We start from the raw sequence: 57,671 nt of genomic DNA, 5'->3' as shown, positions 1-57,671 counted from the left end.
GTAGAGCCGGAACGCGGTATACGCAATGCCGACACGGTGGAGGATATTCCCGACGATCTCATTTTGGGCATTGCGTACCCGTGTCTGGAGGATGGTCTGAACGATTTTGCCGTAATACGCACTACATTTGAGACTATCGATCTGTTTCCCGAGAACGACCCACTTCGTGCCGAGATGATGGAGATCGTAAAAGAGGCACGGGACAATTTGGTAAGGCGGCTGCAAGAGCTTAGGGATAAGCTATCCGCACGAAAGGCTTTCTTTTTGGGTACCGATTACAACGAGTTCAAGCAGCATGCTCTGCGGGTGATGCAACATGGCTATCAGCGTCGTATGCTGGATGGCATGATGAAGCTTAACGTTTTCTGCAGTGTGGCGGAAGCCGAAGGCTACACCGATCCGAACGAGTTGCCCTACTTTTACGAGCCTAACCCTAGCACAAGCATTGATGTGTTTCAGGAGCTGCCGCCGGAGGCGTTTATTGTTCGTCTCTTTGACGACGTGCTCGAAAGTGTTTTGAACGATGCCAACTATCAGAATCAATACCGTTTTGACCGAAACGTCTTCCAAAAGTTTTTGACGGTGATGTTTGTTAACTATGCCACAACCGAACCGATTTTTTACGGCATTAATCGAGGCGATTATGGGGTATCTTCCGAAAAGGAGATGGATACCACCCCGCTCTATATGGCTATCCGGCGGGAGCTGCTCGCCATCGAGGAGCGGCTGCGGGTTGCTCCCGAAGAGGAAGTGCAGCCGGTTGTCGTGCCGAGTTTAGATTCTGGGGTGCCGGCGCCCACCAAAGAGGTGCAGGTGAGCCTGCCTGGTGAATTAGTGAATGAGGAGGTGCTGATGGGGCCTATCTCCTCACTCTGTTCTGCCGCTCTGCTGTTGCGGCGGAAAAGCGACCCAGAGACCCAGCGGATCGCGCGTGTTATTTTGGCAGACGCTGAGAAGTTAGTAGATGAGCTAAAACGACTCGGAATTATCTCTCCACTTACGAATAACCCCGGTCATGTGAACAACGTATGAATTGTATTGACTAGCCTTTGGGAGAGCAAAAGAATGAAGTGTGATGTGCTCGTGGTTGGAGCCGGTCATGCCGGATGTGAGGCGGCTTTGGCGGCAGCCCGGCTTGGTTGCCAGACGATTGTAGCGACCCTTAATCTAGAGAAGATCGCCCATCTACCCTGCAACTGCTCCATTGGTGGGCCGGCCAAGGGGCATTTGGCACGCGAGATAGATGCGCTCGGTGGAGAGATGGGGTTAAACACCGATCGCACGCTAACACATATTCGGTTTGTAGGCACCGGTAAAGGGCCTGCAGTACGAACGTTGCGCGCTCATGTAGATAAGACGCTCTATCCGCTTGCCATGCGCCGCGTGCTAGAGGAGACCCCGAATCTGGAACTTCTAGAGGCCTCCGTCGAAGAGTTGATCGTCGAGGGATATCGTGGAGACTCCGGGAAGAAGGTGATGGGGGTTCGGTTAGGAGATGGAAGGGAGATCGAGGCGAAGGCCCTGATCGTCACCACCGGCACCTTTCTGAATGGCCTTATGCATTGTGGAGAGCAGCAGACCGTTGGAGGGCGTTTTGGTGAGGACCGAAGCGTTGGCCTGTCGTTGTCATTACGGCAGCTAGGTTTTCGCATGGGACGTTTTAAAACGGGGACGACCCCACGAGTTCACAAGGATAGTGTGGACCTTGGGGCTTTAGAAGAACATCCTTCTGAGGATTGCCCTCCCTTCTCTTTTCTGAACGATCGGCTTGCTATCGAGCGTCCTCTCTTGCCCTGTTGGCAGACACACACGAATGCCCGCACCCATGCGATTATTCGAGAAAACTTGCATCGCTCCGCCATGTATGGCGGGAGGATCGAGGGCATTGGCCCGCGCTATTGTCCTAGCATTGAGGATAAGGTGGTGCGCTTTGCGGATAAGGAGGCGCATCCGGTTTTTCTTGAGCAGGAGACGTGGGAGGGTCCCTCTCTCTACGTTCAAGGCATGTCCACGAGCCTGCCGGCAGACGTCCAGTTGGAGTTTCTGAAAACGTTGCCCGGCCTAGAACATGTGGAGATGATTCGACCGGGCTATGCCGTTGAGTACGATATGGTTTTCCCCGATCAGCTTTTCCCGACGCTGGAAACGAAACTCGTGAAAGGGCTTTTTTTGGCCGGACAGATTAACGGCACAAGTGGCTACGAAGAGGCTGCGGCTCAGGGCCTAGTAGCCGGCATCAATGCGGCGCTTTGGGTACAGGGAAGGCAACCGCTCGTGCTTGCTCGCCAAGAGAGCTATATCGGTGTGTTGATTGATGATTTGGTGACGAAAGGGGTAACCGATCCCTACCGCATGCTTACCGCTCGGGCGGAACACCGTTTGGCACTCCGTCATGACAACGCCGATATGCGGCTTACGCCGTTAGGTTGGCGTCTTGGACTTGTGACGGAGGAGCGCTATCGTCGTCTTCTTGAAAAGCAGAACCGCCTAGCAAAAGAGCGCGAACGTTTTGAGAGCCTGTATGTGATGTCCCATCAATCGGAGGCGTTGGAAGCTTTGGGAACGGCTCCGGTTGGGAAGAGTCGGGTGAGTTTCTATGAGCTGTTGCGTCGGCCAGAGTTGCGCTACGCGCATTTGGACGGATTAGCGAGAGCACTTTATCCCGATCTCGTTCACCCGGAGCCTCTTCCCCCCGATATTGCCGAGTTGTTTGAGGTTGAGGTGAAGTACGAGGGATATATTTCTCGCCAGGAGCAGCAGGTTGAACGGGCGAAGCGCCTTGAGGCCATCGAGATCCCGGAGGATATAGATTATGCCGCCGTTCGTGCTTTGTCGTATGAAGGCAGAGAGAAGTTGGAGCGAGTTAGGCCTCGCACTCTAGGTCAGGCCGGAAGAATACCGGGGTTGCGGCCGGGCGATATCCAGGCGCTCTACATTCATTTGGAGTTACGGCGGCGCCGTCGCGAGACCGAGGTTGTCATGACATCTGCAGTTGAAGGAAGCTAATCGGCCGGAGATGGCCGTTTGATGCGAAGGTGTGAGGAAAAGCTGTGGTTGGGGCTTCTAATAAGAGCTTGGCATGCGAGGCGAACATGGGGCTGATAGACATTTTCCAGGATCAACCTATCGCGTTCCGCCTCCTCCATCGGAGATAATAGTTCCATGCCCGCCTCAACATAGACTCGGCAGGTGGTGCAGGCGCAGTTCCCTCCGCATTCGTGCGGCAGGGCAACTCCAGCCTCTAAGAGCGTGTCGAGAAGCGTGTAGCCTTCCTCGGCTAAGATACGGGTGCCATCCGGTTCGAGGCCGACGGTGCTGCTCGCGATCTTCTCCCGTTCAGGGCTGGCGCCCTCTCCCGCTATGAAGATTTCCACTTTTGCTTTCATTGGCTCTAGGGCAGAACGGTGATGCTGGTTGGAAAGACGCCATCGTCTATAAAACGTTCTCCGCCCGCGACAAGGCCGGCACGGTAAAGATGGGTGCCAGGAGTCTGTACGCGAATAAAGCCACTGACTTCCAAGGTTTGATGAGCCGCCAAGGCGGCTTGCCCGAAGCCAAACCGATAGGGCCATAGGCCAGGCGGAAAGTCGCCGGGATGATCGGAGGTAACGGCAAGTTCGAGCTTTCCTTGCTCTTCCTCGTAACCCGCCTGCTGCCACGACTGGTTTTCGTTGTAGACGAAGCCGGGTTTAGGAGCCTGCATGAGCGGGACATCTACAGGGAGATTATTTTTAAGTACGAAGGTAACTTTTAACAGCTCTCCCACGTGAAGCGTCCGCGGCTCGAAGCGAACCTCCACAAGGTGGGGAACATTTTGAGGAGGCACATCAACAAAAAGAGACAAGGGGGGTGTGAGGTATTCCCCCTGGTGCACTAGAAGGAGGTTCAGCCCACGAGAGGTCAGGATGGTGTAGGGCAGTTGAAATCGAATAAACGCCTCTGAACGGGCCACCGGCAGCATGGGCTTCCCGTTTATTTGCAATTGTCCACGGTCAAGATGCCTGCCCTGAAGCGTTACTATATCTCCCGGATGGATTTGGTTCGGCATCACCGCTTGAATGATGGAAGTGCCTGCAGGATAATGTACGGCAATTTGAATGGTACGGCTCCAACCATACCCATCAAAAAGACGCAGATCGGCCATGGGGGCATGCGGTCGATTCCAAAAATCGGTAGGTATTTCCAGCTTTAAGTGATCTTTGTAGTGGGCTGTAATCCACAATGGTATCCCGTTTACTTCTACAACGGGCATGACTAGGGGAAGCCGCAAATGAAGATGAGAGAGATGCAGTGGCCTACCGGGCTGCAGGGTATGCGGTAGGGTAGGAAGGGTGGCTCGGTTGTCTTCGAGATAGACGAAGGGATGGCGATTGGTGTAGTGAGAAAGCGCATCGGCTTCGATGCAACTTGTAGGGGGTACCGATGAGAATCGAGATGGGAAACAGAAGAAGTTATGGGAGAGGTCTGCTTGTGTATTCAGAAGTTTTAGGGGTGTTTTGGCACCGTAAAAGAGGTTACCGGTTAGGTAATAAGGCCCGGATGGGATAGAATCGCGCCCATTTTGTCGCAGATAGACCAGAGGCGTATCTTGCTTTGGGGCATCGAAACCGAAAACGTTGTTTTTAAACTGGATGTTTTGGCCGTTTTCGATCTCAACGGCACGCGTGGTGTCATTGATGCACTCGTTACCCAGCACCTTTGTGTTACGAGAGTAGCCAAGCCATAATCCATAGTTGGAGTTCGAGCAGTTATTCCCCTCGATGATCGTATTGGCCACTAGGTCTACCTCAATGGCATTGTTAGGGCTGAAGGAGCAGTCGTTGTTGCGAAAACTGTTGTTGTCGGAGCTGAATCGGGGCGGAACAGTGCGGCCAGGGACGAGGGGACCCTCATTCGCACGAACGAAGATGCCGTCACCACCAAAGCGGAAGTCATTTCCTTCTACCAGGTTATTATTGCTGGCATGTTCCAAACAGATGCCGGCCGAATCGAGCGTTGACCATCCGCTGAGGGCTTGATAGAGTTGTCCGGCCCCCGTTGTGCACCAGATGGCGCGGTTCTTGCGGATGAGGTTATGACCGGCATTCCATAGGTGGATTCCCCAATTGTTGTTGTAGGAGAGATCGCAATTTGTGACGGTACAGTTCTGAGCACTTACGAGATCAATCCCGTCCCAGGCATATTCGGCTTTGCAGTTGGAAATGAAACAAGATTCACTGTTCCGAACCAAAATTCCGGCTCCCCATTGATCTTGGGGCTGGGTTCCGCTTTCGTCAATGACGGTACCGACATTCGGACAGCCGTTATGAGAGAGAGCACTATCTAATATGCGGATGGACCGGCAGTTCTCGATGAGAATGCCATAAAGACAACCCGCCACATCGGCATGGCGAATAGTGACGTTGCGGGCATGAACGATATGGATGCCGATACCGTGGTTATGATAGGCGCCGCGAATGCGGACGTTGCGCAGGTCAAGCGTAAAGTCATGGCCACGTACAACCAGCATGGGGAGATCACGGTCTTGAAGGATATAGGTACCGGGGCGAAAATGGGTCGTTTTTGAGACGAAGGTGTTCGGCTTTAGCACAACTTGCTGTGCTTTGAGCGGTGGCAGGCAGAGCAAGAGGGATGTGATGAGCAGCCCTCCATTAGCCACTTGCATATTATGATGGGCGAGGCGAATAGGCATAAGCGACTTCCTAGATGGATTTAGAACGGTGAGCTACGAGGGCGTATCAAGCACCTCACGAACTTTTCGTAGGAGGCTGCCCGGAGTAAAAGGTTTGGGCAAGAAAAAGATACCCTGTTCAAGTACGCCCTGATGCGCAATGGCATTCTCGGTGTAGCCAGAGACATAGAGAACTTTCTCGATCTTACGGGTTTGCAGGAGGCGTTCGGCGAGATCGCGTCCGCTCATACCGGGCATAACGACATCGGTAATGAGAAGATGAATGGGAGTGAGATGGTGCTCGGCAAGTCGGATGGCCTCTTCTCCGGTGCCTGCTTCGAGCACGGTGTAGCCCTGTGCCCGAAGTGCGGAGGCGGCAACTTCGCGCACGATCGGTTCATCTTCGACCAGAAGGATGGTTTCTGTGCCTTTGGGGATGGGGGGAAGAGTGGGTTCGTTCAGCTGTAGCTCTTCCGGAGTGCCTTCGGCGTAAGGAAGGAAGATTTTAAAGGTTGTTCCATGCCCCGGCTCGCTGTAGAGCCAGATGTGACCCTCGGCTTGTTTTACAATGCCGTAGCAGGTTGCCAGACCAAGGCCGGTGCCGCGGCCTTGCTGTTTTGTAGTGAAGAAAGGTTCAAAAATATGTTGTTGAACGCTTTCATCCATTCCTACCCCGGTATCACTTACCGTAAGCATGACATAGTTACCCGGACGTACCCCCTCATGGCGCTGGGCATAGGTCTCATCAATGAAAGCATCTTCAATGGCGATCGTGAGAGTACCACCTTGAGGCATTGCATCACGTGCGTTGATTACCAAATTCACCAGTATCTGCTCCATTTGGCCGGGGTCAACCTTCACCGGATGTACCTGTTCCACCTTGACGTGTAATTCGATATTTTCGTTAATAAGCCTTTGCAGCATGGGCTGAAGGTTTTGGACGAGTTCATCGAGACGAATGAGGCGGGGTTGTATGATTTGGCGACGTGCGAAGGCCAGCAGGTGCTGAGTGAGGGTTGCAGCACTCTCCGCAGCGCGTTCGGTGTCTCGAAGTCGCGCTTGAACCGGGTGGTCGGGGGGAAGCTCTTCAGAAGCAAGCTCCATATAGCCGAATATGGCGGTGAGAATGTTGTTGAAGTCGTGTGCAATCCCGCCGGCGAGGCGCCCAAGACTCTCCAGTTTTTGCGCCGCTAGTAGCTCCTGTTCAAGGCGTTTCTTCTCGGTTACATCGATTCCTGAAACAACGAACCCCACAACTTCATCCTTATCGAGAAGCGGGGACCATCCGATGACCATATGTCGAACCGATCCATCGCTTCTTACAAAGCGAGCCTCCATATCGGCGACCGGATTTTTGTGTTGTAGGGAGTGTTCAAAGGCCTCTTTCAGTTTCGCTGCGGTATCGTTTGAGAAAATATCTAGAAAGGATTTTCCTTGCAGTTCCTCTATCGGGTAGCCAAGATCATGAAGAGCTTTGGGGTTCAGATAGACGAAATAGCCATCTTTGTTAAGACCGATGATGGAGTACAGGCTACTTTCAAGCACCTTGTCACGGAACTCTTTTTCTTTTTGGAGCTGATCGAACTGGGAGCGGGCCAGCGTTAGGGAGCGCTCGTAGTTGCTCGATAGTTTCTTCAGATTATTGAGACCCCAAGAGGCGAAAATAACACTGGCAAGCAAGAGCAGACCCATGAGAGGGAACATGAGGGAGAGGTGATCGTTGTAGATGCGAAGCCGTTGTGCAAGCAGCCTCTTCTCTTCCCCAATAAAGGAGACAAGAAGGGCATCTAGGGCCTGATGAGAACGAAATATGTGTAGGTCGGTATTTCTGAGAGTGGCGCTTAGCTTAGTGGCAGTGAGGCTTTTCAGGGTAGCCTGATGCCAGTCGGCCAGCAGTGTTTTGGCGCTGTCGAGTCGTTGAACTTGGATGGGGTTGTCGGAAACCTCTTTTTGTAGGGAGGAGAGAGACCGCGAGAGCGAAACCGTGACGGTTTGGTAAGTAGAAAGGGAGCGTGGAGAGCGAAAGAGGAGAAAATGGAGATAGGCCGATTCAGCCTCATTGAGGTTGCGTTGAATGTTTTCCGCGCTCGAGATGACCTGGTAGGTGTGATTTACCCACGCGATGGCGTTTCTAAGAGCGAGCACATTCCAGAAGAGCACGCCGATGAGCAATGTTTCGGCAACAAGAGGGAGGGCGAGGGAAGAGAAAAAACGGCGTCGAAAGATATGTGTATCAGGTAGTGTGTACGGCATATAGCTACCCTTCCATTGTTTATCTGCATATTCACGGTAGGGAACAAAGAATCCTACTACGTACCGCGGTTTCTCTGTAAAAGATTTTTTTAGAATAAGTGCCAACTGCCGGATAAGTTCCCATTGTGGGGTTTGGACTAAAGCAAACCTATCTTTTAGGGAAGAGACCCTGCTGGTAACAAGGCCGTACATAGGGTAATATTTCGTATCATGTTGATGAACAGATCGCGTGAGAGGAGAGTTTCGGCGATGAAGACGATTCCGTTCAATCCGGAGGCTATTCCGGGCAGGTACCGAATCACCTACAGAGTGCGGGATGCGCATCGTGGATATCCTATCCGGGAGGTCGAAGTGCTTGCCACCCCTGAGGAGATCGCCGCGTTTGTGCAAAACGGCTATTTGGTGCGAGAACGCTTGGTTCCGATGGATCAGGTGGAGCGGCTCCGTTGTGCGTTGGATGAGGCGATTGCGGCGGATACGAATTTAGAAACAGGGGGCGGTCGCGCGTTCGGAGGGATATTCATCCGTCACCTGATGGATAAGCATCCGACGTTTTTAGAGTTGCTCACCTTTCAGCCAACGCTATCGGTTGCCAGAGCGCTTCTTGGCCCCACAGTGCAGTGGCGCGGGCTTACCGGTCGTGTCTGTTTTCCGGACGATCCGAATAAGGAGACGGAGTGGCATTTTCATCAGCGCGTGGTGCCCGACCCTCTGCCGCCGTTTTTTGCGCGTCCTGAAACTCTTGAGGTGCTGCTCTATCTCGACGATATTGATGAGAAAAGCGGTCCATTGTGTGTCGTGCCAGGGTCGCATCACTGGCTGGAGCGCGATCTCGACAAGGACGATTTCCACGACAAGCCCGACCAGGTCGTTCTGAAGGTACCGGCAGGCAGTGCGGTGATCATGCACGGTTCCCTATGGCATCGGGCCATGCCAACTCAGCCGGGCTGCTCCCTGCGACGTCTGCTTCTGTGGAGCTATGGGCCAACCTGGCAGAAGCCCAGCATTTACGGAGTTAAACCTACGAACGGGCTGACCGCACAGCTTCTTGCCGATCCAAATACCGACGAGGAGATCCGCGAGCTGCTCGGCGTGGCCGGATACATGTAAGCATAGCGGGGACACTCCGTAGTCGTTAAATCGATCCGGTAGGGGCGGGTTTCAAACCCGCCCCTACATGGATGGGTACCCCTATACAAAACAGACGTACCACGACCCGCTGTGTCGACGAGCCAAACCGTCTTGATTTGCCCTTCCAACCCGACGATGCCACCGCTCCGCAACTTGCAGCGGGTTTTATGGGTCATGCTTGCCCCAAGACAACAGCTTGTAAGATGTGCTCTTGCATTGGGGAAAGGAGGTGTGGAATACTAAAGCGGACGTAAAGATTTCAGTGGGTAAGTGAGATGATCAAGAGATTGAAAGGCGGCTGGCAGAGGGTAAGCGTTTACCTTGGTGTGTTTGGTATTTTGGCGGCATCTCTTTCAGGATGTGGAGGGGGAACGGGTAGCCCAGGAGGTAGCACAGGAGGAGCAACCTTGCCCCCACCCACTCCAGGCCCATACACAGGGCGAGCCGCTTGCAGTGCCAATCCGCATCAGAGCGGACGAGCGCGCTGGACGATCCTCATCTATATGCAGGCCGCTAACAACCTGCAGCCCTACAGCTTGGAAAATGTAGCGCAGATGGCCTCGGTAGGCTCCGATAGCAACATCAACATTGTGTTGCAGTGGAAGCAGATACCGGCCAGCAAAACCAATAACTGTCCTAACTGCAATCCCTCTTTTTATGGAGTCAGACGCTATCTCATCCATCAGCACAGCCAGGCCGACATCAACGCGATCGCCAACGGCGATACGCGCCCGCTGAACAGCGATCGGTTGCCAGACCCGCCGGGGAACACTCCGGTCAATACCACCGGCTTCAAGGATACTCTACCCGATCCCAATGGTCGTCCCAATGGCACCGAAGATATGGGAAGCTACCAGACGTTGGCCGACTTTGTGCGGTGGGGAACCCAGACCTTCCCTGCCGATAATGTGGCGCTGGTAATATGGGACCACGGTTCCGGGTGGTTGAATGTTTATCGCTCTGCCCCAAACAGAGCCGCGCCACCCAACGTCGGAACACGTGCCGTTGCGGAAGATGATGAATATACTGACGAGATCGAAACGTGGGAGTTACCGCAGGCCTTGGCCGCCGCAGCGCAACCCATAGATATGCTGATTCTCGACTGCTCTCTTGAACAGATGACAGAGGTGGCCTATGAGGTGCGACATTCAGCTCGGATCATGGTTGGGTCGGAAGAAAGCCCGCCCGCGCCCGGCTATCCGTATGACAAATGGCTTGGCGATCTGAAGGCGAGCGGAGGCACCTTTACCGACTGCGATTTGGGAAACGCCATCATCCATGAGTTTGTCAACGACCCACTCTACGTGAACGACACGGGAGGTTACGCCTCTGAGCTTACGCAGTCCATGATTGACCTGAGCCAGATGGATAATGTAGCCAGTGCGCTCGACAACTTTGGGGCTGTGCTCGGGATTCACGTGAACGATCAACAGAATCTTTTTTACCGTCTTCGCCAAGACCCCAATTTCCAAAACCGTCAGCTGGGAGGTGCGCAACACTACACGACAAGTTATCGCGACAACAAGGATTTATGGGACTATGCGGAGCTGGTGAGGACAGGAACATCGGACACGGATATGCAACAGGCTGCCATTGCCATGGAGAATGCGCTTACCGGGCCGAATGGGGCTATCCTTGAGGCGATGCACGGCCCAACAGGGCAAGATGGCTCTCACGGGTTGGCGATCTATGTCCCGGCGCCCAGCGGATTTATTAACTCTTACTATAATCTCGCCATTACCCGCGCAGCGCCCCATTGGCCGCGCTTTTTATTGGCACAAGTGAAGTGAGGCTTCACGCCATGCTGATGGGGTCTATGTCTACAACGATCAGGGAGCGCAGCGCGGACGGCAGGTTGTCGAGTGCCTGACGAATAAGCTGATGCAGCGGGAACTCGACAGGCGCTCGGAGGGCGACATGGTGTCGAAATAGTGTTTTGAGTTTGGGAATGGAGGCCGGAGCCGGCCCGATGATCTCCACGGAGGCAGGGCGGAGGCGTGCGAGCATGGTCGCTAACCGTTCCGCTCCTGCTGCCGCGACTTCCTCGTTTTGGGAAGCACAGATCAGGTTGGCGAAACGACTGAACGGCGGATAACAAAGCTCTTTGCGATAGATCAGCTCTTGACGGTAAAAGGCCCCATAGTCGTGCCGGCTCGCCGCTTGAATGGCATAATGTTCAGGACAAAACGTTTGGACGATGACCTCCCCCGCCACCTCACCACGACCAGCTCGACCCGCCACTTGAGTCAAAAGTTGAAAGGTGCGTTCGGCTGCCCGAAAGTCCGGCATATTGATGGCAGTGTCTGCATTGATGACTCCAACTAAGGTAACTTTCGGGAAATCGAGGCCTTTGGCGACCATTTGAGTGCCGATGAGAATATCGGCCTCGCCCTGCCGAAAATCGCGCACGATGCGTGCATGAGCCTCTTTCCGCACGGTGGTGTCTCGATCAAGACGCGCGATACGCGCCTGCGGAAAAAGCAGTAAGGCTTCCTCTTCAACGCGTTCGGTTCCTAGTCCAAAACCCTTTACCCGGTTGCCACCGCATTGCGGACAGAGCAGAGGAGCTGAGGAGAGATAGTTGCAGTGGTGGCATTTAAGAGAGCGATCGGCGAGATGAAAGGCCAAAGAGATTGCGCAGTTCGGGCAACGCGCCGTCCAACCGCAATCTCTACAGAGGACAAACTGAGAGTAACCACGGCGATTTAAAAACAGAATGACCTGCTCTCGTTTGGATAGTCGGTCGGCGATGGCTTCCACGAGGGGCTGAGCAAAAAGTACCGGCTTTTTTTGGAACTCCCGCCGCATATCCACGATATGGACGTGAGGCAGGGGCCGGTTGTCTACTCGCTCCAGCATTTCGATGCGCTCTATGGTGCCGCACTCTGAAGCATAGAAACTTTCTAAGGCCGGGGTAGCGCTCCCCAGTAGCAGCACCGCGTTGTTGTATTTTGCCCGCTCTTCGGCTAGTGCACGGGTATTGTAGCGCGGAATTTTCTCTTGTTTGTAGGAGGGTTCGTGCTCTTCATCCATGATGATGAGCCCGATATTTTGCAGGGGAGCAAAGACGGCCGAGCGGGCGCCGATGACGATGCGTGCTTCGCCGCTTTGCACACGGCGCCATTCATCGTAGCGCTCGCCTTCCGATAGCCGTGAATGCAGGAGGGCCACCTGTTCGCCGAAGCGACCGATGAACGTATCGGCCACCTGTGCGGTAAGGGCGATCTCGGGCAGAAGGACGATGGCGTTGTAGCCTTGAGCGAGTGTGTAGGAGATGGCATCGAGATAGACCTCGGTTTTGCCGCTGGCAGTGACACCGAAAAGGAGGAGCGTTTTTTGCAAGCGCGCTTGTAGGAAGGAACGTATCCGTTGTATAGCCTGCTGCTGGGATTGGGTAAGAGGTGGGGGTGTGGTGCGCTTTGCGGTGGCCTTATAGGGCATGCGATAACGAGTGATTTCGCGGACCGAGAGAATGCCCTGTTTTACCAAGGCGCGTAAGGAGGCGTAGGAGGCACCGCTGCTTTCGATAAGCTCTGCTGCCGTCATCTCGGTTTGGCCGGCGCGCGTGCGTTCCTGCAACACATGCAGAATCTGCTGTTGTTGAGGACTTCTGCGCCCCACTCCCGCCCGTCCAATGACCTCAGCCGCCGGGCCGAGGGAGTAGAGCTTGACTTTCTGGAGGTCGGCGCCGCTTCGCTCGATCTCGCGCGTCTCTATCAGGAGCTGCTTCGATAGCAGAGTTTTATAGACCGTGCGAAAGTCATCCAGGGCTGCCGCTTTGCGCAGTTCTTCCAGTTCCGCCTCTCCGCCGAGGGCGCGAAGGGTCTCTATGAGATGCGCTTGCTTTACCGCTTTGCCGAGGTCTTTGCCGCGCAGGTTAGGATCGCTGAGCCGGACTTTAATAGTAAGCCGCGCCCCCATGGCGTTTGGAGCCACACAGCGCAGCGCGTTCTGCAGATCGCAGACGTAGTGCTCTTCCATCCATCGTGCCAGTGCGATCTGCTCCGGAGTGATGGAGATGGCTTCGGGCACAATGCCCAGAATCGGCTTTAGTTTGGCGCAAAGCGGATCGTCTTGGGGCAACGTTTTACGTTCCAGAACATAGCCTAACACCTCTCTGCCGGCAAACGAGACATGTACGCACTGCCCGACCTGCAGTTGATTTCGCAGTGATTCGGGGATGAGATAGCTGTAGGTGGGCGAGAGGTCTGGGGCATCCACGTCCACGGCAACTTCGGCAATATCGTAGGCGGCGTATTCTTCCCAAAGACTGCCGGTATGGCTATTTGCATCGGGACGGGTCATGAGCTTTGCGGTGAATCGGATGAGGCCGCATCGTCTGAACCGGGTGCGGTAGAGCGTTTCGGAAGTCGAAGAGGTACCCGCGGCTCGGTGCCGGCTCGTAGACGCTGCATATTCGGTTTGTGGCGATAAAGGGCCAGCAAGCCGGCGGCTAAGCTGAAAAAGAGGCGCGGCGAATCGTGTGGGTAGAAGAAGAATGTCCAGATCGGCAACGCGATGGCGATGCTAATGGAGGCTAAAGAGACATAGCGGAAGGCGAGAAGAACGGCAAAAAAGACGGCGAATTCTGGAAGGATCACTTTGGGTGCGATGCCGATGAGGGCACCGGCACTGGTAGCGATGCCCTTACCTCCTCGAAAGCCGAGCCAGATGCAGTAGTTATGCCCAATAATGGCCAACAGCCCGGCGAGCACTTGATAGAGCGAGGAAAGCTGCAGGTGAGAAGCTAACAAAGGAGGAACGGCGCCTTTAAGCACGTCGAGCAGGAACACAACGAGGCCAGGCCCCTTACCGCAGATACGCCATACGTTCGTCATGCCAATGTTGCCGCTGCCGAGGGTGCGGATGTCCACACCCTTCAGCAACCGTACGACGATGTAGCCAAAGGGAATAGAACCCATGAGGTAGCTACCAACAAGTAGCAGCATAGGTAACAGGTTAGTCGGCATAGAATCGGCTTTCAAAGATGCGGCGTGCTTCGTTCATCGCTCTGCGGAGATCGCTCAGCGCTTGCGCTCCTTCTTGGTCGTCCACATAGCCAAGAAGCCGAGCAAAGGCACGTATAGATATTGTATCTTCTGGAAGCCGATCTTGCGATCGTCCGGTATAGAGCCAGAGGGCGTTTCGAGCGCGTGTAAGCTGCAGATAGGTAGCAATAAGCACATCGGCTTCGGCGTTATCGAGAAGATGCGCATCGGCAAGGGAGCCAAGAGTCTGCACCGTATTCGGGCATCGCAGGCCGGAGATACGCCGCCCGTGCTGCATCTGGAGCCATTGGGCAAGCCATTCGATGTCGAGCAAACCGCCGTGGCCTAGCTTTAGGTCGCTGGTACGAAGGTGTGGTTCAAGTCGCTCTGTTTCGATACGTCGCTTCATGGCACGCATGGCGTCGGTGTAGGTTTTTGGGAAGGGCTTAGGGTAACTAATGGCCTGTAGAACTTGGGTGGCATAAGCACCTTGTTTGGAGTTACCGGCGACGAATCGCGCTTTTAGGAGCGCCTGCTTCTCCCAAATTTCCCCGCTTGTTTTATGATAGTGATACAACGCCTTGTGGCTCGTGAAAAGCGCCCCATCTTTCCCCCAGGGGCGAAGTCGCAAATCAAGTGTGATCGGCAGATTATGGGTGGCGAGATGGGTTATAGCCTCTTCCAGAAGCTCGATGATGCGATGTAGGGTACGAGACCGAGCCGTATCGCGGAGGCAGGATTCGTCACAAAGGAAGATGACATCCCAATCGCTTGCGTAGCCTAGCTCCTGCCCGCCCAGCTTGCCCAGGCCAAATACGGCTAAGGAGGCAAGCTCTTGTGAGGTATCTGCACGATTTTGGGTTGCGAGTTCTTGAGCGCAGAGTTCCAGAAGTATCTGAAGCGTCTGTTCGGCGAGTTGTGTTAAGTGTTGTTGCACCTCTAGAACGTCTATTTCGCCCCAAATATCTCGTGCCCCGATCTCAAGCCATTTTCTCTCGATATTGGTAGCTAAAGCGTCTATTTGAGCACCGTAATCTTTTACTTTTCGCAGTGGGTGCCACCAATCGCGCGATTCCTCTTCAGGGTTGATAAGGTTTTCCAGCCACTCTTGATGTCGTACGAGGCGTTGGAACAATGGAGGGGAACCTCCGGCCAGTCGCAGAAGTTTATCCAGCATTTGAGGGCTGTCGTCGCAGGCAGCATAGAGCTGGGCCCGGTTGGGCACGGCGATGGCGAGGGCCTCGAAGCCGAAGAGAGCGGCGTCGGGGTTGGGGGTACGAGCCGCCATTTCGAGAAGGCGCGATGCGATGTTCTTAAATTCGATGGGGGTATCCGGGGGCATACCGCCATATTCGTTTCCTCGCATCGGCATTTGGAGGAGAGGAATAAGCTTTTCCGGGTGATGGAAGCCGTGATCGTGCAGAAGACGGATGAGCTGTGCTTGAGAGGCCGGGCTATCTATGGTATCGAGGAGGGTTGCCAGATCGGTGTTCGTCGTGGCCGGAAGTCTTGGGGATGGTATTTCCCCATAGAAGAGATTTTGAAGATAGGTATGCACACGAGCGCGCCGTTGGGACAGTTCCGTTTCAAAAACCTCTGAGGAGTCAAAACCCATTCGACGCGCCAGACGAAGGCGTTCTGGTGAGCGGGGAGGGGGAAGAGTTTGTGTTTGGTGTCCGTGGAGCAGTTGAAGACGGTGCTCTAGCGTTCTTAGAAAGACATAGTCTTCAGCCAGGTGGCGATGAGTTTCTTTTGGAAGAATGCCCGCTTGATAGAGGCGTTGGAGTGCCTGGAGGGTATTTGGGGTGCGCAGAGAGGGTAGTTTGCCACCGTGAAGAAGCTGAAGGCGTTGTACGAGAAACTCGATGTCGCGAATGCCACCGTGTCCCACTTTAATATTGCTTTCCGTTTGTCCTTCGAGCGCGCATTTGCGCTCGATGCGCCGTTTATTTTCCACGATAGAGGCGATAAATTCGGGAGGCGGGAAGGGGTTATAGACAAAGGGGGTGATAAGGCGGTGAAAGGCTTCACCGAGTGCTCGATGGCCGGCAACGAAGCGGGCCTTGATAAGCGCCTGTAGCTCCCAAGGCTCGGCCCAGTTCTCGTAGTAGAAACGATAGGCTGAGAGCGAGCGAACAAGAGGGCCAAAGCGGCCTTCAGGTCGAAGGCGCATATCTACGCGAAACACATGCCCATGCGTGCCCTCTTCGGAAAGGGTTTTGATAAGGGTTTCGGCGAGACGGTTAAGCCAAGCAAGCGTATTGATTGAGGTTCCATCCTCTAGAAGGAGGGTTTCGGGAAGATCGTCGGCATGAACGAACATCAGGTCTATGTCGCTGCTGTAGTTCAGTTCGCGTCCACCCAACTTGCCCATAGCGATGACGGCGAAGGCCGGTGGGTTCTGATCTGGTTTTGGTAAGATGGTGTAAGCGATGTCGAGGGCTGCTTGTAGGCAGGCATCGGCGAGGTCGGAGAATGCACGAGCCGTCTCTGTAAGGCTGGCAATGCCTGCGAGGTCGCGCACACCGATGCGAAGCATCTCACGCGCTTTCCAGCGTCGTAGGGCCTCCCGTTTCAGGTCGGGGTAGCTGCATGCCTCTACGAGGTTGCGAATCTCGCGGGTAAGCGTTGCGACTGGGCGACTCTCGCCTCGTTGGCCTGGATCGGCGATCAGTTCAAAGCATTCGGGCTGACGCGCGAGTAGATCGGCGAAAATCTGGCTGCTTCCGGTAACGATGCAGAAGATTTCGAGCGCAACCGGATGGGCACAGAGGAGGTTTAGATAAACGAGAGGATTGCCGGTGGCCTCGAACCAGCGGCAGAAGGCGAGGAGGGAGCGATTGGGGTCGGGGCTTTCTTGAAGCGCTCGAAACAGAAGTGGATAGAGACGCTCCAGATCATCGTCGGTAACCCCCCGACCGGCGAGATGGGTAAGACGTTGGAGTGCACGCTTGGGGTCTTCGATGCCAAGTGATTGAAGCGCTGCGATCTGTGTGTCTGCGGTTTCCATGACATAGGGATTCTACCCATATTGTGTAGAGCGTGCAACGGAAACCTCAGCGTGAGGGCGCTTGTCGCCGTTGCATAAAGACGATTTGACATATTCTGTTTGACTGAGAAAAGGCAGGTATCTAGCTTAGGATGCACTGGCAACGTCTCCTGCGGAAGCATCCGGCTTGCGTTCTGCTGTTCTGTTCGTTTGACAGGCTGCTTGCGGTATTGTATAATAAGATAACGCGGTACGGAGTGATGTCCGAGCTGGCCTAAGGAGCACGACTGGAAATCGTGTAATGGTCGAAAGACCATTCGAGGGTTCGAATCCCTCTCACTCCGCTTCGCTATCGTCTCTGCTTGGTGAGAGCTTTTGTTGTTTCTGAGCATGGCGTAAAAAGTGAAACGGCGCCTAACGGCTCGAAACACCTATGGGTTGAACTGGAGGAACCCTCCCGCGTGACTTGGAACCCCATACAGCGGATGCGCCCCTATGTGCGCTACCTACTTATGCTTATCGCCTTACCCTGCGTTTATATGGGTGGGGTCTGTTTAGCCCTCCTTTGGCATGAACATGAGGCCAATACGGATTTCTCCGAGTTGCATCTGCCTCGCATGTCGGCGCCAACCGCCCAAACACGTCTTCTGGTATTTGCGCCTCATCCGGATGATGAGACATTAGGATGTGCCGGGCTTATACAACAGACTCTTGCGGCTGGGGGGAAGGTGGAGGTCATCATTCTAACCAATGGGGATGGGTTTCGTACCGCGGTGGAGTGCGATACACACAAGATGCGCGTGGGGCCGGCGGATTTCCTCCAGTTTGCCTCCCATCGTCAGCAGGAATCGTTGGTGGCGCTCTCTAAGCTGGGGCTTTCGCCTAAAAATGTCCTCTTTCTTGGATATCCCGATCAAGGCCTAGAGCGACTCTGGCTTGATTTCTGGACACCAGAACGGCTCTACACCTCTCCGTACACACGGGCAGATAGGGTGCCCTACTCGAAAGCGCTCTATCCCCACGCACCCTACTGTGGCAGTGAGCTTTTGAAGATCATAGAGCAGGCCATGCGCGCTTTTCGGCCTAACCTTATTGCGGTTACCGATCCACAAGAGGATCATCCCGACCATCGGGCAGCCTCCTATTTCGTGTCGCTAGCGCTTGAGGAGTTAGGTGGGCAGCCGAGTACGGCAAATTGGGCCGGTCGGGCGCTCTTGGTGCACTATCTGGTGCATCGTGGCGATTGGCCGCAGCCTCAAGGCATCGGCTTAACGTTTCCGCTTATTCCGCCACGAGGTATGCTGCATATCGGTACCCTATGGATGTCGTTGCCTCTCACCGAAGTGCAGGAGCGCCGAAAACTGGAGGGGATCGAGGCTTACCATAGTCAAACGATGATGATGGCGCGTTTCCTCACCTCCTTTGCGCGTCGGACCGAGCTTTTCGGTGTTTTACCTGCGGAGGCTTTGCCGCAGTTAAATGGGCATCCACAGCTTGCGTCGGCGGGCAATGTGGAGCATTGGTGGCAGAGAACGCCACCCGTTTTTCTCGATGCAGTCGGTGATAATCTTCTGCGTACGCTGGAGGGAGGGGCCGATCTGCGGTCGGCTTGTGCGTGTCGGAGAGGTGAAACGCTTTGCCTCGATTTGGAGTTCTGCCAACCGGTCAGCGCTCGTTATCGCTACGTATTACAGCTGCGAGCGTTTGGTGAAGGGGGACGCTCGGCGGCAACCGCTCTCCGTCTAAAGCTTCCTGTGGCCAACCAGGCATTGCCAGAAGGCGGGTGGGTGAATGTGGATGGGCGTCACTTGGCGGTGGTGTTGCCATGGCGATTGTTGGAGCAAGAGGCGGGGAACAACCCTGTAACAAATATTAGTTTTGGGATTAAAACCTATCTATCGCGGGTTCTCATCGATCAAAGCGGCATGTGTCTGCTCTCTGTGAAACCTACAAACAACGACCGTGCCATCGCAGCGTTGGAGCGTGGGTAAGGGGTCATGCGGCTTGGAATTATCGGAGGCACCTTTGACCCGATTCATTATGGGCACCTCTTTGTGGCTGAAGAGTCGCGTGTGCGCTTTCGGTTAGATAAAATTCTCTTTGTGCCGGCCGGCATTCCTCCGCACAAGAAAAACGAGGAGATCACGCCACCAAAGCATCGTTATGCGATGACGGTCATCGGCATCCATGGGAATCCGGCTTTCGAGTGCTCTCCCATCGAGATTGATAGGGGCGGCGTGTCCTACACGATAGATACTTTGATCAGTTTGCGTGAGCAGTACCCACAGGATGAGTTTTTTTACATTACCGGCATTGACGCTGTCTGCGATCTATTAACTTGGCATCGGCATCAGGATGTGATGCGGATGGCACGATTCATTGCCGCGGCCCGCCCAGGATATTCGCTCAATCGTCTGCGAGACCGCTTACCGCTAGAGTATCTAGAAAACATTCTGCTGCTCGGTTCCACCATGCTCGACATCTCCTCCACCGAATTGCGTCATCGGGTTCGCCATAACCTGCCGATTCGCTACCTAACGCCGGACGGTGTGGTAGAGTATATCCGCAAACACCGGCTTTATAAGTGAGGAACGAGTGAAGAGGAAAGGGCGTCTATATTAGCAGACCGGAAAGGCTTTTATGAAAAAAACGGACGTTGTTACAGCCGAAGAGAAGTTACGGGTCATTGCCAACGCCGCCGATTCCGTGAAGGCGGAGGAGATGGTGGCTCTAGACCTGCGCGACCTCACGATTATCGCAGACTACTTTTTCATCTGCACCGGGAAGTCTTCCATTCAGATTCGGGCTATTGCCGATAAGGTGGAGGAGAAGATGGAAGAGCGCGGTCTGCGGAAGTTGCGGATCGAGGGGTATCAGGAGGCCACCTGGATATTGCTGGATTACGGAGATGTCGTGGCGCACATTATGGCTGCTGAGCAGAGGGCTTTTTACGACATCGAGTCGTTCTGGTCGGCCGCACCGCGCATCTCCATAGAGAGGCTACTGGAGGGGCAACATGAGTCCCAACGAAGAACACAACACCAAGACTCCGTCGAATAATGCCGAGCGAACCCAAGCGATGCCACCGTTGCCGGGGACAGAGATGAAGGCTTCGCCGTCAATTGATGAGCGGGTTTTGGAGGTCGCCCAGGAGATGATACAGCAGGGCATAACGCCAGAGCAGGCCAAAAAACTTTTAGAAATGAGCGGGCCTAGCGCTGGCGGCGTGTCTCCTGCTGGGGCCGACTTAGCTAGGAGCACCGGGGCCGAAGTCTCCCTAAGCGAGCTTATCGCAAAGAAGATTGAGGCTCAGGCGGAGGCGGTTAAGAAGATAGATTTGGGCTTGCCCGACTTTCGTGAGGCAACCTTACAAGAGAAGTATGAGGCCGAACGCCTTCAGCGTGAGGCCGAGCTTTTGCGTCGGAGGGAGCGTTACCGAGAGGCAGAGGCCAAGTGTCGAGAAGCCTTAACGAAAAACCCAAAGGATGCTCTGGGTTTGGAGTTGCTAGGAGATATTCTCCAGGGACTTGGGCGGGTGGATGAGGCGATGGCAGCCTACTATCGGGCCACGCTAGCAGACCCGCAGCGCGCCTCGGCAGAGAAAAAGTTCGGCGATCTGTTGGTGAAGCAGCAGGATTGGGGCGCGGTGATCACCGAGGATGTCGAGAAGCATCCCTTTGTGGGGCTGCTGCTTTCGGCGCTTCTCCCTGGGCTTGGACATTGGTATTATGGGGAGACCGTGAAGGGGCTTATCTATTTCGTTATAGATGCCATTCTCCTTGCCGTTCTGCTGTGGATAGTGCCTCGTTCTCATGGGATAACGCTCGGGGTGCTGGGAGTGGCGCTGTTGGCGCTGCTCTACTACTGTTTCGTGTTAGTAGACATGCGTTTGGTTTCGCGTAGGGCGAGCAGCGCCTAATTCTTTTCAATAGAAGGGAAGTAGTGAGGTGAAGATACACGAACATCAGGCGAAAGAGGTTTTGGCACGTTACGGAGTTCCTATTCCACGAAACGCCGGCGTGGCGTTTAAGCCGGAGGAGGTGCGTGAGAAGGTTGCGCAGTTAGGCGGGAAGGGGGTATTGAAGGCCCAAGTACACACGGGAGGACGTGGAAAGGCCGGTGGCATCCGTATTGCCTCTTCCCCGGAGGAGGGTGAGACGTTGGCCCGACAGATGTTGGGCATGCTTTTAAAGACTCACCAGGCGCCGGAGGGATTGAAGGTAGAGAAGCTTCTCATCGAGGAGCCGATACGCATTCAGCAGGAGATATATGCGGGGGTTGTGCCCGATCGGGTTAGCAAACGCAATGTGCTTATAGTGAGCGCTAGAGGTGGGATGGATATCGAGGCGGTGGCCGCAGAGGAGCCAGAAGCGGTGGTACGCCTTCCCATTGATCCATTGGAGGGGCCTCACGACTTTGAGATTAGGCAGGCCTGTTATAAGGCGGGGTTAGACCCTATTTTGGTGAATCGTTTAGTTAGCCCACTCCGTGGACTTTTGAACGCTTTTGTTGGGGTGGATGCGTCCTTGGCCGAGATCAATCCGTTGGCGGTAACCGAGGAGGGGCAAGTGGTGGCGGCCGATGCCAAGATCGAGATAGACGACAGCGCCCTCTTCAGGCATCCCGATCTGGCCGCGTTTGCCGAGGAGAGCGAGGAAGACCCCTTGGAGGCACAGGCCCATCGTCTCGATATCGCCTATGTGCGACTTAAAGGGGAGGTGGGAATTATCTGCAACGGCGCCGGGTTAACGATGGCGACCATGGATGCGGTTCAAAGAGCGGGCGGGCGTCCGGCAAACTTTTTGGATGTTGGTGGCGGGGCGCAGTCGGAACGTGTGAAGACCTGTTTGGGCATTGTGCTTTCCGACCCGCAGGTTCGCGGTGTTTTAATCAACATTTTTGGCGGGATCACGCGTTGCGACGAGGTTGCCAAAGGCATTGTGATGGCCAAGAATTCGCTGGAAGTGAAGGTGCCTTTGGTTGTGCGTTTGGCCGGCACACGAGCCGAAGAGGGAGCGGCTATTCTGGCACAGGAGGGCATTACACCGGCCGCGACGATGCCCGAAGCGGCGGAAAAGATCGTGGCACTGACCCGCTGACAGCGTGCATGACTCCCTTTCGTGAGGAACAGCGAGAGCGCGGTGCCACGGACAGAGCGTGGCAAGCCCTAAGAGAGATTTATTCGGCTTGGGAGAGTAGCAAAGCCCATACTCCGGCGGACAGACTTGCCAATAGCGAATTCCGCGCTCGGCGTTATTTGAATGCGCATGAACGTAGGTGGTGTGCCGGGCACTATTTCGATGCCATCCGTTTTCGACGTAAGTATCAGTGGCTGTTGAGCCGGTTAGCACTAGCAGAGAACCCAGACACTCTGTTGCAGTTGCACTTAAGTTTGGCCCCTGTTTCAACCCGACCCCCTCATTTCCAAGCCATTGTTGAGGAAGAGCGCCTGCAGGCGGCCGTTGCGGCCATGCCCACACCGGATGTCCCGGAGGACTACATTCGTTATGTGCTCTCTTTTCCCGACTCGCTTGCCCGGTCGCTTCTTCAGCTGTTTCCTCCGGAGGAAGCCATTTGTGCTGCTCAGGCTTTCAATCGGCGGGCCCCAACGATCCTTCGGGTAAATCCTCTGCTGGTGTCGCGAGCGGAGTTTCTGAAGGTGCACTCTGATCTTAGGCCAACCCCCTGGTCCCCTTGGGGAGTCTATGCGCCTGTTGGGGCCAACGTTTACACGTTGGCCGGTTATCGAGAGGGATGGTTTGAAATTCAGGAGGAGGCGAGCCAGCTGAGCGCCTTTCTAGCTCGTGTGAGGCCGGGCGATACCGTGGTCGAGATTGGGGCCGGAGGTGGGGGGAAAACGCTTGTTTTAGGGGCATTGATGAGGAACAGGGGGCGTATCCTGGCGATAGATGTGCATGAGGGGCGGCTTAAGGAGTTGGTGAAGCGTGTACGGCATGCCCAGATTCGCTGTGTGGAACCCCTCTTGGTAGAAGCAGATAAAACAGGTAAGTGGCAACACCGGGGGAGGAGCTGGCGTAGAATAGAACAAATACGCAGCCAGACACAATGTGTTCTTCTCGATGCGCCCTGTAGTGGCAGTGGTGTTCTGCGCCGGAGTCCCGACGCTCGGTGGCGCGAGGTGTGCATAGAGGAATTTTCACAGATACAGCGAAATCTGTTATTGGAGGCGGCTTCGCTGGTGGCTTCGGGGGGTCGGATCGTTTACGTTACCTGTGCTTTCGAGCCACAGCAGAACGAAGAGGTGGTAGAGTGGTTCCTAAGCACTCCGGCAGGCCGAGGTTTTCGCAAGGAGCCGGTTTTAGAGGCGCTGAGGGAGGCTTGGAAGAACGCTGCGGATTTAGCCGAGAAAGAATCGGCTGATAAACGAAGGAACGCCTCGAGGCATGCGGAGGATATGCCGCCTCTTGAGGCGTTATGTGCAGGAGATTATGTGCGTACTTGGCCTCATCGGCACGACCTCGATGCCTTTTTCGTGGCGCTTTTGCGCCGATGCGAGTAACCGATGGCGACTGCAGAACAACAGCATCAGGAGGCTCTTCGCCTAACCGAAGAGGCACGCGCCATTCGAGCGCTTGGGGGCAACCGTGAAAGTGTGCGGCTGCTTCAACTCGCCTTGTTACGCTATGCCGAGGCGGAGCGTTTAGCTGAAGGTGAGGGCTTGGAACCTAATGAACTGTGGCGGCGTGCCAGAGCGGAGGCGTGCACGCTCTGTGCTGAGTGGCTTGAACGCGAAGATAGACCGGCCGAGGCCGCTCGTACCTACCAGGAGGCCACGGACGTGTGGGGGCTGTTGGCGGATCAGCCTGACTCACAGGAACGCATGAAGCAATGTGCTCATCGGGCCGTGGTCTGCTGCCGCACTCTGGAGGGGCATCCATTCGGGAGATTGGCCCTTTTGCTCGTGCATTATGAGCATCAGTTGGACTTGCTCGCTTTGAGAAGTGATACGGAGGCGGAGCAGGCTTATCTCTGTATGCGAATCGCGACAACCCTGTTTCGACGTGGCTATGCGCTTGAGGCATTGCCCCGCTATGAGAGGGCGATAGAGCTTTATGCGGCTGCTCCCGCCACGCCGATTCATCTCTTCGCGATGGGGGAGTGCCACCAGGCCTTAGGGAGGCTGCACGCTGAGGCCCTCGAAAATTTAGAAAGGGCGCTGTTCCACTATCGGACGGCGCTAGCTCTCTATCACGCAAGTGAACTGGGCGGGGAGAGGGAGAAGGCGGTGATAAACGCGTGTGAAAAGACCCTTGCCGACCTGCTTACAAGATACGAAAGGCATCAGTAAAGGGCAAGTAGATGGAAATTGATAAGAACAAGAAGATTTTCGATATCTCGCTGTTTCCACTGCATACGGTACTATTTCCTCATATGCCGCTGCAGCTGCATGTGTTTGAGACACGCTATAAGGTGATGATCGAACGCTGCTTGCAGCAGGGAAATCCATTCGGCGTGGTGCTTATTCGAGAGGGGGATGAGGTAGGCGCGCCTGCCGTTCCTTTTAATGTGGGGTGTACAGCCCAGATACTTGGCATGGAACGCTTTGAAGATGGCCGGATGAATCTGGTAGTAGCCGGACGATATCGGTTTCGACTGCTAGAATACACGGAGGCCGATCTGCCTTATTTAGTCGGCAAGGCCGAGTTGCTTGAAGATAGGCCTTACGACTCTCGGCGAATAGCACCGTTAATGGGAAAACTCGCAGCCCTTTTTGTGCGCTATTTAGAGATGTTGGCCACACGTTCCGGAGAGGTTCTGCCGCCGGTGCAACTGCCTGGCGATCCGGTGACGCTTTCCTTTTGCGCCGCTTCGGTGTTGTTGCAGGACGCCGCAGAGAAACAGATTCTCCTGGAGCTAACCGATACCGCACAGCGGATCGAGCATGAGATTTTGTGGTTGAAAGGGCAGATGAGCTTATTGGAAGATATAGAGAGGCTTAATGCAGAGCAGGGTTATAAAGAGAAACAGGAAGTCTTAAAGCCCATCAACCTCACCGACTCGAACTGGCAAGAGTTTCTCAAGGATAGTCTGAACTAGCTAAAGATCTGCGCTTCTAGCTAAAGATCTGCGCTTATAGATAGAGCACATGACTCACGGTGAGGATACATCTCTTCGCGCCGTCTCTGTAGAGCATGAGGGCGAGAGTACACGTCAGGACGAGACGCGGTGGCGTACTGCCCTAGAGGGGAAGAGTGGGTTTTATGTTTTGCTGCTTCTCGTGCTGGGTTTCGCTATTCGGCTTGTGCCGGCCTATCTTATTTATGGCTCTTACGATGTGGGCGCGTGGCGCACGGTATTGATGTATCAGGGTATGGGCAAAAACCCCTACCTTACCCACAAACTGAACTGGCCACCCCTTTGGCCCACCCTTCTGTTGTGGGCCGGCCGATTGGAGACGGTGTACCATCTGCCCGATTACTTCGCCGTTAAGTTACCGGCTATTATCTGCGATGTAGCCGTGGGGTTCGCTCTCTATTTCTACTTCTTTTTCAGGAATCCTGAGAGTCCTCAGATGGCTTTCCGGCGAGCACTATGGTACATTCTTAACCCTGTGGCTATCTTTACTTGTGCGGTACATGGGCAGTTCGATTGCATTCCCGCTTTGTTTACCTTACTGGCGGTTCTTGCATTTGAACGCCATTCTTCTGAAGGGCGCTTCCCGGTTGTTACTTCCTTGTGGCTCTCTTTAGGGGTGCTTGCACGTACATGGCCAGGAGTGTTAGCACCGCTTTTTTTTGCCGCGATTCCAGGGGTGGTGGCGACGACTTTTATTTCTCATGATTGTGCTGCTGCCATCGGCTATTAGCCTCTGGATACTCTACCTGCAGGTGCCGCATGTAATTCTGCACGATGTCGTGCACTATCGGGGAGATATCGGAGATTGGGGGTTGGCAAGCACGGCAAATCTGTTTCCTGCTTGGCCGTGGTGGCGCGCATTCAACGGCTGGATTATCCGTAAGCTGCTCTATTTAGGGTGGCTGCTGATCTATCTCCTTTTTTGGCGAAGGCGTGCGGATATGGGGAAATTAGTCTGTTTGGCGATTGCGAACTACTATGTTTTTACTCCTCATGCGGGGCAACAACATTTTGAATGGATCGTTCCCATTGCCGTACTGGCCGACCTCAGCTGGCTGCGTTTCTACACCGTGTTGGCCGGGGTGACGTTGCTGCTCTACTACTATCTCTGGCCGTTCAACGGAGAGCATTTCGACTTTTTAAGTCATCAGCATAGCCTCTCGTACTATCACAACTACCTTTCGGTGCACGCGCACTTCGGCACCGCCTTGTTGATGCTGCCGCTTTGGGGATTTTGCGTCGTGTGGTATAGGTCGCTTTGGCGGCGCTGTCTTCAGGAAAGCATTTGAAAAATTCCTTGATTGGTGTTATTATGTGCAAAGAGGGGGAAGCAGGCCTCTTTCTAGAGATATGAGCGATCTTTTTTGGGACTTATTCGAAGGACAGGTTTTAGACGGAAAGTACCATCTTCGCCAACGGATAGGAGTTGGGGGGTACGGTGCTGTTTTCTTAGCGGACGAGGTGGTTGCGGGTCGTGCTCTGCGTGAGGTGGTGGTGAAGCTCTTTCGGGTTGCGGAGGAGCAAAGAGAACAGCAGCTGCGCGAGTTGCAAACCTCCACAACGCTTCATCATCCCAATCTCATCCGCTATTTCGCTCCCGGGCAGTTCACATACTCTTTTCAAGGTAAGACGATTTCCATGCTCTATTTGGTGATGGAGCGTGCCGATGAAAGTCTGGAGCAACGACTGAAGCGTGGGCTGCTGACACCTGAGGAGGCAGAGACGCTGTTGCGACAGATGTGCGATGTTCTGCTCTACCTTCACGAACGTCCGGAACACTGGGTCCATCGGGACGTAAAACCGGCTAATATTTTGTGGTGTGAGGGAAGGTGGAAGCTTGCCGATTTAGGTTTGATGCGCGAGCTAGGGCCACGAGGGGATATGACTACGGCAACTACCGTGATGGGCACCCCCGCCTATGCGCCGCCGGAGGCATTTCGCAACTACGTAACTCCGGCATGGGACATTTGGTCGTTGGGCGTGGTGCTGGTGGAGGCGCTTACGGGGCATCTGCCTTTCGAAGGGCAAAGCATTGAGGAGAAAATCCATGCGGTTTTGCACTTACCGCCCTCTTATCTCCATCGGTTGCCGGAGCCTTTTCGGACGATTGCGTCGGGCTGTTTAGAGAAGAACCCACGCGATCGTTTAACTCCTCGAGGCATATTAGCCCTACTTGATGCCCCGCCAAAACCACCCCAAACGGAGGTGCATTGGCGATCTCTGGTAAAAGCGGCTGCCTTCGGAGGTGGGAGTCTTTTGGTGCTGCGGGGCCTTCTCTCGTTTTGGTTGCCGGGTGGAGAACGTTGGAACCCGTTATTTCTCTTCCCGGCGCGAAGTTCGCTCTGGTACGATCCGGTAATAAGCAACTGGTCGCCTGTCTATTTCTATCCGTTTGTGGCTCCCTACACGGTGTTAGGAGCGATTTTAGATGTGGGGGTTCTTTTGATTATCTACCGGATTTTAGGGATGTTTGGAAAAGCACAGTGGCTGCTGTTTCCCATCTCCATGTTGGTCTCGTTAATCTGCATTTTGCTCTGTATTGGCGGGTTAAGTTTTCTGTTTCATGTGCCGCTAATTAGCCTGCATGGTTCCGTATCATGGATTGTGTTGGTTCAGCAGGCGACCCTATTAGGCTTACGCTATTTAGCGCTTGGGGCGGCGCTCTCTGCGCTACTTTTTGTCTCTCTTGGCGACACGGTGGCGGGCGCTTTCTGCTTTCTCGGCATAGCTGTCCCGGCTTTGGCATGGGGAGTGATCGGGGCCATTGGGGGGACTATAGTGGCGGGATTTCTCAAAGGGGTTTTGCCGGAGATGGGAGAGTTGCGGCGTTTGTGGCGTATTGGGACAGCGGGTATTTTAGCCTTGATTGCCTTGATGGCATTGGTGGCTCAGAAGACGGTGTTTTCCAACCCCACCTTTGTGCAGCGATGGGTTTGGACAAACAAAGGAGAGGGGGCTGCGGTAACGCTGGCGGGCCGTTGGCAGGGAGTTCTTGGAGGGCAACGGGTAAAGGTGCGACTCTATGCGCTGGGCGCAAACCGTTTCGTGGGGCGGGTAGAGGGGCTTTCTGGGCATGGTATGGCTCGTGTGGAGGGACGGTTGAACGGCAATGTGGTGGTGCTAAAGATCGTTTCTCCGGCTGGTGGAGGGCGCGTGCGCCAAGTGGAGGGGTATATTGACTCCTCAGGCAAGGCGATGCAGGGATGGGAGCGAGATCGCCAGGGCCGGCGCCTGATGTGGCGATTGAATAGGCTATAGAGCGATACCGCGAAACGATGCATCCTTCCTATGTTGGTGCAGTAGCCACTCTTGCGTGGATGATATTCTCGTGAAGGAAGTACAGCGCGAGCTTTTTTACAAAAGCCTACTCCTGTCGCTATGTGTGGGTCTAGTGAGTTGGTTGTAGCTTTGGGAATGTGATAAATGCTTCCTCATCCAGTTCTGCTAGCTGAAGCGTTGCAGTCCAGAGCTGCCAGTAGACTTCTTCTGAGACCCGTGTAAAGCCGTGAGCAAGGATAGACTCGTTGCGAGCCGTTAATGGTGTTTCATCTCCGTCAAGTTTGAGGCTCTTGAACTTTGCTCCCAACTCATCCCCAAGTACATCTAGAAGGGCATATGCATCTCGGAGGCCAAGCATGACTTTTCCTTCCCTGGTTCGATTAACCCATTCTGAGCGTAAGGGTTCTGGAATGCTGCTCAGGGGAACGGCTTTTGTATTAGGGATTTGGTGGCGCTCTTTCAATGCTAGCTGGGCAAGGGCTTCGACGGCGCGATAGAGCCGAGCGACGGCATCGTCAAGCCTGCCTTCCTCTTTTCGGCGTTTGGCATTCGATACGAGGTCTTTGATGTGCTGTTGATCTGGTAAAGGATCGCTTGCCAGCTGTTGAAGTATTTGGTAATGTGAATCGAAGAGGCGCTCTAGTGTGTGTGATCTCAGGGAGGGTAGTGCTGCTGCCAGATCGTTTATGGCCCTCATGGCCTCTTGAAGTTTGGAGAGGGCTTGCTTATGGTCGAAGCGATCCCATGCGTCATACGCTTCGGCCAATTGACAGAGGGCATTCAACTCTCGTTTCAGAGATGGAGAAGATGTGTTATTCCGCGCGACTTTAGCTACTTCTGCTGCAGCAGCAAATGCGTGTTGATCGAAGAGCACGGCGAAGCGTTCTGTTGTCTGAAACCCGAGAGCATCCCATGGATTGCTAGTGTGAAGCACTTGTTCCTTGCCGGATACAACAATGCCAACACCATTGCTCGTACGTTGTGCCCCGCCCACATAGGAGAAGATACAACGCCAGTCGCGAGCTTGTAGAGCTAGCGCGGCTGCCATGCATTTCGTGCCTCCTGTGAAGTCTACGACGGCCTGATACCGATCACCGCGCTCCAGCCAATCTTTAACTAATGGGGTAAGATCACGGAGTTCTTCTACGCATCTGGCAAAATCTTGCCCATCGGTAAGTACTATCGTATCGCATTGTCCTGGACTGATCCTCAAATCATTCTGCTCCGCGAGCGATCTGATTCCCTCGATATATTTCTCAGTCTCAGCCGACGGAACGAACACGACTCTTTCTGGTTTCCAGTGCTTCAGTGAAGCGACAATCGGCTCGGAACTGCCACCAATAGTGCAGATAAGAAGATTATATTTGTCTGCGCTATTGCGCGAGGTTTCGTTGTGATGAGTTGACATAGGAATGCCCTTTCGTTGGTAGCGTCTATTTACTTTTGATATTCTAGCACGGAAAGATGTCCTTGTAAAGGGTTTCCGTAGTGAAGTGATCGGTGTAGGTGCCAAATAGACGAGTGTTGCCAAGCCAAGCCCCGAGAAGGCACATGCTTTTACCAGCTCGTCAGTGTTTGAAGCCGGAAGTTAAGAAAGATAGGCTTTCGCGCAGCGTTTTTGGGCGATGAGAAGTAAGAGGAGGGTTAGGCCAAGAAAAACAAGCATTTGGTAAGGCCAGCGAGGGTATTGAAAAGGATAGTCCGGTGCGATGGTGTGGTCGTAAACCCACTGGGTACGCAAGAGATCGAATTTGATGGGGGTGGTGACGGCCACCACAGGGTTCATGAAGAGTAGCATGACAATGGAAGACGTGGGGTTTTGCATGGTATTTAGGATGGGGTTGAACAGGAAGAGATCGGTAGTGAGAAGCAAAAAGAGCGTATAGCCTACAATGAGGCTACGGGTTGTGGAGCGCCCGGGCGACGATTTCCCTGACACGAGGCACCCTATGGCGCCGAACAGAAACAGGGTGGAAAGAAGAATCAGGTGGGCTTTGAGGACACCGAATATGCGGATATCGGGTAGCGGATGGAGTACACCCTGTAAACAGCTCCAGAACAGGAGGCTGCAAAGCCAGCAGAGAACAGGAACACGAAGACGGGCGAAAAGACGACCAGCAAGAAGTTCAAACGGGGTAAGGTCGGTGAGCAGCGCAGCTTTAAAATCGGAGGTCTCGATGGCGGCTGGCTGGGCATAAGCGCCTAAGGTGACTCCGGATAAGGGAAGGAGCACAGCAGAGGCGACAAAGGCTGCAGAGGCCCATTGTTGTAGCCAGTGTCCCCAACGATCTCCTGTGCTGCTGGTATGCTGCCACGGAGTTTCTAGCCATGTTTTTTGAAGCCCCACCGCGATGAGAAGAAACAGGCCAAAGAGCAGCAAGGCCGTGCTTACTTCCCACCACCAGGCACGTCCACGCCATTGGCGCTTTACGACGGCTACAAGGGCCTGAAAGCGGGGGAATCTAAGGCTTCTTATCCGGATGGGTCTGGTTAGGAACATGGAGCGCTTTGAAAATGACTCGCACGGAAGTGCCTCTTCGTGGAGTTTTGGCAGGATTGACCATCCAGTCGTTTTGGATTTCGTGCATAGGGTTATCTAAAATAGCGGCGGGGTCGTGCCAAACTGCCACGAGTGAGCCACAGAGATCGGCCTCAAAGCCTTCCGGCAAAATACGAGAACCTGTGAAGACCCAAGGATGGTGGGGCATTGGGCTGTTGTTAGAACCTTCCATGAGAAAGTCTTCTGCACGGGCTTCGTGTTCTTTGCCGTTGCCGTCTTCCCAACGCACAAGGATATCCACCGGATCTCCTTGGGGTGACGTGGGGTCGCCTTGATATTGCAGCACGTTTTTCGGCTCGAGGCCTAGCAGCAGAAGCCCTACCTGAAGGTAGAGAGGTCTAACGTCGAGCCGGAGGAGGCTTTCGTAAGTCTTTCCCATAGGGGTGACGGCGAGATATTCCACATCCCCTGAATCCATATTGATCTCACCGGGGCACGTTAAGGTGTGTGCTTTCATATCTATAAGCAGGGTGCCGAGTCGGTAGAGATTATCTGTGATCTTTTCGATAGGAGGCGCTTTGGTGGAAGAGACCTTCGCCTGCGACGGATTCGGTGGTGAAGGTGGTGCAGAAATCGCTCTGAGACAGGCCGGAGGGCAAAGGATGACTGCAGCGATCTGAGCGATGTGGAATAGCTTGAAGAACCTCATCACCATCACCATGCGACCTATTTTTGGTATATCGGCAATAAGCCGGCTGGGACTTGAAGTACGAGAATGGACATTGCGGTGGCGTAGACGCCACCCGCATCGGAGCCAAAGGGGGTATCTTCCCAGCTTCCGTTTGCATTTTGGGTACGGACAAGCTCGTCGCGAATGGAAGGATACCAAGTGCGCCAAAGCGTACCGCCCTCTTGGTAGGCTGCTTGAGTTACATAGTAGATAGCATAGTGAAAGTGTTCTCGATAGAGCCAGAAGTTGCGCGCATCAAGAGGATGTTCGGCGAGATAACGAAGGCCATTTTGACATTCTGGGGTGTTGCTAAGATGAGAGAGATAGAGGGCAAGCACACCGGCACCGGTCCGAGCAACGTTGGATTGATTTTGACCGATTTGATAGCTGAAGCCACCATCTGGGTTGGCAGCACGGCGAATATAGCCGATAGCGCGATTGAGGGTCTCTTGGGAGACGGCGAGGCCGGCATTTTGGCAGGCCTTAAGAGCCATAAACTCGACGATCGTGACAGACAGGTCGGCATCGCCTGGGCGAGGCATATAGCGCCAGCCCCCATCGAGCCAGGGTTGGCCGTTTTGGTTTTGCGTATCTTCCAGGAGTCGAATGGCGGCTTCCAGTTTCGGTTTGAGGCCGCGTAGGCGAGTCATGCCATAGACTTCGGCGAGAGCAAGTAGAGCAAATCCGTGTCCGTACATGGGAGGGCCGCCATTGGCGCTACGGATAAGGCCAGGTGGGGCGAACTGTCCGCTCATTTGTACCTGTTTGGCGAGCCAATCCACGGCTAGATCGAGGTTGGTGCCGTAGGGGCCGCGGCCGGGTTGGTAACCGGCGGAAAGGAAGGCGAGCAAGCAAAGGCCGGTGATGGCCACGTCCTCAGGGTAGCCTCCACTAGCCCAATGGCCGTCGGGCATCTGTTGAGCGGCCAGGTATTTAAGGCCACGTTCCACAGCGCGCTCCGATTGCGGCGTGCCGAGGTAGAGACGCGCTTCGACATCCCAGGGCGATACAGGACGTTTTGTTCGCTGCTGGCCGGCGAATGCAGGTGCGGCTGTTAGAAAGAGAAGGAAAGCCATGAAGAGCGCACTCCATAAACGGCGCTTCATTTCCCTTTTTTCTCCGCAAGGCTCTCGTAGTAACGGTAGACAAAATCTTGAAACTCGGGTGGGATTTTCTCGCGTCGGCCTTGTTGGAGCGCTCGTTGGGCGCGCGGATCGAGGGAAGGCTTACCCGCCAGCATATTGGGGCTGAAGAGGGCTCCACGCTGAACGCCCTCAAGGCGGGTGAAGGGCTGCATTTGTGGCTGGCTGCCCGGACGTTGCATGGGGCGTGGGGCACCTTGCATGGCTTGCTGCATGGCCTGTTGCTGTTGCTGCTGTTGTTGTAAGGCTTGCTGTGCTTGTTGTATGGCCTGATCAAGGTTATGCAGGGCTTGGTCTTGTTGCTCCTGGGTGGGCCGACCTGTCTGTTTTTGGCTCAACTGTTGTTCAGCACGTTGCATATGCTGCCCCGCTTGCTGTGCGGCTCTTTGCGCATCGGGCATCTGCTGAAGGTGTTGCGCTGCCTCGTTGGTGATCTCTTCGGTCATCTGCTGCCCTCGGTCGAGATGCTCCGCCTGTTGCTGTTGTTGAGGGGTTAAGGAGTGGTCTGGCCGTTGAGCGCGCTCCCTGTCGAGTTGGCCTGTTTCTTGGCGAAGTTGGTTCTGGAGAGAGCGACCTAACATGAGTTCACCGAGAGTTTCTGCCATCTCATCCTGCTGGGCCGCGTTCGCTCCCTCTTGGCCGTTTTGTTGATCGGCCTGTTGCTGACCGCTGCTATTTTGGGCTTGCATTTGCAGAGCTTTCGCGATGGCATCGAGAGTACGAGCCGCGTTTTCTTGGGCCTGTTGAGTTGAAGTTCCGGTGTTTGGTTCATCCTGATTCAGATTTTTGCTTGCCTTATCCATTTGGCCTGCAGCCATGCGCATGGCACGCTGAAACGCGGGCGAGGGGAATTTACCGGCCAGTTCGTTGGCTTGGTTTTCGGCGTCCTCTTGACGGGCGCCAACTTGCCGCCGTTCACGCATATCGTTGCTGTCGAGGTTCCCTTGTTGGGCGGCCTTATCGAGACGACGGGTCGTATCGAGCAGGCCATGTTGCAGTTGGGCAAGCTCCTGCACCTTTTCGGCAAGTTGTTGAGCCGCTTGGATTTGCCGGAGTTGTTGGGCTGCTCTCTGGGCGTTCTGAGCCGCTTTTTGAAGGTCTTGTGCCGCCTGATTAGCTGGCGACTGGGCTTGTTGTGGCCGGTTTTGCTGAAGCTGTTGTCCCGATTGCTGAAGGTTCTGTTGGGCATTTTGTAGGTTTTGCTGGGCTTGGGGCACGCCTTGTAGGGCGTTTTGTGCTTGTTGCGCCTGGCGTTGTATCTGTTGTTCTTGGCGGCTCAAAGTATGGCTTTGAGAGGAATCGGGGTGCTGTTGAATCTGGTTAGCCACACGTCGTTGTTGCTGGGCTAGCTCCTGGAGGCGCTGTGCCTCCTGCTCGAGCTGCTCGGCAGAAGTCATTTGGTTCTGTTGTCCCGCGGCCTGCTGTGCGGCCTCTGCGGCCTTTTGAAGCGCTTGAGCGGCGCGATCTTGGTGCGGGGCCGCATTTTGCGGGTTGTTTTGTTGAAGATTTTGCTGAGCCTGTTGTTGGTTGGAGTGCACTTGACCCTGTTTAAGAGCTTCTTCTGCCTGTTTGAGCGCCTGGGCGGTCTGTTGATCGCCTCGTTCTTGGGCGGATTGCGCCGCGCGCCGCAGTTGCTGCTCCAGCTGTTGGGTCTCTTTGTTAACCTGCGCTTGCTGTTGACGTTCAACCTGCAGTCCCATCTTATCTTCGGGTGCCATCGTTTTGTTATTTGAGCGAAGGTCTTCCGCGATGGCCCGAGAGCTATCGGCGAGTTGCTGTTGTTGCTGGGCGAGGGAGGCCGCTTTTTGGGCTAGCTGATCGGCCGAAGGGGTGCGCGAAAGAAGTTGCTGGATGCGATCGAGATCTTTTTGAATGCTATTTTGTTGCCGACCGGCTTGGTTGAGGTTATCGAGACGCTGTAGTGCTTTGGCCGATTCCGCTTGCTGGAGTGTTTGGGCTGTGTTGGGCATTTTCTGGTTGGCCTGAGCTTGCAGGGCGTCTGCCGCCTGTTGGCGTCGGTTGAGTTCAGAGGGCGTGGCCATCTCGTTATTTTGAAGCTGCTGGGTGAGGTTCTGAACCTCTTGCGCTAAAGACCGAGCCTGTTCGGCGGTGGCCATCTGTGTTTGAGCTGCCCGTGCGATGCGATCGGGGGTGGGATGAATGCGGGCTTGCTGGGTTTGTTGTTGGGCTTCGTTTTGCGTGCGCCGTAACTCCTCAAGCGCGTGCTGCTCTTCGTCGAGTGCCTCCTTCAGCCTCTGTTGCATTTCGGGCACACTAACAATATGGATATGATAGGAGAGCGAGGTTGTCGTGTGGGGGCCATCTACCGTATCGTTATCGGTGGCGCTTACATTATAGGTGATAACATCGCCCACATGCGGCTGAATACTTGCCAGGTGCCAGCGGAGTCGAATGTCGGCCGAGGGGGCACCGGTAGGCCCTGGCAGTGGGAGTTGATGAAAGGGTGCTCCCTTTGGCAATGCAGTTGAGAGCTGCGTCGGGTCTTGATGTGCTTTCTGGTAGTTCAAGTCCATGTGGTCTATACCGAAGTCATCGGAGGCGTGGGCCACCAGTGGCAGTGAGCCGTTGGGTACGAGATCAAGGTCGGTGGCCGGTCGCTGTATTTGAACAGAGGGAGGCTGATCGCGCTCCATACGAATGGTATAGGTGGGGCTATTGGGATTCGTAAAGCCATGCTGGTCGGTTAGGATGAAGCGATAGGTGCCGTTCTGCATCACATTGAAAGCACCGGAGAGTGTTTTGCCGGCGATATGCCAAGCGGATGGTACTCCGTTAAGATAACAGAGGGCGGAGCGTAACGGAGTATTGGTGGTAGCGCTCACCTGAACATGCGAGCCTTTGAGAGCGGTAAAGCTGCCTGTGGGCGCATTGATGATCTGGAGTGGGCGATGGGTATAGGCCGGAAACTGGATGCGCAGCCGGACATTCACAATAGTAGGAAGCGGCACAACCGTAATATCTCGCGTATTAGAGCGCCCATCGTTGGCGAGGGCAATGAGCGACACACTTTGTGTGAGATGTGCAAGGCGGTAACGAAAGAGAGAGCTTTTTAGAGAGCCGGCAGTTTGGATGGTGGTGGGCCGATCGAGCGCTATTGTTTGCCAAATGTCGGGCGGGTCGGTCTGCCGATGGATACGGAGCGTGCATTGTGTGGCCGGTTTGCCCCAGGTTTTGATGGTGATCCATGTCGAGGCCCCTTCAGGCAGGAGGGTTTTTTCGGGAAGAACCTGCAGGCGGGTTGCAACGAAGGGGGCGATATCTTGCTTTGGGTAGGAGAGGCGCAGTATCCAAACACCGAAGGCTTGACCGGCAAACAGGATGTGCAGCAGTAGCAAGAGAAGGCAAGCGAAAGCGACAAGAGTGGCACGTTGCAGCGGCGTGGTACTAACGGCTTTGCGAAAGTCGAGGTCGGCAGCGATCTGGTGGGTTTCGCGAAGCAGGGATTGCGCGAGGGTGGGAGAGAAGCCCGCGGCGTCGGAAGCCATGGCCGGCATGAGGCTAAGGCTGGTAAGAAGCCGCTCTGCAAACACCGGAAAGCGACGTTCTACCCGAACGGCCAATTGTGTGTCGGGCAGTTTGCGGAGTAAGGCAGCCACAAGCGTTAGGGCTAGGGAAAGCAGAGCGAGCGCAATAAGAAGGTCATGCCAAACGACTCGGCCGGTATAGGAGAGAGTGATGTAGCGATCCACATAGAACCCTATGATGATGAAGAGGATAGATAGGCTCAACGTCCAGAAAAGGCCTGACAATGCGGTAAGCAGGCGATAGCGTGTACGTGCGGCCTGAAGTTTGGCAAGCAATAAGTTATTCGGTGTTTCCATGGCGATAGCCTCGTTAGTTCTTATATACGTTAGACGCTTGGGTTTTCTTTAGGTTACCATTGAAGAGGGCGCATTTGTTTAGCCGCTGATAGGTTGTTGCAGAAAAACTTGAAGGGGGTAGGAGGCGATGAGGCGATCATCGCAAAGGAGGCCTGCCACGTGGACGCCTGCTTTGGTAATGGGCACCATCCGTAGATTAAGGCCGATTTGGATAGTGGCAAACGCCGAGCGTTCCAGGCTATGCAACACGGTTTGCCACTCGAAGGGGAGATCGGGGGTTTCTAGCACGGTGCCGCCATCGGGGTCGAGTAGCCGTACGCGTAGGCGACGTGGCGTAGCCGACTGCAGGCGGAGGCTAAAGGCCACGGCCATGTTGGCATGAAGTGGCAGCTGAGACGTTGTAAGCGCTGAGTAGATGCCGATGAGCGACTGTTTGCGCGTATGTTCTTCTGTAATGACGAGGTCACAAATAACAAAGTAGCTAACCTGAACTTCGTCTTCTTCCGACATAGGATTTTCCATTTCTTTAGTGACATCATTATTGATGCGAAAAATTTGAATCTATTGCCATTCGAGATAGGTTCGGATGTGACGGCTATAGCGGGGACTGCGTAGCTTCTGAAGGGCTTTTAGTTCGATCTGTCGGATGCGTTCTCGCGTCAGGCAAAAGTGTCGGCCTACCTCCTCAAGGGTTTTGGGGTCTCCATCTTCGAGGCCGTAGCGCATAATAAGCACCTCGCGTTCCCGTTCTTCGAGCATATTGAGGGCATCGGCAAGTTTCTCACGAAGAATATTTTGAGAGGCGATTTCGGGCAAGGAGCTATTTTCTTTATCTTCAACGAAATCGGCCAAGCAGTTCTCCTCACCCTCTCCGATCGGTGTTTCAAGGGAGAGCGGCTCCGGGGCGATGCGAATGATCTCGGCCACCTTTTCCGGCGACAGGTTCATGGCGCGTGCGATCTCTTCGACCGTTGGCTCACGACCGTACTCTTGAAGGAGTTGAGACGAGACACGGACGAGCTTGTTGATCGTTTCTACCATGTGGACGGGGATGCGGATGGTTCGGCCTTTATCGGCGATGGCGCGTGTAATGGCCTGGCGGATCCACCATGTTGCATAGGTACTGAACTTATAGCCGCGGCGATAGTCAAATTTTTCGATGGCACGAAGGAGGCCGATATTTCCCTCTTGGATAAGGTCTGAGAGGGCCATACCCCGGCCATGGTAGCGCTTGGCAATAGAGACTACGAGGCGCAGGTTTGCGCGGGTGAGGGTATCACGCGCTTGTTGGGCAGCTCGTTTAATTTCGGGGTCGTCTTTGTTTTCACGGGCGCGTAGAATGCATTGGGCGAGACGTATCTCCTCTTCCACGGTGAGAAGAGGAAATTTTCCTATTTCGCGCAGCCAGGCGTGCACGGCGTCGTCGAGAGCAAAGGTTTCGGCATCGTCGGAGAGTTGCATTTCGTTGTAAGGCAGAGAAGCCATCTCCTCGTCACAGGCAAAAAGACCATCCTCCATTTCATCTGGGTCGGGCCAAGGCGTTGCGTTTTCGACCGTGGGCAGAAGGTCTCCGGTTTGGAGGCAGGGAAGGGCGTGGATATCCTCTTGAAGGGGCAGAGGAACCATGTCGGTTTCCGTTTTGGTGGGCTTAGCCTTTCTCTCGGAGGCCAGGCAGGTTTGCTGACCGTTTAGGGAAAGCGAACGACGGCGTTGTTTTCGTGTTTTTGTCGTTTCGTCCGACGTATAGGTTGTATCTGCGGCGGCGCCGGTCATGCTCACACTCTCCTTCAGAGGGGGCGCACGAGGCTCTGCATCTAAAGGTTCGGCTCTTTATAGAGAGCCTCGAATGAGGCGCACCTTCTGGTGATACTGTTCGAGGAGGTCTCGACGTTCTGCCTCACTCACTGCTTGTTGTAGCCGCTGAGCAAGCTCACGCTTCTCTCTTTCCAATAGGTAACTTTGCAGTTGCTTGAGGCATCCGTCTACAACCTCTATTCGTAACTCTTCATTCGACACGAGATAGGCGGAATCCTCCAAGATTTCTAGCAGAAATCGGGAAAATGAAAAAGAATTTTGCGTGTTTGTTCTCTCACCGCTTTGTGCTTCTTCTGCGAGTGCCCGATCAAGGAGAGGACGAGGGTCTATCGTGCCATCGGGTTGGGGAGTGGTGTGGGCGATCCAGTCCAAGAGCTTGACGCCGTAAGGGGTCACCATTAGCTCGGGGCGCAGGTGTTCGAGCAGGCGCAGCCGCCACTCGGCACTGAAGAGAGCACGTAACAGTTGTCGCTCGGCTTTTTCGGCACGACTGAGCTGTTGGGTAGGCAATGGCTCCTGAATGTTTGAGAGGCTTTGGGATGGACCAGACAAGCCACGTTTTGCGGTTTGACCCATCGGGACGTTACGCAGAGGGGGTTTTAACGCCTTTGCCGGCGATGTTGGCCGAAACGCGGGCAAGGGGGGTTGCTCGCGAAGAGGGCCTCTATTTGCCTCCTCTGTAAGGGGGTAGCCGAGTGCTCTTGGGGCTTGACCTCCTCGGAGATGGGTGGCTGCCGTCTCGATATCGGCCAATATCTGTTCGATGACCCGCTCGACGCCAGTTTTTCCAAAGAGCGGATGAAGGAAGGCGATGCGGTCGGCATAGCGCGCGCGTACCGATAATTGCTCAACGGTAGCAAGGAGAGCTATTGCTTCGGCGAGAGCATCGCTTCTGCCCGTTTCTGTTTGCACATTGTGCCTTTCCAAAATACGTTCTAGAAGAAAATCTATACGCGGAACGGCCTGATCGAGGGCGCGTTGAAACTCTTCGATTCCGTTCGGATGTTGCAAGAGTGAGGCGGGGTCTTCGCCTAAGGGCAATCGTGCCACGCGCACTTCGGCGCCTTCAATGCCGAGACTTTCCCAAATAATAGCGGCACGTAGGGTGGCGCGAAGACCAGCCTCATCACTATCATAGCAAACAATGACTTTGGGGCTATAGCGCGAAAGGATGCGAGCGTGATGTTCGGTGAGCGCGGTGCCCAACGTGGCTACGCATTGGGTGAAACCGGCTTGATGCGCAGCGATCACATCGAGATAGCCCTCTACGAAAACCGGCGGCACATCGCGTGCAAGTTTGCGGCGGGCGAAATGAAGCCCGTAAATAACGCGCGATTTATCGAAAAGCAGGGATGCGTCGGAGTTGATATATTTGGCCGGCTCTGCCGGGTCTAATGTGCGCCCTCCAAAGCCGATGATGTTGCCGCCGATGTCGTAGATAGGAAAGATGATACGGTGCCGGAAGGTATCGTAAAAGCCGCTTCCTTCCAGTTTGCGCGCTTTGATCAGCCCCAGAGAGGCAGCCAAAGCAAGGTCGGCCCCCTTCTTTTTTAAATAATTAAGTAGGGCATCCCAACCGGCCGGGGCATAGCCCAGCTCCCAAAGCTTTTGCGTTTCGCGGAGCACTCCGCGGTTCAGCAAGTAGGCTTTGGCCTCCTCGTGTTGCTGCAGTTGTTCGCAGAAGAACTCTAAGGCAAGCCGATTAATCGCCAGCATCTGCTCGCGTCGGCTTGTGGCTTCCCCACCTAGGCGGTGCCGGTCAAAAGGAATGCCTGCCCTTTTGGCCAACCACTCCATGGCCTCGAGGAACTCCAAATTCTCTATTTTCTGGATGAATTTAAAAACATCTCCTCCCTCACCACATGCATAGCATTTGTATATCTGCAGGGTAGGGCTGACATGGAAGGAGGGGCGTCTATCATCGTGAAAAGGGCAAAGCCCCTTGTAGTCTTTGCCCGCCCGTTGAAGGCGAACGTAGGTACTGATAACGTCTACAATGTCGTTATGAGCGCGTATCTCCTCTTTTAAAGCTTGCAGATCACGGAGCATAAGTTCCTACTTTTTGGGGTTCAAAGGGCATAAAGCTCTTTGAATTTGGTCTGCAGGTATGTAAGATAGGGGTCTGCAGAGAGCGGTTTTCCGGTTGCCAGAATAACGAGTTCTTGTGGGAGGAATTTACGGCCATAGACGTGGATATGCTGGCGCAGCCATTGAAGGATAGATGAAAACTCTCCCTGTTCGATCAGTGTTTCCAGGTTTGGAATGTCGTGTAGCATCGCCTCTCTCAGTTGTGCTGAGAGCAGGTTGCCGATAGTGTAGGTTGGGAAATAGCCGATAAGTCCGCCGGCCCAGTGGATATCTTGGAGGCAGCCTAGCGTATCGTTGGGCGGTGTGATGCCGAGATACTCCTGCATCTTTGCGTTCCAAGCATCGGGTAAATCCATAACCGACAGCGTGCCTTCGAGCAGCTGGGTTTCTAGCTCGAAACGGAGAAGGATATGGAGGTTATAGGTAACCTCATCGGCCTCCACCCGGATGAAGGAGGGCTGAACACGGTTAATCGCTTGGTAGAGTTCTAAAGCGTTTAAGTGCGCGAAGGGATCGGGAAAGACTTTTTGAAGGTGCGGAAGAATCCATTTGCAGAAGGCGTAGCTACGGCCCACCATGTTCTCCCAAAAGCGGGATTGACTCTCGTGCACGCCCAGGCTTGTACCTCCGGCGAGGGGGGTGGCCTCGTAGGCCTCGGGCGTTCCTTGGTCGTACATGGCATGTCCGGCTTCATGAAGCGAGGCAAAGAGCGCTTTGACAAGCAGATGGGGATCGAAGCGGGTGGTAATGCGCACATCATCGCGAGAGAAGCCGGAACAGAAGGGATGGGGGGCTGGGTCTTGTCGTCCCCTGGTGAGATCATAACCCAGCGCTTGCACTATCTCTTGGGTAAAAGCGTGTTGTTTTTCAACCGGGAAATCGCCTTGTAGGCAGGAATCGTCAAACTGACGTTCTGCTTCAGAGATATTTTTCACAAGCGCGATGAGAGCAGGTTTGAGGGAATCGAAAAGAGCCACCACATCGGCATAAGTCATACCCGGCTCGTAAAGGTCTATGAGGGCATCGTAAGGGTGGTGCCGATAGCCGAGGTATTCGGCTTTTTGTCGGGTGAGAGCAAACATCTTTTCAAGTGCAGGGGCAAAGAGCGAGAAGTTGTTCTCGCGCCTAGCTCGCACCCAGACTTCATGAGAAAGGGCTTGATGCCTGGCCAACTCTTCGACAAGAGTTGCCGGTATTTTGGTCTCTTTATCATAATCGCGTCGGGTGACGCGAACAAGGCGCACTTCGTCGCTATCCGGGGCGGCATCGGCAAGTGCCGATTCGCATTTGGCGAGCAGCACGGCAGTTTTTTCGGAGGTAAATAGTTCATGGACAAGGGATTCGAGAGCTGCCATCTGTTCAGCACGAGCGGTTGTTGCCTTAGGGGGCATCATGGTTTGTTGATCCCACGACAGCAGACCGTCAATCTGCTGAAGACGTATGATAGGCGCCAGATGTCGTTTTAGTTGGTCAAGGGCATCGGACACGGGTTGTTTTCTCCTTTTTAACGTGTTGATGATACCGCAGAGGGTTGCGGGGTTAGGAAATGGGCGAGCGTCTTGTCGAGTTCCGGGCCGAGCAGCTGCTCTCTACCGGCCAAAATACGCCCGCTATCCCCATCAATGAGAAGGGGGTAAGGCACGATATGGATGAAATAGAGCTGTGCTTCCGCTGTTTCCCAATACTTGCCATCGTAGACCTCTGGCCACGTCATATAGTGTGCTTTGAGGAAAGCCGTAAGCTGCTCTCGGTAGTTGGCCGGCTCGATACAGATACCAAGAATCTCTAGACCTTTGCTGTGGTATTTTTTGTAGGCAGCGGTTACATAGGGAAGCTGTGCTCGACAATGGGGACACCAAGAGCCCCAGAAGTAGAGCAGTACGCGTTTCCCATGGTAGTCTTGTGGAAAGTGGACGATGTTCCCTTTGAGTGTTGTCGCGGTAAACGAGGGAGCTATCTGGCCGACGCTTAGATCGGGCGGAGGGAGAATCTCTGGGACCGATTTGGGGGAGCGCTCCACAACCACCGTGCTGCCATCGTAGTCGGGGATGGTAAGTTGATAGGTGATGCCGCCAATGTTGAACGGTCGGTCGGCACGATAGATCTCTCCACGGGCATCAATTTTTCCATTATGGTTCACATCAATCAGCAGGATGCTACCGGGGAAGGAGGCGCTAACATCACATTTGAAATCGCCTCTGGCAAGAAGGTCGTAAAGGTAGGCGGTGTATTTAACGTTGTTGAGGATAAGCTCTCCTTTACGAATATAGTCGGGGAGGTAGATCAGATATTGACCGTAGGCAGCAGCATTGGGATCGTTGGGATCGGGCAAGATAAAATGCAAGGGCAGGTCTACAATGTGATCGGGGCTGTAGTGCACGTGAAGTACCGCGTCGCCCTCGTAGCGGGTGAGCTGTTGGCCGTTTGCCGCCTTATAGGGAAACGTTTTCCATTGGACGGGCGGATCGTTCGTAAGGTCGCCATCGAGGTCACCATCCACAATGAGGATAGGAGGCTTGTTGGGTGGAAACTCCACGAGGGCAACATAGTCTATTTCTTTGCCGTTAGGCCAGAGGGGTATAAAGGCAAAATAGGGGTTGACCAGGTTTGGGGGGAGCTTAGTGACCTGAGGCGGGCATTTAGCAAAAAGCGGTGCGCGCCTTGGGGTGGTAGGCGGAGCAACCGCAAAGACTTCGGGACCGGTAACGAGATCGAAATGAAATGTATCGGCACGGCAGGTCAGTGCGGTAATAGCCAGCCAAATTCCCGTTAGAACGGCAAGAGAGCGGGTTATGATGCTTAGGAAGCATTGGCTCGGTATCAAAGACGACATCCTTGTATGTGCTGTGCGGTGACAATTAGGAGAGTAGGTCAAGGCGTTGCTGAGGTGTATCATCGTCCTCATCTTCTTGGGCTCCTGTAAACTGTTTGCTGAGGCGTACATCGCGTTGGGATTGGTAGCTTGAGCCTGCTTGGGAGCCGTAGAGGAATTCCGGTTCTTCCGTGCAGCGCAGGAGATGGATGCGGAAGAGAGGTTGCCCATCCTCAATGAGGAAGGGAACATCCCGGCTGCGCACTTCAAGCACCACGGCAGCAGCGGTATCGGTGGCAGGGAGATCGGGGGCATATCCGAAGCCACTATCGAAAAAGCCGGCATAATGAGTGCGCAGTTCTCCGCTTCCGGCATCGAAGGCCACCATCTCTGCACAGATGGTTGGGGGAAGACAGACAAGCTCGCGAGAGCGAAAGATGTAGAATTCGTCCGGTTCGAGGATGATGGGTTTTCCATCGGCGTAGAGCCGATCCCAGTAGTGACGTTTGCGCGCTTGACCGATGGCACGGAGATCGATGGGAGGGGTATTCTTACGGGCTTGATAGCCGATGGTAGCCTGCCTGCCTTGTCCGCTATAACGCGGAAGGTAGATGGAGAGCAGAACTCCGTTGGAGATGGCAAGATCGCGGGAGCGAAGCGGCAGCAGTTCGGAGCTGAGAATAATAGGAAGTTCATCGAGGAGAGCGCGAGTCTCCTCGACAGAGAGGCGTGGGTCTCCGGTTTGGAAGCGAATCTGAGCTAGCGCATCGCCCGCACGTACCCGAATGGCGAAAGAGCGTGGTACCACTTCGAGGTAGAGAGGCCCTCGGTATCCTTCGGGGGTTTCGTCAAAAGCGACTCCGTGTTCGGTGACAAGGCGGCAAAAGACATCGAGACGTCCCGTTGTAGATTTCGGGTTCGCCCGGCCACGCACCCTTGGGGGTAAGGCAAGTCGTTCGACAAGAGGAAAGATGTAGACCTGGTTCTTTTCTAGAACCACCCCTTCTTCTGGAAGGCAAAAGTGGTACCAACCGAAACGGGCAAGTTTTTGCGCCATGCCCTCTTCGCCTGGCAGGAAGCTGCATTGAACACGATAGCCCACCGCGCCCAGCCGCAGATCGAGGCTATTGGGCTGAATTTGGCCGGATCGAAGCGGTTCTTCTGCTTCGATCCAGCCGTTTTCGATGGCCCTTCGTATCCACTGAGCCGGCAAGACGCCGTTCGAGCTATCGGTGTTGATGTTCATACGAAGTTTGGATCGGTAACGCGTTGCGTTTCAACATTCTTCTTCGCTTTCGATGTCGCTTTCAACTGTTCGAGAAGCTGATCGTAGGCTGTGCGATTCACGGGGAGTTCGACTACACTTTGGGTTTTACTAGACAGAATAATGCCATTGATCAACTCCATGGCATTTAGGCCCTCTTCGCCGGGGGCGAGGAGTGGCTCATTATAGAGGATAGCGCGGGCGAAGTTCTGGGTAATGGCGGCGTGGCCTTTAATGGGTTTCTCCTCCGGCAGGGGCACGGGTTCCTCGATAACTTTGGGGCTACCCCACATCTCTTTGGTTGTGTAAGTGAACTCGCGAATGGAGCCTTCAACGCGAAAATACTGGAGCCGGCTGCCATGAATGACGATCTTGCCCCGATCGGCACAAATCTCCAGCATATTGTGATTTGGAACCTCCATTGTGGAGGCATAGAGGTAGCCATGCGCCCCGTTTTTGTAGGTAAGGAAGGCGTAGGCTTCATCTTCTACCTCGATGTCATGAAGGCGCGTGCGGGTGGTACCGGTGATAGAAGCGGGCAGACCGGCAAGCCAGCAGAACAGGTCGAGGTAGTGAGGGGCTTGGTTGATAAGCACACCCCCCCCTTCCCCGGCCCATGTGGCGCGCCAACCACCGGAGTTGTAGTAGGCTTGGCTACGGTACCAACCCATAACGAGACTTGTACGATAGATTTCGCCAAGTGCGCCGCTCTCCACAATCTGTTTTGCCGCGAGATGATGCGGCTCGGAGCGCATTTGGTACATGATACCGAACTTACGGCCCGAACGGCGAGCGGCATCGATCATCGCATCCGCTGCCGAGACGGTGACGGCCAGCGGTTTTTCGGAAAGCACATGAATACCCCGCTCGAATGCATCTATGGCGATAGGGGGATGAAAATAGTGAGGGGTTGCGATGATCACGGCATCTACAAGCCCGCTTTCAAGCAGCGCAATATGGTTTGTAAAGCCGGGCACTCCGAACTTTTCAGAGGCCGCCTTCACGGCCGTCTCATCCGCATCGGCAACTGCCGTGAGCTTGGCTTCGGGGATTTTGGAAAGCATGTTACAATGCCCCGCTCCCATTCCTCCGACACCGATCACCCCAAAGCGAACGACTTCATCAGCCATAGCGGAAACTCCTTCTGTCTATGAAATAGAATCTACCTGCTTTTTCGCCATTTCGGCGTCTATTCCCTTCTTTAAGCAAGGCACTGTATCTCTATGTGCGACGCTGGCAAGTTTCCTGTCCTTAGAGGGTAGAGAGGAACGGCCTTACCAGGGAATGCATCGGTCTACGGTTACGGGACGGCATAGAGCCAGCGACCGGAATAGGCGGATGTTAGGGTAAAGACGAGAACGCCCTGCTCGATGTGGGCCGGCAAGGCGTCGCCGCGGCTGCCAGGTTGAGGGCCTTCGGCGAAGAGTTGTACCTCTCGCAAGGGTTGGTTGAGGGGAATTCGGATCGTTCCTTCGCCGGAGGCAAAGATGCGCAGAATGGCTCCGTGTGGCAGGCGACATTCTGGGGGTACCGGCGCCCAGGAGACCAAAGGCATCGGCTTATCTGCAAAAACGGTTGTGGTGCCATCCACTTGAATTCGATCGGTGTTTCTGCCGGCAAATGCGATGAGGTGATGACGTTCGTCCACGCGGAAAGTAACCGCCAGGTCGCCCTCATAGGTAAGGGTATGCCCATGAACATGAAAATCCTTTAGCTGCAACCGTGAAGGAGAAAGGGGATGTTGTTGCAGATAGGCCTGGTCTGCTTTTGGGTCTCGTGCAAAACCGCCTTGCCACAGCTCGGGCGTGTGTCGAAAATGCCGTGCGATGGCGATCGCGCCGTTGGGAAAACGACAGCAGAGGTAGGGAGTTGTGCGCGAAAGATACTCTGTGTTGTCGTTGACGTGGGCAAAGCGACCCGTGGGGGGATAGGCGCCGAGGGCCGTAAGCACCTCGAACCAATTTCGTGTTTCGTAGCCGAGGCTGGCCGCCTGATCGTCCCGAGGGCGATAGCCGAGAAAAACGGCGGTGCCACCATTTGGAAACGGGCGATGTGTGCCCACGATCTGATTTTGGACGGAGGCGACCGGTTCGACACCGTTCTGAGGGGTGACGGGATAGATGCGATCGGGAAGTAGGTGGGTGAGAATTATCTGCGGGCCGACATTCTTCAGCAGGCCGGAGAAGCGAACCTCCCTTCCCGGCGCCATCTTGCCCCATTCTTGGGAGGGGTTATAAGAGACGCCGAAAATCTCGCTCCATGCGGCGAGAATGGGTCGGCCCTCATTCGAGAGCAGAGGAGGCGGGCCTGCCCAAATGACACGTCCGCCTTCTTGCAACATCTGCCGGATGAGGGCAAGGAGTTGCTGCGAAGGAAACGGTTCAAAAAGGGTAACCAGGGTGGAAAAACGTCGGCCTGCCATCTCGATGGCACCTCGGACGACTCTTCCTCTTTCCAAAAGTTTCGCTTGGGTCACGTAGTTGGCATAGCCGTAGAGCGTCATCCAACTACCAAAGCGCTCTTCCGCGGCTACAAGGTCTATGGGGTAGAGCATGAGAACATCTACATCGCGATGTTGCATGTCTTGAACCATGCCGTAGAAAGGAGAGCCGGCATCACCGTAGGCATCCACTAAAGCCCCACGTCGTTCGGCAACGGGGCCTGGCATTCCCCAGTAGGCTGCATAGGAGTAGGGGACGGTGTTCAGGATGCCGGTAGAGCAGGCGAGGGCAAGCGCGAAGTAGTCGCGATCGGCGTAACCTCCTTCCGCGTGATCGTTGCCGTTGCCGGTAAGGTAGTCGCCCCAGGAGAAGTAGTCGTAGCAGGCGGCTGCCGCCTGTTGTACGGTATTAGACCACACAAAGTTGGAGGTGTACTCATATTTGGCCGGATTGTCCGGCTCCTGCCCCACCCGCCAATAGTCAATGGTTGGGCTTTCGGCCCATGTGGCATGCGCTCTCGCCTCAAGTGGGTGTCCCATCCGTTGTTCGGCATGGCGCTTGGCTTCCGCAAAGAGGGCTACAACACCATCTTGGAGGAGATGATAGTAACGCGCGCGGAAGAGCGCGGTGGCATGAATATCCTCCGGGGTTGGGCCGAAGACATGCATGGCTCCCTCTTTGGCCGTGAGGTCTAACGCCTTATCCTCTTGACCATGGACGAAGTAGAGAAGATATTTTGCGAAGTTTTGGTACTCCTCACCATATTTTGCAGCAAAGGCGCGCACAAGGCCGGGGCTGACATAACGCATGGCAAATTCGCCGTGATCGTGATGATGGAAGTAGTCCCAGTCTTGCTGGATATGCATCTCGTCGGAGTAGAGACCGTTCAATTTCACGCCGGCATCTACATAGCGATCCACCAGGTTTTTCAGGTAGGGCAGAGCTTTTTCGCTAAAATAGTCCATTTCCGGTGTGCGGTATATTTGGACGGCGAGAACGCGATCGAGGGGACCGATATCGGTTTTGCCTCTGCCGTAGATTCGCACGCGCACGGCCTCGACGCTGCCTTCGGTGGGTCCCATAATCTCAACGTGGGCAGTATCCGTGATCTCCACAATGGTTTTAGGGTCAACGACGAGGTAGGGTGTGCCATGGATGGAATGTTGGCGAAAGGCGTAAACGCGCACGCCGGCATCTTCCACACGAATGGGGCCTTTATTGTTAGTCCAGCGCTGTTGCCGCCAAAGTTGAACGCTGTAGGCGCCCGTGGCGGGGTCGCGCAGGCCTTTGCGGTAGTGCATCCAGATTCCGGATTCGCCTGTCTGTTTCACGTAGGAGGGGCCGATTTCGAGAGGACTAAGCAGGCTCAGCTCTAATGCAAGGCCATACTTTTGGGCGAACTGGCCGATGGTGGCGATGAGCTTTATATACTCTTCGCTATCGGGCATCAGCTTGCGAGGAGCATTTTGGCCGGGACGGTATTGGGCGAAGAACTGGTCAAAGGCGACGATAAGAGTTCGATGGCCTGCTGCCTGTGCAGCTTCGCAGACAGAACGAAGGCTTTGCATGCGTGGGGTTGTATCTAGGCTGAGATTGATGGGCTGCTCGGGATTTTGCGCAAGAGTTTCTAGTTCCTGATCGCTCACCAAGATAATAGCCGACTTCGGTAAGAGAAAGCTCCAAGCGCCCGGAAAGGCGACAAGGGGGGTATTGTTAGACACCGTGTTATGCATGGTAAGCTCCTTAGCAAAGCCGTTTCTTGAGAACAAGAAAAGGCCACTCCAGGCTGCACTGCCCAAGAGGGCCCGGCGTGATAAAGCAGACGGTTTTGGGGAACCGTCCGGTCGTTGTTGTGAAGCCATCGGGTGTACCTACTTACTCGTTTTGGGGCCGATAGTCTGTTGAACGGCGCGCACAGGGCCGATCCAGATGGTGTTATGCTGTTCGGGTTGACCGAACAAGAAGGAGATATCGGCAAGGATGAGCGTTGTGAGCTGATTGGTATCAATGGGGTGGCTCAGGGCCTCTTGCGAATCGGGAGCGGGCTGCATCGCGGCGATATTTACCGAGACGGTTGTTGGTTTGGAATCGCCCGGAATGTCTACGATCTGAAAGTAGCGCGCTCCATCCTTCATCTGTAGCGAGACGGCAAGGCGCACCCCTTTCTCTGCAGCGGCCTGGAAAACGATGCGGTCGGTGTTTCCCATTGCGACACGGTGGAGGTCGTGTAGAAGCAGGATGAGACGATCGGGGCCTTGTTGGTAGTGAACCGTGAGGGCGCGGCCGGGGAAAGGAGGATGGGGATCGTACTGCATCTCCTGCGAGCCGATAAGCAACCAATGAATGGAGTCTTGGTTGAGCGGGTCAATCCAAACACCCTTTTCATCATCGGGGAGCTGAGGGTCGGAAGGGGGTGGGACGCCGTTGGAGAGCGCCTCGAAATCGGCGAGTCGAAACGTATGTTGGCCGGAACTAGGCTGTAGAATGCCCACTATTTGGGGATCGGTGCCCATGAAGGCGCTGAGAATGGTGCTAACCGGCACGATGCCGATGGCCTCTACTTGATCGAGGTCGAGTTTGCCATCGGGGTCTGGCGGGTCGCCTTTATTATCGGAAAGCCAAAAATCTTTGGGATAGAGGGTGATCTGTTGCCAGGTTTTCGGTGGGAGCCAAAAGACCTGTAGGTAGCGGCCGCCCTGATGTTCGGAGAGGGCGCAGATGAAGGGGGAACCGATGTCGCTATAGGCTTGAAACCGGATGGCTTGAAGGGAAGCAAGCGCGCCCTGCTTCACCGGGCGAATCAGCACCTGAAAGGGCTGTGCGCTGTTTGCTTCCTGCTTTTGCGGGTTTACCGTGTAGTTGAACACAAGGGCCCCTTTTGCGTTGGGTGGAAGGTCGGCAGCTTGATGGGTTATGCCGATAGTACTGCCTCCTAGGTTTGTCCATGGAGCCGTATCCTCGGTGAAGGCGTCGGTGAAGAGAGATGTTGACTGGGCTTGCGACACCGTGCCGGCCCAGAGGAGGAAGAAAGCGATCAGAACGAAGGTTTTTGCGTTCATCATCTTATCCTTTCAAGCTAGGTCCATGCTTTTTGGATGCGTGCGATGGCGGTAGCGATATCTTCCACATCGCGTTGTGTGCCCAACAGCACATATTGAGGAAGCCAGACGCATTCCGCACAGAGCTGCTCGCAGACGGGGTGGTGGAGTTTTGTGTAGTCCATGGTAATTTTGCCGTTTGTGAGGGCGGCGAGCCGTGCTGCGTGGTGAGCAAAGGCCGGTTGTTGATAGAGAGGGCGATAGGTGGCCATGCTCGGTATGCCCTCGGCGTTTAGGGCATGTAGGAACTCCTCAAGGCTGTGGCCTCCGAAGGCGTCACGGTGGTACCTAAAGGCATATAAGTGATAGGATTGACAGGTGATCCGTTCGTCTTCGATAGGGAGCTGTATGCCCGGAATCTGCTCTAGCAGTTGTCGCAGATGGGCGGCATTGCGTGAACGGAGTTGAATCTGCTGTGGGAGGCGTTGCAGTTGGACGCGCAGGAGGGCGGCTTGAAACTCCGTCATACGGTAGTTGCTACCGGGGAAGGGATGTTCATACCATTTTCCTCCTCGCGAGCGCCCGACGTTCATGATAGACCAAGCGGCCTCGGCGAGGGACTCGTTATTCGAGAGAACGATGCCGCCTTCGCCCGCGTTCAGGTTTTTAGAGGCTTGAAAACTGAAAGTGCCGAGATCGCCCAAGGCACCCACACGCCTCCCACGCCATTCGGCTCCGTGGGCCTGCGCGGCATCCTCAATGAGATAGAGGTTATGATGTTTGGCTATGGCCAATAGCCTGTCCATATCGGCAGGGCGACCGGTGAGGTGAACAGCGATAATCGCTTTCGTTCGTGGGGTTATTGCGGCTTCTACCTGATCGGGGTCTATGTTGTAGGTTTGGGGGTCTACATCCACGAACAGGGGTAATGCACCGGCCATAAGAGGAGCGCTGGCAGAGGCAATGAAGGTGTAGGAGGGGACGATAACCTCGTCGCCGTAGCCGATTTCGAGGGCACGGATGGCGATCTCGATGGCCGTCGTTCCATTCGTGCAGGCGACCCCATATTGAGCGTGCTGAAAGGCGGCGAACTCCTTTTCAAAGCTAACCCCTTCCGTTCCACCTACGTACCACCATTGACCGCTGTTCAGCACCCGTTTCAGTGCCTGTTCTTCCGCGTGTCCAAAAATAGGCCATCGGGGCCAGGGGTGCCGGTGTCTATCGCGAACGGGCTTGCCACCATCAATAGCCAACGGTTCTTGAGTTGTAATAAGCATGAGCAGCCTCCTTTCTGCTGCTAGGGAGGTAAAACCTTGTCCCTAGCGTTTCAGGAACTCTTTTTTAAAATTCTTCATTGTGGGTTGATTTCCCTTTTCGTCGTCTCCAGAGGGGGGTTGCGACGGCCCCGTGCTCTCGGAAAAAGGGGCGATGCTGCCAACGAGCTAAAAGAGCGCGGAAGGCATCGTAAAGAGGCGCTGTGCCGCTTGCTCCCTGCAAGAGCGACTGAAAGCAGGCGGCATCGCGCTGTTGGACGGCCATCAGCAGAGAGTCGAGCAGGCTTTGCAGTCGTGCCTCTTGCTGCCGTAGGAACGTTTTGGGGTTCCACATCGGTTCCGATGTATCTACGAAGGCGGGTTCAGAGAAGTGGATAAACGCCTCCGGCAAACGTTCCGTCCAGAACTCGTAGTGCACGGCCATGTGCAGCAGATGGAACCGTTTTAGTCTTATGGCGATGTGGGCAAGCCCTGGCTGAAAATGAATGGGGCGTTGATAGTTGCTCACCATTTCGCCTTGGGGGGTAAGCCAAAGCGAGCGCGGTTGATTTTTGAAAAGACGTTCCACGGTATCTAAAAAGGCCTTGATGCCTTGAAGGCTGATGCGATCCACACCGAGAACACCCATTTTGGAGAAGATAGCATAGCGCTGAAGTTGTTGAGCATCCATCACGGTATAGACATCGTGATGGAACAGGCGATATTCGACGAAAGCGGGCACAAAGAGGTCCCACCAACTGCTGTGGTTGAGACAGACGATGAGGGGTGTCGAATCATCGAGAGCTATGGGAGGGGCATCGCCATAGAGGTAGAGAGCGTGAAAGTGGCGTTTGAGATAGCGCGGCACAGAGTAACGCATAAACCCCTCTTTTAGCCAAGGGATTTTTGTGTCTATTTGCCGCTCGCTTCGTGGCCGCATGGTGTTATGTATTTTATCCGAAAGGCTTCTGAGATTGTCAGGCCCTCTTTGTTGCACCTTGAAGGAATACTCCATTTGCCTGTCGAAATCCCCTATCTGCACGCGAGCTTTATTCCCTATGGAGAAAAGGATGTACCAAACGTTTCGTCATGTGATTTCAGCGGCGCTAATTGTGGTATTAGGCTCCAAATTGCTCTATGCTCAGCAGTCACCCGTCGCCTTACCAAACCCTATTAACGGGCCGGGATCCAGCTTATCCCTGGCGCCCCGGGTGGCACTGCCTCACTCGCCGACGTTACCCTACGGTTTAGAGTTGCTTTCGCGTTTCGATCTGCTGCCCTATCTGCGTGATAGTCGGTGTGTGCAAGATTCGAGCTATGATCGCAATTTCTATAATGGAGACTTTGGCCACTTTCTGCGCATGGAAGGCAATACGGCCGTGCTCGCCGATATCCGTGGGCCGGGGTGCATCTATCGGTTCTGGTCGGCCAATGCGGCCGGGCGTTTGCGCATCTACTTTGATGGAGCAACCACACCCGCCATAGATTGCGCCATGCAGGACTTCTTTCTTGGCAAGGTACCGCCTTTTCTTCAACCCTTGGTGGGACATAAAAGCGGCGGATGGTACTGCTACTTCCCAATGCCTTTCCAGAAACACTGCCTAATTACCGTGACCGATCCGGGGCCGATGTACTACCATGTTGAGTATCAGCTCTATCCGGATAATACACGGATCGCAACCTTTTCGCCGCAACTGAGCCAAAAGGAGCTTGCCGCTTTGGGCGAAGTTTTAGAGCAATGGGGGCATTTAGGGCTTGATCCTAAGCCGGCAGTACAAGGAGAACAAGTGGTGGATGTGCAGACGGCGTGTATTCCCGGTCAGCCATTAACGTTGAACACCGTTAATGGGGCGGGCGAGATAGACGCGCTGCATATCCGCCTTGATCCGGCAAACATCTACACTCTCCGTCAGACCGTGCTCCGTATCTATTGGGACGGGGCGACACGTCCGGCAGTAGAGGCTCCCGTGGGCGATTTCTTTGGGGCCGGGTTCGGCAATGAGACATTTGCCGCGCTGCCGGACGCTATGAACGACCAAGGCGGCTTTTGCTTTTGGCCGATGCCTTTTACGAAGAGCGCGCGGATCGAGTTGATGAACTATGGGCAGAAACCGGTAAATGTGCTGTTTCAGATGCGCTATCACCGTTTGGGACAACCTTTAAAAGATGTTGGGTATTTTCACGCGCGTTGGCATCGGCAGATCAACAAGGAGGGGGAGAACTTCCATATTCTCAACGTGCAGGGACGTGGTTTATATGTCGGTGAGCACACGGCCATGCAGGGAGACAGGGGAATTTGGTTTCTGGAGGGGAATGAGGAAATTTGGGTGGATGGGGAGTCGTTTCCCTCCATCATCGGAACGGGGACGGAGGACTTCTACACCTCAGGATGGTATTTCGATGAAGGACCCTTTAATGAGGCCTTCCATGGCTGTATTCTCAAAGATGAAGCGCACTCGCGGGTGGATGCCTATCGGTACCAGATCACCGACTGCGTTCCTTTCCAAAAGTCTATTCGGGTGGACATTCAGCATGGCCCCATTGATAACTATCCCGGGTCGGACTACGCCTGTGTTGCCTACTGGTATCAGACGGCACCGGAGGACGATTGGTCTCCTCTCGACCCGGCTCAGCTTACCCCCACGCGTTGGCATGCGCAAGATGCCATAGAGGCTGAGAGCCTGGAGTGGACTTCCGGGGACCCGCAAGTGATAGACGATATGAACCTGCCCGTATTAGCAAGCGGTGGCGCCGTGGTGGCTTTACATGGTGGAACGGCCGCTTGTGTGCTGCCTGTTTCTAAGGAGGGAGACTACATTCTCACGTTGGTGCAGCCACCGTTGGCGGGCACGGCTCGACTGGGCCAGAACTGGGCGGTGGATGATCCTAAGCAGTTGGGGCCTGCGCCCACAGAGGCGATTCGGGCCGATGAAACGAATAGTGTGCATCAAACGCTTCATCTAACGGCCGGAGACCACACCCTGTTCTTTCAGATACCGGCAGGGCAGACACTATACTTGGATTATCTTACATTGCGGCGTCTGCTGCATCCAAATAGCATTCCGGCCACCGATCTTAAAGTGATAGAGGCAACCGGTGGCGATGCCCAGATTCAAGACATGACCGGTTTCGGTCCCTACTGGGATAACAATCAACAGCTTTGGTTTACCGGTCATCAGCAGGGCGCCGAGATGACTGTGGAGCTGCCCGTGGAAAAAACAGGGAATTATGAGCTATCGGTCTACTACACCACGGCGAGAGATTATGCCGTTGTACAGGTGTTGCTGGATGGCAATCCCATCGGGCAGCCGACGGACTGTTACACCCCTGATGTCAAAGCAAAGGAGCAGACCGTTTTAGGGAAGGTGATGCTGACGGCGGGCACACATCGGCTTACATTTCGAGCAGTAGGCAAGAACCCGGCCTCCACCAACTACCTTATTGGAATAGATGCCATCGGGCTGAAGCCTCTGCCTTGATCCGTATTTCTAGGAGACGTATGCGAGAGATAGTTCGTAATGCAGGCGTTTACGTAGCTGTTGTGGTGGTGGCGTTTTTCTTCGCCATCTGGATACCGCAGTTTCGACAGCCCTCCAATTTGCTGAACGTACTCGATCAGTCGGTAGAGATCGCCATCGTCTCGGTTGGAATGACGATGGTGATTCTCACCGAAGGGATCGATCTCTCCGTGGGAAGTTTAGCCGCCTTGGCGCCGTTTCTAGGCGCGTGGTTGATCACGCAGCACGCATCCAGCCCTTTCCATTCCGCCGTTGTCGGCGTGTTGTTCTGTTTGGCGGTCGGTGCATTTGTCGGCCTGATCAACGGAGTGGCGATCACGCAGGCTTATTTACCACCGTTTATCGCCACCTTAGGCACCATGTCTATTGTGCGCGGTTTGGCCTACATTGTTTCCCATGGAACCGGCATCACCGAGTTGCCGCGCGGTTACACCTTTTTAGGGCACACACTCCCCGGCCAGGTGACGGTGGGGGTGGTGCTGATGTTGGTGTTATACGCGGTGAGCCATCTGTGGTTGTCGCGATCTGCCACCGGTCGTGCCATTTATGCCATCGGCGGTAACGAGACGGCCGCGCATCTATCGGGGCTTAAGGTAAACCGGATTAAGCTTGGCGTCTATATTTTGTGTGGCGTTTTGGCCGCTCTTTCCGGCTTGGCCGAGACCGCGATGGTAGGCGCTTCCGTGCCCGATGCCGGCATTGATCTGGAGTTGAACTCCATCGCCGCGGTCGTTATCGGAGGAACGAGCCTAAGTGGCGGTCGCGGGAACCTGGTGGGCACGTTGGCCGGCGCTCTGCTCATGCGGCTCATTCGCAACGGGCTTGACCTTGCCGGCATCGATTCCAACTGGCAAAAAGTGGCCATCGGGGCGATTATCATGGGGGCTGTGGCGTTCGATGAATTCCAGAAGAGAAGAGGAGCACGACTATGAACCGTTCATGTTCTGTGAGAAAATATGTTGACCTAGAGAGGGATGTTATCGTCAAGCGGGTCTCTCTCAAGCGAGGGCTGTTGATAGGCCTTTTTTTACTCTGGTTGGCCGGATGCAGCAGTAACCCTTCCGGATCGAAGGAAGCAACATCTTCTACGCCAAGTGGGGGCAGCGCTTTGAGCCAACGCGTCATTGCTGTGGTTTCGCCGGCGAAAACCAGTCCGTTTCACGTCACATTAGCCGCAGCGGCGGCAGAGGAGGCCAAACGTCTTGGGCTTCCTCCGATTATCGATCAGGCTCCTTCCAGTGAGAGCGACTACACGGGGCAGGTGGCGTTAGTACAAGATATTATTCAGCGTCATCCGGCGGCGATCAGCGTATGTGGGATCAATCCTCAAGCTTTGGTTAATATCATTAAGGACTGTAACCGGGCGGATATCCCTATCTTTGTGCACAATCAGATATCCCCTGTTGAGGGCGGGGGCAAGGTAGTCTCTTACATCGGTTATGATGAGTACGAGGGAGGGCGAAAGTGCGGTGAGGAGGCTGCGGAGTTGCTGAAGCAGAAGTATGGTACCTATCGGGGCAACGTGGCGATACTGGATGGAGAGCCTGGAGACCACACAAACCTGCGTGCGGGAGGTTTTAAGGATGCGCTTAAGAAGTACCCGGACATTCATATAGTGGCCGAGCAAAACGGACACTGGCTTCGAGCGGATGGCACGGCGATTACGCGGGATTGGCTTCAGCGCTTCCCGAACCTCGACCTCGTTTTTGGATGCAGCGATGAGATGGCATTGGGAGCGGCCAAGGCGGCAAGGGACGCCGGACGGCAGCTTTTGACCATTGGCATTGATGGGAACAGGCCTTCTCTGGAGGCGATCAGAGATGGAAAGTACACGGCCTGTTTGGCTACCCAGCCCGACCTTATAGGGAAGACCGTGATTGATACGATTAACGACTATCTCAACGGCAAGAAGGTGCCACCGGTGGTGAAAACGCAGTGCGTCATCGTGACAAAGGCCAATGTGGCTCAATTTCTGAAGTAGTTGAGGAGCGCGCCGGCGCTTTGCCATATAAGCTTGCGCCGGCCCTCCTCTCCATCGTGACGAAGGCCAAGATTAATTTAGCGAGAAGATACCGGTTTCTGTCGCTTCCCAAAATCGTACACGACACCAAAACCACTCCCATCCGCCCTTAGCCGATACACCACTCCCTGCCCACCAACGCCTCCACCCTCCGTTACCCCATATAACCAACCATCACGACCCACACTTAACAAGCCATACGGACACAGACCTACTGCCCCTTTGCCAAAATCATGCAAAACTTGATAACCCCTCCCATCCTCACCTAACACATAGACGACCCCACTCCTATCCCTCCCACCACCGTACGTCACTCCATACAACTTGCCTCCCTTCCACACCAACCTGCCCATACCCCAACGACCATCACGACCAGAAAACGCATGCAACACCCGGTATCCACTCCCATCCTCCCTCACCCCAAACACCACTCCATTCCCATAAACACCACCCCCATACGTCTCCCCATATAACCAACCCCCTAAACCTAACACCAAACCACCATAAGGATGGCTCCCATCCCCATTCCGCCCTAAACCGTCCTCTGCACTAAACTCATGCAACACCCTGTAACCACTCCCGTCCTCCTTCACCCCAAACACCACTCCATTCCCATAAACACCCCCTCCACTCGTCACCCCGTACAACCAACCTCCCGACCCCTCTACCAACTCCACCAACAACGGATAGGCTCCATCCTTCCCCCCAAACGAATGCAACACCTGAAAGCCGGTTCCATCCTCTCTTATCCGATACACCACCCCCTTACCGTACAGCCCTCCTTCATCCGTCACTCCGTA

At 54.7% G+C, this 57,671-nt stretch carries 41 protein-coding genes and 1 tRNA gene (1 of these 42 running past the window's edge); 19 read left to right on the top strand and 23 right to left on the bottom strand.

The genetic code is table 11. The annotated features are described in order from the left end of the window. Together VKV18_RS10155 and mnmG are read left to right on the top strand one after the other, a co-directional pair. On the top strand, nucleotides 1-1,032 hold the 3' portion of the coding sequence (locus VKV18_RS10155; RefSeq protein ID WP_324204092.1) for a hypothetical protein. The gene continues 84 nt to the left of window position 1, outside the view; 1,032 of the gene's 1,116 nt are visible here — the last part of the coding sequence; its start codon lies beyond the left edge, outside the window; its stop codon occupies nucleotides 1,030-1,032. 33 nt (nucleotides 1,033-1,065) lie between these two features. Continuing rightward, complete coding sequence (mnmG, locus tag VKV18_RS10150; RefSeq protein WP_324204091.1) at nucleotides 1,066-3,006, top strand: tRNA uridine-5-carboxymethylaminomethyl(34) synthesis enzyme MnmG; 1,941 nt, start codon at nucleotides 1,066-1,068, stop codon at nucleotides 3,004-3,006. Here mnmG and VKV18_RS10145 read toward each other — a convergent pair. From VKV18_RS10145 to VKV18_RS10135, 3 genes are read right to left on the bottom strand one after another with little or no spacing between them, the layout of a single operon-like run. Then, on the bottom strand, nucleotides 3,003-3,374 hold the full coding sequence (locus VKV18_RS10145; protein WP_324204090.1) for a 2Fe-2S iron-sulfur cluster-binding protein: 372 nt from the start codon (nucleotides 3,372-3,374) through the stop codon (nucleotides 3,003-3,005). The two genes, mnmG and VKV18_RS10145, sit on opposite strands and share 4 nt — an antisense overlap. A gap of 17 nt (nucleotides 3,375-3,391) precedes the next feature. Further along, on the bottom strand, nucleotides 3,392-5,692 hold the full coding sequence (locus VKV18_RS10140; protein WP_324204089.1) for a right-handed parallel beta-helix repeat-containing protein: 2,301 nt from the start codon (nucleotides 5,690-5,692) through the stop codon (nucleotides 3,392-3,394). 33 nt (nucleotides 5,693-5,725) lie between these two features. Continuing rightward, nucleotides 5,726-7,924, bottom strand: a complete 2,199-nt coding sequence (locus VKV18_RS10135; protein ID WP_324204088.1) for an ATP-binding protein — start codon at nucleotides 7,922-7,924, stop codon at nucleotides 5,726-5,728. Nucleotides 7,925-8,173: 249 nt separating this feature from the next. On the opposite strand from VKV18_RS10135, the gene VKV18_RS10130 reads away from it, so the two are divergent. Both VKV18_RS10130 and VKV18_RS10125 read left to right on the top strand, forming a co-directional pair. Continuing rightward, on the top strand, nucleotides 8,174-9,034 hold the full coding sequence (locus VKV18_RS10130) for a phytanoyl-CoA dioxygenase family protein (RefSeq protein ID WP_324204087.1): 861 nt from the start codon (nucleotides 8,174-8,176) through the stop codon (nucleotides 9,032-9,034). Nucleotides 9,035-9,462: 428 nt separating this feature from the next. Then, nucleotides 9,463-10,845, top strand: a complete 1,383-nt coding sequence (locus VKV18_RS10125) for a clostripain-related cysteine peptidase (protein WP_324204086.1) — start codon at nucleotides 9,463-9,465, stop codon at nucleotides 10,843-10,845. Nucleotides 10,846-10,849: 4 nt separating this feature from the next. Here VKV18_RS10125 and priA read toward each other — a convergent pair whose 3' ends face one another. From priA to VKV18_RS10110, 3 genes are read right to left on the bottom strand one after another with little or no spacing between them, the layout of a single operon-like run. Then, nucleotides 10,850-13,360, bottom strand: coding sequence for a primosomal protein N' (gene priA, locus VKV18_RS10120; protein WP_324204085.1), 2,511 nt, complete (start codon nucleotides 13,358-13,360; stop codon nucleotides 10,850-10,852). Next, entirely contained in the window at nucleotides 13,357-14,025 is a 669-nt protein-coding gene (gene plsY / locus VKV18_RS10115; RefSeq protein ID WP_324204084.1) for a glycerol-3-phosphate 1-O-acyltransferase PlsY, read from the bottom strand. Before plsY ends, priA begins: the two co-directional genes overlap by 4 nt. Continuing rightward, nucleotides 14,015-17,053, bottom strand: a complete 3,039-nt coding sequence (locus VKV18_RS10110) for a hypothetical protein (protein ID WP_324204083.1) — start codon at nucleotides 17,051-17,053, stop codon at nucleotides 14,015-14,017. Before VKV18_RS10110 ends, plsY begins: the two co-directional genes overlap by 11 nt. A 233-nt stretch (nucleotides 17,054-17,286) precedes the next feature. On the opposite strand from VKV18_RS10110, the gene VKV18_RS10105 reads away from it, so the two are divergent. The 12 genes from VKV18_RS10105 to VKV18_RS10050 all read left to right on the top strand — a co-directional run bounded on the left by VKV18_RS10105 (nucleotide 17,287) and on the right by VKV18_RS10050 (nucleotide 28,387). After that, a tRNA-Ser gene (locus VKV18_RS10105) sits at nucleotides 17,287-17,376 on the top strand. A gap of 117 nt (nucleotides 17,377-17,493) precedes the next feature. Continuing rightward, complete coding sequence (locus VKV18_RS10100; RefSeq protein WP_324204082.1) at nucleotides 17,494-19,023, top strand: PIG-L family deacetylase; 1,530 nt, start codon at nucleotides 17,494-17,496, stop codon at nucleotides 19,021-19,023. Between the two features lie 6 nt (nucleotides 19,024-19,029). Continuing rightward, the gene (nadD, locus tag VKV18_RS10095; protein WP_324204081.1) at nucleotides 19,030-19,620 is read left to right on the top strand and encodes a nicotinate-nucleotide adenylyltransferase; all 591 of its coding nucleotides are present in this window, start codon (nucleotides 19,030-19,032) and stop codon (nucleotides 19,618-19,620) included. A gap of 52 nt (nucleotides 19,621-19,672) precedes the next feature. Beyond that, nucleotides 19,673-20,092, top strand: a complete 420-nt coding sequence (gene rsfS, locus VKV18_RS10090; RefSeq protein WP_324204080.1) for a ribosome silencing factor — start codon at nucleotides 19,673-19,675, stop codon at nucleotides 20,090-20,092. After that, complete coding sequence (locus VKV18_RS10085; protein WP_324204079.1) at nucleotides 20,049-20,951, top strand: hypothetical protein; 903 nt, start codon at nucleotides 20,049-20,051, stop codon at nucleotides 20,949-20,951. The genes rsfS and VKV18_RS10085 overlap by 44 nt, the downstream gene beginning before the upstream one ends. Before the next feature lie 28 nt (nucleotides 20,952-20,979). Next, entirely contained in the window at nucleotides 20,980-22,131 is a 1,152-nt protein-coding gene (gene sucC / locus VKV18_RS10080) for an ADP-forming succinate--CoA ligase subunit beta (RefSeq protein ID WP_324204078.1), read from the top strand. Nucleotides 22,132-22,139: 8 nt separating this feature from the next. Further along, a complete protein-coding gene (locus VKV18_RS10075; RefSeq protein ID WP_324204077.1) occupies nucleotides 22,140-23,552 on the top strand; it encodes an RsmB/NOP family class I SAM-dependent RNA methyltransferase in 1,413 nt (470 codons plus the stop codon). Between the two features lie 3 nt (nucleotides 23,553-23,555). Then, nucleotides 23,556-24,341, top strand: a complete 786-nt coding sequence (locus VKV18_RS10070; protein WP_324204076.1) for a hypothetical protein — start codon at nucleotides 23,556-23,558, stop codon at nucleotides 24,339-24,341. A gap of 11 nt (nucleotides 24,342-24,352) precedes the next feature. Further along, entirely contained in the window at nucleotides 24,353-25,090 is a 738-nt protein-coding gene (locus VKV18_RS10065; protein ID WP_324204075.1) for an LON peptidase substrate-binding domain-containing protein, read from the top strand. 49 nt (nucleotides 25,091-25,139) lie between these two features. Beyond that, nucleotides 25,140-25,859 carry a hypothetical protein gene (locus tag VKV18_RS10060; protein ID WP_324204074.1) on the top strand — a complete coding sequence of 240 codons (720 nt, stop codon included), beginning with the start codon at nucleotides 25,140-25,142 and terminating at the stop codon, nucleotides 25,857-25,859. Next, nucleotides 25,831-26,418: a hypothetical protein gene (locus VKV18_RS10055; RefSeq protein WP_324204073.1), complete on the top strand. Its 588-nt coding sequence runs from the start codon at nucleotides 25,831-25,833 to the stop codon at nucleotides 26,416-26,418. Before VKV18_RS10060 ends, VKV18_RS10055 begins: the two co-directional genes overlap by 29 nt. 61 nt (nucleotides 26,419-26,479) lie before the next feature. Then, the gene (locus VKV18_RS10050) at nucleotides 26,480-28,387 is read left to right on the top strand and encodes a serine/threonine-protein kinase (protein ID WP_324204072.1); all 1,908 of its coding nucleotides are present in this window, start codon (nucleotides 26,480-26,482) and stop codon (nucleotides 28,385-28,387) included. 130 nt (nucleotides 28,388-28,517) lie between these two features. Here VKV18_RS10050 and VKV18_RS10045 read toward each other — a convergent pair whose 3' ends face one another. From VKV18_RS10045 to VKV18_RS09970, 16 genes are all read right to left on the bottom strand, one after another. Then, nucleotides 28,518-29,816 (bottom strand): TIGR02710 family CRISPR-associated CARF protein, encoded by a 1,299-nt coding sequence (locus VKV18_RS10045; RefSeq protein WP_324204071.1) that lies wholly within the window; start codon nucleotides 29,814-29,816, stop codon nucleotides 28,518-28,520. 180 nt (nucleotides 29,817-29,996) lie between these two features. Beyond that, entirely contained in the window at nucleotides 29,997-30,908 is a 912-nt protein-coding gene (locus VKV18_RS10040) for a hypothetical protein (protein ID WP_324204070.1), read from the bottom strand. Beyond that, nucleotides 30,871-31,617 (bottom strand): YdjY domain-containing protein, encoded by a 747-nt coding sequence (locus VKV18_RS10035; protein ID WP_324204069.1) that lies wholly within the window; start codon nucleotides 31,615-31,617, stop codon nucleotides 30,871-30,873. The genes VKV18_RS10040 and VKV18_RS10035 overlap by 38 nt, the downstream gene beginning before the upstream one ends. A gap of 17 nt (nucleotides 31,618-31,634) precedes the next feature. Next, nucleotides 31,635-32,744, bottom strand: a complete 1,110-nt coding sequence (locus VKV18_RS10030; protein ID WP_324204068.1) for a prenyltransferase/squalene oxidase repeat-containing protein — start codon at nucleotides 32,742-32,744, stop codon at nucleotides 31,635-31,637. Next, nucleotides 32,741-36,622 (bottom strand): DUF4175 family protein, encoded by a 3,882-nt coding sequence (locus VKV18_RS10025; protein ID WP_324204067.1) that lies wholly within the window; start codon nucleotides 36,620-36,622, stop codon nucleotides 32,741-32,743. The genes VKV18_RS10030 and VKV18_RS10025 overlap by 4 nt, the downstream gene beginning before the upstream one ends. Nucleotides 36,623-36,700: 78 nt before the next feature. Continuing rightward, the gene (locus VKV18_RS10020; protein ID WP_324204066.1) at nucleotides 36,701-37,132 is read right to left on the bottom strand and encodes a DUF6941 family protein; all 432 of its coding nucleotides are present in this window, start codon (nucleotides 37,130-37,132) and stop codon (nucleotides 36,701-36,703) included. Between the two features lie 51 nt (nucleotides 37,133-37,183). Then, the gene (rpoD, locus tag VKV18_RS10015) at nucleotides 37,184-38,395 is read right to left on the bottom strand and encodes an RNA polymerase sigma factor RpoD (protein WP_324204065.1); all 1,212 of its coding nucleotides are present in this window, start codon (nucleotides 38,393-38,395) and stop codon (nucleotides 37,184-37,186) included. A 57-nt stretch (nucleotides 38,396-38,452) separates the two neighbouring features. Further along, on the bottom strand, nucleotides 38,453-40,486 hold the full coding sequence (dnaG, locus tag VKV18_RS10010; RefSeq protein ID WP_324204064.1) for a DNA primase: 2,034 nt from the start codon (nucleotides 40,484-40,486) through the stop codon (nucleotides 38,453-38,455). A 20-nt stretch (nucleotides 40,487-40,506) separates the two neighbouring features. Then, a complete protein-coding gene (locus VKV18_RS10005; RefSeq protein WP_324204063.1) occupies nucleotides 40,507-42,012 on the bottom strand; it encodes a carboxypeptidase M32 in 1,506 nt (501 codons plus the stop codon). A gap of 17 nt (nucleotides 42,013-42,029) precedes the next feature. Continuing rightward, complete coding sequence (locus VKV18_RS10000; protein ID WP_324204062.1) at nucleotides 42,030-43,349, bottom strand: TlpA disulfide reductase family protein; 1,320 nt, start codon at nucleotides 43,347-43,349, stop codon at nucleotides 42,030-42,032. A gap of 34 nt (nucleotides 43,350-43,383) precedes the next feature. Continuing rightward, entirely contained in the window at nucleotides 43,384-44,583 is a 1,200-nt protein-coding gene (locus VKV18_RS09995; RefSeq protein ID WP_324204061.1) for a 2'-deoxycytidine 5'-triphosphate deaminase, read from the bottom strand. Next, entirely contained in the window at nucleotides 44,580-45,731 is a 1,152-nt protein-coding gene (locus VKV18_RS09990; protein ID WP_324204060.1) for a Gfo/Idh/MocA family oxidoreductase, read from the bottom strand. The genes VKV18_RS09995 and VKV18_RS09990 overlap by 4 nt, the downstream gene beginning before the upstream one ends. A 170-nt stretch (nucleotides 45,732-45,901) precedes the next feature. Further along, nucleotides 45,902-48,775 (bottom strand): hypothetical protein, encoded by a 2,874-nt coding sequence (locus VKV18_RS09985; protein WP_324204059.1) that lies wholly within the window; start codon nucleotides 48,773-48,775, stop codon nucleotides 45,902-45,904. Between the two features lie 138 nt (nucleotides 48,776-48,913). Beyond that, a complete protein-coding gene (locus tag VKV18_RS09980; RefSeq protein WP_324204058.1) occupies nucleotides 48,914-50,104 on the bottom strand; it encodes a hypothetical protein in 1,191 nt (396 codons plus the stop codon). Nucleotides 50,105-50,118: 14 nt separating this feature from the next. Further along, complete coding sequence (locus VKV18_RS09975) at nucleotides 50,119-51,357, bottom strand: DegT/DnrJ/EryC1/StrS family aminotransferase (protein WP_324204057.1); 1,239 nt, start codon at nucleotides 51,355-51,357, stop codon at nucleotides 50,119-50,121. A 64-nt stretch (nucleotides 51,358-51,421) separates the two neighbouring features. Further along, on the bottom strand, nucleotides 51,422-52,213 hold the full coding sequence (locus VKV18_RS09970) for a lysophospholipid acyltransferase family protein (protein ID WP_324204056.1): 792 nt from the start codon (nucleotides 52,211-52,213) through the stop codon (nucleotides 51,422-51,424). A gap of 190 nt (nucleotides 52,214-52,403) precedes the next feature. Between VKV18_RS09970 and VKV18_RS09965 the strand changes: the two genes are divergently transcribed. Genes VKV18_RS09965 through VKV18_RS09955 form a run of 3 tightly spaced genes read left to right on the top strand, consistent with a single transcriptional unit; the run spans nucleotide 52,404 to nucleotide 56,832 of the window. Further along, nucleotides 52,404-54,812: a DUF2961 domain-containing protein gene (locus VKV18_RS09965; RefSeq protein WP_324204055.1), complete on the top strand. Its 2,409-nt coding sequence runs from the start codon at nucleotides 52,404-52,406 to the stop codon at nucleotides 54,810-54,812. 20 nt (nucleotides 54,813-54,832) lie between these two features. Next, nucleotides 54,833-55,783: an ABC transporter permease gene (locus VKV18_RS09960; RefSeq protein ID WP_324204054.1), complete on the top strand. Its 951-nt coding sequence runs from the start codon at nucleotides 54,833-54,835 to the stop codon at nucleotides 55,781-55,783. After that, complete coding sequence (locus VKV18_RS09955) at nucleotides 55,780-56,832, top strand: sugar ABC transporter substrate-binding protein (RefSeq protein WP_324204053.1); 1,053 nt, start codon at nucleotides 55,780-55,782, stop codon at nucleotides 56,830-56,832. Before VKV18_RS09960 ends, VKV18_RS09955 begins: the two co-directional genes overlap by 4 nt. A 77-nt stretch (nucleotides 56,833-56,909) precedes the next feature. Here the strand turns inward: VKV18_RS09955 and VKV18_RS09950 are convergent. Beyond that, nucleotides 56,910-57,671, bottom strand: a 762-nt coding sequence (locus tag VKV18_RS09950) for a choice-of-anchor tandem repeat GloVer-containing protein (RefSeq protein ID WP_324204052.1), incomplete at its 5' end; no start/stop codon positions are given.

The sequence above is a fragment of the Chthonomonas sp. genome, from assembly GCF_035294505.1.
In the GTDB taxonomy this organism is placed as follows: domain Bacteria; phylum Armatimonadota; class Chthonomonadetes; order Chthonomonadales; family Chthonomonadaceae; genus Chthonomonas.
The sequence above is the reverse complement of the archived record's forward strand: the minus strand, read 5'-3'. Positions and strand labels throughout refer to the sequence as shown.

Excerpts from the sequence above, each read along its gene's own strand:
- mnmG (WP_324204091.1), top strand. The coding sequence starts at position 1,066 with ATGAAGTGTGATGTGCTCGTGGTTGGAGCCGGTCATGCCGGATGTGAG.
- VKV18_RS10140 (WP_324204089.1), bottom strand. The coding sequence starts at position 5,692 with ATGCCTATTCGCCTCGCCCATCATAATATGCAAGTGGCTAATGGAGGG.
- VKV18_RS10135 (WP_324204088.1), bottom strand. The coding sequence starts at position 7,924 with ATGCCGTACACACTACCTGATACACATATCTTTCGACGCCGTTTTTTC.
- VKV18_RS10130 (WP_324204087.1), top strand. The coding sequence starts at position 8,174 with ATGAAGACGATTCCGTTCAATCCGGAGGCTATTCCGGGCAGGTACCGA.
- priA (WP_324204085.1), bottom strand. The coding sequence starts at position 13,360 with ATGACCCGTCCCGATGCAAATAGCCATACCGGCAGTCTTTGGGAAGAA.
- plsY (WP_324204084.1), bottom strand. The coding sequence starts at position 14,025 with ATGCCGACTAACCTGTTACCTATGCTGCTACTTGTTGGTAGCTACCTC.
- VKV18_RS10110 (WP_324204083.1), bottom strand. The coding sequence starts at position 17,053 with ATGGAAACCGCAGACACACAGATCGCAGCGCTTCAATCACTTGGCATC.
- nadD (WP_324204081.1), top strand. The coding sequence starts at position 19,030 with ATGCGGCTTGGAATTATCGGAGGCACCTTTGACCCGATTCATTATGGG.
- rsfS (WP_324204080.1), top strand. The coding sequence starts at position 19,673 with ATGAAAAAAACGGACGTTGTTACAGCCGAAGAGAAGTTACGGGTCATT.
- VKV18_RS10085 (WP_324204079.1), top strand. The coding sequence starts at position 20,049 with ATGAGTCCCAACGAAGAACACAACACCAAGACTCCGTCGAATAATGCC.
- VKV18_RS10075 (WP_324204077.1), top strand. The coding sequence starts at position 22,140 with ATGACTCCCTTTCGTGAGGAACAGCGAGAGCGCGGTGCCACGGACAGA.
- VKV18_RS10070 (WP_324204076.1), top strand. The coding sequence starts at position 23,556 with ATGGCGACTGCAGAACAACAGCATCAGGAGGCTCTTCGCCTAACCGAA.
- VKV18_RS10065 (WP_324204075.1), top strand. The coding sequence starts at position 24,353 with ATGGAAATTGATAAGAACAAGAAGATTTTCGATATCTCGCTGTTTCCA.
- VKV18_RS10060 (WP_324204074.1), top strand. The coding sequence starts at position 25,140 with ATGACTCACGGTGAGGATACATCTCTTCGCGCCGTCTCTGTAGAGCAT.
- VKV18_RS10055 (WP_324204073.1), top strand. The coding sequence starts at position 25,831 with ATGATTGTGCTGCTGCCATCGGCTATTAGCCTCTGGATACTCTACCTG.
- VKV18_RS10050 (WP_324204072.1), top strand. The coding sequence starts at position 26,480 with ATGAGCGATCTTTTTTGGGACTTATTCGAAGGACAGGTTTTAGACGGA.
- VKV18_RS10045 (WP_324204071.1), bottom strand. The coding sequence starts at position 29,816 with ATGTCAACTCATCACAACGAAACCTCGCGCAATAGCGCAGACAAATAT.
- VKV18_RS10040 (WP_324204070.1), bottom strand. The coding sequence starts at position 30,908 with ATGTTCCTAACCAGACCCATCCGGATAAGAAGCCTTAGATTCCCCCGC.
- VKV18_RS10035 (WP_324204069.1), bottom strand. The coding sequence starts at position 31,617 with ATGAGGTTCTTCAAGCTATTCCACATCGCTCAGATCGCTGCAGTCATC.
- VKV18_RS10030 (WP_324204068.1), bottom strand. The coding sequence starts at position 32,744 with ATGAAGCGCCGTTTATGGAGTGCGCTCTTCATGGCTTTCCTTCTCTTT.
- VKV18_RS10025 (WP_324204067.1), bottom strand. The coding sequence starts at position 36,622 with ATGGAAACACCGAATAACTTATTGCTTGCCAAACTTCAGGCCGCACGT.
- VKV18_RS10020 (WP_324204066.1), bottom strand. The coding sequence starts at position 37,132 with ATGTCGGAAGAAGACGAAGTTCAGGTTAGCTACTTTGTTATTTGTGAC.
- rpoD (WP_324204065.1), bottom strand. The coding sequence starts at position 38,395 with ATGACCGGCGCCGCCGCAGATACAACCTATACGTCGGACGAAACGACA.
- dnaG (WP_324204064.1), bottom strand. The coding sequence starts at position 40,486 with ATGCTCCGTGATCTGCAAGCTTTAAAAGAGGAGATACGCGCTCATAAC.
- VKV18_RS09995 (WP_324204061.1), bottom strand. The coding sequence starts at position 44,583 with ATGAACATCAACACCGATAGCTCGAACGGCGTCTTGCCGGCTCAGTGG.
- VKV18_RS09990 (WP_324204060.1), bottom strand. The coding sequence starts at position 45,731 with ATGGCTGATGAAGTCGTTCGCTTTGGGGTGATCGGTGTCGGAGGAATG.
- VKV18_RS09985 (WP_324204059.1), bottom strand. The coding sequence starts at position 48,775 with ATGCATAACACGGTGTCTAACAATACCCCCCTTGTCGCCTTTCCGGGC.
- VKV18_RS09980 (WP_324204058.1), bottom strand. The coding sequence starts at position 50,104 with ATGATGAACGCAAAAACCTTCGTTCTGATCGCTTTCTTCCTCCTCTGG.
- VKV18_RS09975 (WP_324204057.1), bottom strand. The coding sequence starts at position 51,357 with ATGCTTATTACAACTCAAGAACCGTTGGCTATTGATGGTGGCAAGCCC.
- VKV18_RS09970 (WP_324204056.1), bottom strand. The coding sequence starts at position 52,213 with ATGCGTTACTCTGTGCCGCGCTATCTCAAACGCCACTTTCACGCTCTC.
- VKV18_RS09965 (WP_324204055.1), top strand. The coding sequence starts at position 52,404 with ATGTACCAAACGTTTCGTCATGTGATTTCAGCGGCGCTAATTGTGGTA.
- VKV18_RS09960 (WP_324204054.1), top strand. The coding sequence starts at position 54,833 with ATGCGAGAGATAGTTCGTAATGCAGGCGTTTACGTAGCTGTTGTGGTG.
- VKV18_RS09955 (WP_324204053.1), top strand. The coding sequence starts at position 55,780 with ATGAACCGTTCATGTTCTGTGAGAAAATATGTTGACCTAGAGAGGGAT.